Raw genomic sequence first — 57,671 nt, 5'->3', positions numbered from 1 at the left:
TTATTCACTAAAAGAATAATACCGGCAGTAATATCAAGAAGCAAAAAAACTACAAGCGCTACAACAAGGCTTTTCTGTATTTTAGTCAAAGATGTAAACTTAGGCATTTTCATATTTAAAACTATACCAAATTATTAAAAAAAGTTATACTCCCCGTATGGCAGTGGTAATTTTACATCCAACAGAAGAATTAAAACTGATTAAATTTCAAAAAGAACTGATTTCAAACCTGTTTACTGAAGGTCGTATTTTACTCGCTGCCAGACCTCTGTGGATTGAAATTGGAAGTGATTCCGTTCCTTACAACGAACTGACATCTCTTAATATCAGAAGTATTGATTTCGGAGAACTCGAAATATCCGATAAAGAGATTTATATTCCAGTCATAATAAGCACAGAAAACGAACAAATAGATTCCAAACTATCGTTAGTTAGTATTTATAACAACAACACATTCTCTGATTCCGACCGCACCATTATCAGACAAAAAAAACAGCCGGTAAGACAACTTAAGATCTTCCGGCTGGGTAACGAGAAGGAACTAAGTTCCGTCTCAAAATGTATAACTGAATCTAAGTGGTGTAAATTACATTACCCCACTACCACGACCAAGTGATGTGAGACCAGTTCTTACGTACTCAAGTATTCCATATGGCTCGAGAAGGCGCAAAAGGCTTTCTACCTTTTCTTCGCTTCCGGTAATCTCAATAATCACAGACTCAAGGCTTACATCTACAATGCGAGCTTTATAAATATCCGCAGTTTCAATAATTGTTCCACGGTTACTTGCTTCGGCTTTTACCTTAATAAGCGACATTTCACGCTGTACAGAACTTGAAGTCTCGCACTTTTTAATTGCAATAACTTCCTGCAGTTTTGCAAGCTGCTTCTGAATCTGGTCTAAGATATATTCATCGCCGGTAACAACAATAGTCATACGGCTCTGTTCAGGCTTGTCTGTAGCACAAACTGTGAGCGAATCGATATTGTAACCACGACGACTGAACAGACCGGAAACACGGCTGAGTACACCAGTTTTGTTTTCTACTAAAACACTTAATACATATTTTTCCATATTGAACTCCCCGTCATTACGAGGACGTAGTCCGAAGCAATCCATTCGAATAGATTGCTTCGCTTCGCTCGCAATGACGATGCAGATTTATCTTTCAGGGTTAAAGCTTACAGTTCTAAGGATATCTCCAAATACACCGGCAGCTGTTACGCCTGCACCGGCACCATATCCGCGGACAGTCAAAGGAATTGGCTGATAGCGTTCTGTGTAGAATACGAAGGCGTTTTCTCCACCCTTTACGCTGTACAGAGGATCATCCTGTCCAACTTCCATCATACCAACGCTAACCTTTCCGTCTTTGATTGTGGCACCCATGCGGAGTACCTTACCCTTCTTCTTAAGGTCTGCAATCTTCTTTGCAAAGTAATCATCAACTTCTGGAAGCTTCTTCAAGAACTCTTCAACAGTTCCGCTTGAATCAAAGTTGTCCGGGAATACCTTGAACATCTGAATATCAGAAAGTTCAATATCGTAACCAGACTCGCGGGCGATGATAAGTCCCTTGCGGGCAACGTCCATTCCGTTCAAGTCATCGCGTGGGTCCGGCTCAGTATAGCGAAGTTCTTTTGCTTCAAGAACAGCCTGGCTGAAAGGAACACCTTCGTCAAGTTTTCCAAAAATATAAGAAAGAGAACCAGACATAATTCCGTTGAAGTGATCAAGCTTATCACCAGACTTATAAAGGTTCTGCAAAGTATCAATAATAGGAAGACCTGCACCAACGTTTGTCTCATAAAGGAAGCGGCGGTGCATCTTGTTAGCAGTTCTACGAAGCTCATGATAGAACTTAATGTCCATAGAGTTAGCACGCTTGTTTGGTGTTGCAATGCTCATGCCTGCGTTCAAGATGTCGAGGTAACGCTCCGGTAAATCATAAGAAGCTGTACAATCTACGAATACAGGATTAAGTGGTTTCTTTTCGCGGACAAACTTAATGATATCATCAACATTCTGATTTGAATTGAATGGGAAATCAGGCTTTTTCATCTGGTCGCGCCAGTTAGAAAGATCGAGTCCATCTTCATTCAAAAGCATACCGTCGATAGTTGTAATACAGAGAACCTTGATATCAACATTTTCTTTAAGAAGTTTTTCTCTCTGGTCTCGGATCTGGTCTATCATTGTTCCACCAATTGTTCCGGCACCGAAAGCAAATACTTCGATTGTCTGAGCAGTATGGAAGAAGAACTGATGAACCGCACGAACGGCTGTATCAGCATATTCATTTTCGATAACTGCAGAAATACAGCGCTCTGAACTACCCTGAGCAATTGCAAGAATATTGATATCCTGACTTGAAAGAGCATTGAGGAATTTTCCTGCAACACCGCGGTTAGCAATCATACCGTCGCCTACAACCGAAACAATTGCGCAGTCCTTGCGAACATCAATTGCATCAATAAGCTTTTCGCGGATTTCAAGCTCAAACTTTGCTTCAAGAGCATCTTTTACAATGTCTGCCTCGCTGTCGCGTACACAGAAAGAAATTGTATATTCAGAAGAAGACTGAGTAATCAAAAGAATAGAAGAACCGGCAGAAGAAACTGCAGAGAAAATCTTACTTGCCATTCCGGTGCGGCCGCGCATAAGTGAACCGCCCACGCTGATCATACTTACGTGCTTCAAAGAAGAAATACCACAAATGCTTGATTTACCGCGGCTTTCAAATGGTCCCTGACCAATGCGTGTACCACGAGCACTTGGATTATGGCTGTTCAAGCTCCATGCTTCAATTCCCTTTGCCTGAAGTGGTGCAATTGTTTTTGGATGAAGTACTTTAGAACCAAAGAATGAAAGTTCCATAGCTTCTTCGTAAGACATATCGTCTACGAGAATTGCATCTTTTACAACGCGTGGATCTGCAGTATAAACACCGTCTACGTCTGTCCAGAACTCTACGCGTTTAGCACGAAGTGACGCACCAATAATTGCTGCAGAGAAGTCTGAACCGTTACGACCGAGAAGTCCCATAACAGGCTTTGTTCCAGAACCTCCGTTGAATGTACAGATAAAGCCTGGGAACAAAAGAATGCGAGTCTGCTGAGGAGAAGCGCCATCACGGAATGGAGCGCAGGCTTCGTTACATGCAGAATAATCAGCTTCACCCTCTTTCTGATTTCCAGTTGTGAATACAAATTTTCTTGAATCAAGGAAGATTACGCTCTGCTTTTTTGCGAGAAGAACGTTTTCCATAATTGGAGCTGAGAGAAGTTCTCCCATACCCATGATGCGGCAGTGAACTGTGTCAGGACACTCGCCGAAAGATACACAGCCAGCAAGGAGCTTTTCGAGCTCTCCAAAATTCGGCTCAATCTTAGCCATTGTTTTTTCTGCATCAAAACCAGGAAGCTTTGACTGAAGTTCAAGACAGATTTCATTGTGAGTGTTTCGAATGTCGTTTACGTAATTTGTTCCGGAAATGCCGGATACACATGCATCGATTGCAGCCTGAAGAGTGTTAGAAACGCCGGCTGCTGCGCTAACTACAACACTAAGTCTGTCTTCTTTTGCGCGGTTGATAATAATGTCCGCAGAAGCAAGAATACGTCGGGCATTAGCCATCGACGTTCCACCGAATTTGAGAGTAATCATAGATACCACCTTGCCAAAGTCCGCAATTTCCCCGAATATCCGGGCGAGCGCCCCGCTGCACGTTCGTACAACGACACGTCGGAAATCAGCTATGTAAAATTATAATGTTCTTTCTATAATATTGAATTGCAGAAGGAATGGCAATTACCTCATTCTTATATCAGTAATTGCACACTGATCACCCGTAAGGGCAACATAGATCGAATTATTCTCATCAAGAATTGTAGTTGTATTTTTGATATTTATACCATAATTTTCTGTGTGAAATACAACAGTTTTATCTTTTTTCTGGAATTCAATTTCGCAGTCAAAACCAGCTTTATTAAAGTTTTTCCATTCACTCCAGTCCTGGAACGCTGATTTTTTATTCATTGAAAAATGATTTTCAGCATAATCATTTGAACCGTTATCTTCTCCATCCAGTTTAATGAATGCATATTCACGATAGCCCGGGCCACCAACCTTTCCATCTTCTGAATAAAACAATACAATCGATGGACAGTGCCATACAAACGAAGATTCCGGAAAACTCATAGTATGAAAAGCTAAAGTCATATTTTCCTTAATTTTAATTCCATCTGTATAAACACCGCATGGACTGTTTATCTGAATATTTGGAATATCAGCCTCAATTCTATCTATATAACTTACCTTTTCAGAAATACGTGGAATATCATTTTCGCCATACTGTTTATCGGTTTCTTCAACCTTAATGTCACTTAGCTGACAATTTTCACCGGTAAGACCAATATATACAGATTTAGAACTGTCAGAAAGTGCAATAACAACACTTACTATTTTGTTTTCAGTCTCCAAATCAAGTTTCAGATGATCTTCATATCTTCCAGATATTATTGTATACAACCCTTCAGGATTATTCCATTTATCAGAACCATTCTTTTCTTTTACCTTAACTTCTATGTTTCGGGCATTCGTACTGATTGAATGTCCGTCAAACCAAAGTTCACCGTATTCAACATAGCGATATGATTCTATAAGTTTTTCTGTTTCATAAACATGTTTATCAAAAGAATCAAAAATCACTAATGAAGGAGCACTAAAAGTTGCTTCCGTTTCATTCTCTTTTAGAATCTTACTTTTAAAACTGATTTTAGTGATGTTACGGGAAACAGGAATTCCAAGTGAAACATTTTCACGATAATTACTGCATGAAAGTTCAGTTTCAAGTTTATCTTCGGTTGCAGAAATCTGACCAAAAGTCTGAATATCCATAAGATGAACCATTACCTTTGAAAAATGCGGATCAAATTTCGCACCAGCTTCCTTTAGGAATTCTTCACGTATTACAACATTAGGAATCGCTTTTCTTTCTTTATTTTCTTCGGTATAAAAACACCAGGCATCTGCAACAGCAACAATACGAGCAATTTCAGGAATTTCATCTCCAACAAGTCCAGACTTATTATCTTTTCCATCATATCTGTCTTTACAATAACGGGCAGTTTCAGCAAGGTATGGATAATCTTTTATACCATTAAGAACCTCTTCACTTGCAACCTTATGTAAAAGTGCTGCATAGTAAACCTCTTCACACTCATCCTTGCTCTTTCCGCTTTCTTCTGCAATCTTTCTTGCAATATCTGCAGCCTTCTTTGCTTTCCCCTTTGATTTTGCATCACACTCTTCGACTGCTTTTGTAAAAGCTTCTGCGGTCTGTCCGAACAAGTCTTTCATCATTCTCTGTTCTGCTTTTAAAGAAAACAATTCGAGATTATGTGCTCTGATAACTTCATCGTTAATATCAAGATAAGTAAAAAAGTACATTGTGATGGATGACATAACAATGGCCATATTAACAATTGAAAGACCATAAGTAAAAATCTGAATTATTCCCACAACAATCGGCACGACAATATAGATGAACATAGCCATATAAATAAAACGGCTGAAAGATTTTCTATATTTGAGAATTACTGAAAGCTGAATTATTGGGCAAACTACTGGAACTATATAACAGATTAAGAAAAATGAGCCACGGAAATATACATTCTTTTCGGTGAAGGAATAATAACCGCCCGTAAAAAGATTTATTACAACTAAAAGAATCTCAACAATAGTAGCAATTTTGACAACTGTAAGTCTTTTAAAGTGGACTCTAATTTTCTGGCTTGCCAGTAAATCTTCCAGATAATAATTAAAACAAAGTACAATTCCCGAAGTCAGAGAAAAAACTAAAAAGTTAGAAAGCCTTGTCATTACATAGCCAAAGCTGGAATTATCTCCATTATAAATATATGTAAGACGGTCAAAACCAATAAGGCCTGCAGCAATCAATTCCAGAACAATAAGAATCCACTTTCTTCTTTTTGGAAGGAATCTTGTAATAAGAAGCATAAATGCCATTAGCATACAAATTGCAGTAAGAATGAGCATAATGTTCATCTGATGATTTCTTATAAAATCAAACATAATTACGACTCCTCAATGGCACTAAGCTTTTCTTTAAATGAAGTATATACTTTTAGAAGTTCATCTGTATGAGAGGCGATATATATTTTATCATCTTTATCACAAGCCTCTTCAAGTTTTGCAGCAAGCTGAAGCAGAGTATCAGCTCCTATAATATAAGCAGAGTTCTTAATCATTTGAATCTTTGCTTTATAAACTTCAAAATCTCCTTTCATATAGGCATTTTCTATATTCTGCGCATTTTCGTCGATTGTTTCATAGAAAAGTTGTATTCCTCGGATAAAACCACTTACACCGACAGAATTCTTAACACCTTCTTCAACAGAAATTCCTTCAACATCTTTCATCCAGTTTAACATAACTGGAAATTCAGTTAAGGCTTCTGAAAAATAACCTTTTGGGGGCTGCTGCATCATCTGTTCCGGAAGATTTCGCATTATGGTTCGTTCCAGAAGAAGACTGTCTATAGGTGTATAAAGACAGCCCTTATAGCCCATATCTTTATATTTCTGTTCACCTGTAAATGTATTTTCTGTAATTATATAAACTGGAAGATCTGGATTTTTCTCCCTGATTTTTCCAATAAAATCCTCTTCCAGATTTAGAATAAGCTTCTGATCTATAAATGCAATATTAAAGAAACTCTTTCTCAGTTTTTCAAGGCTATCCTCAGCATTAGATGCAGTTGTAACAAAAACCTTTGTTGCTTTTAAGAGATTTTTGATTATTTCAAGATTCATCTGATTTTCATCTGCAACAAGAATATCAGCATCAGGAGCAATAAACTCAGGAATATAAGGACCTTTTATATTAGCTTCTTCATTCTGTTCATTGAAAACTCCAAGTGGTGTTGAATCAATGATTTTTTGATTAAGAGTAAAAATAAACTCAGAGCCCTGAGCATATACACTATGGCATACGAGTTCTCCGCCCATCAGTTCTGCAAATTTCTTTGAGATTCTCAGTCCAAGATTTTTATGCTGATCGTCTGAAGCAACAAAGAGCTGATCCAGATTTTCAGTTTTAATTCCAATTCCAGTATCTTTTACAGAAAAACAAAGACTGCATTCTGAATCATTTCTGGAAACAAGTGAAAGCTTAAATTCTATGCTGCCCTTCTCTGTGTATTCTATGGCATTTGATAGCAATTTAAACATTACCTGCCTGATTTTTCCTAAATCTCCATAAAGACGCTTTGGGAGCATTTCATCAATTTTGATATCAAATTTTAAACCTTTATCTGCAATAATAGATCGGAGTGGATCAATGATTGAATACAGCATTCCCTGTACTTCATATTCACTTTGAACAAGTTCCATTTTTCCAGTTTCAATTTTTGTCATTTCAAGAACATCGGTCACAAAAGTTAGAAGAGACTGTGAAGCGCCCCTTATACCGAAAGCGTAATTCATAATCGATATAAAATAGCCTCTAGGAACGTTAGTAAAATCCTCACGCATAATCATCTCATTCATTCCCATAATGGTATTTATAGGAGTAAGGATTTCCTGAGACATATTTGAAAGGAAGCGGGATTTTGCCATATTTGCACGTTCTGCTTCTTCTTTTGCAAGACGGACTTCTGCATACTGATGTCTTATAACTGTTGATTTCATAAGACGCCATACAATAAGACCGATTATAATTGTTCCCAAAGCAAGAATGAAGATTCTGAAAACCCAGAGTTCTCCAAGCATTGGCTTTTTTACAATAGCAAAAGTCCGTGAAGAAAGAACATCTGTTTTATTATCATCAATAATCTGAACATGCAGATTATAATTTCCGTATGAGAGTCTTGTATATTCCAGAGAAGTTAAAGCATTACGCTGTGCAGTAATACCATCATCAAAATTACCTTCAAGGAATACCCGTACATAAGGATTTTCAAGAGAGTAATCCAAAACAGATACATTAAACTTAACGCGTCCGTGAGATGGTGGCAATGTAAAACTTCCGTCTGCGTTAGGCAAGATTCTCTGATTCTCACAATAAATAGAATTCAGTGCAATTTTAATATTTGTTTTTGCATCATAGAAATGATTCAGATTAACAAAAACAACACCTTCTCTTCCTGCAATATAAAGATTTCCAGATTCATCATAGGCACTATAGGAATTTCCTGTTATTGAATATGGAAGTCCGTTAGCAATTGTAAAAATTCTATAATCCTTTATATAGTCATAAAACAGATTGTCTGCATTAATCGCAAAAACACCATAAGATGAAAGGATCCATGCTTCATCCTTGTCGTTAAAATGAATATCATAATTATTGTTATATGGCATACTTGAAATAGTCTTTATTGAACCATTTCGAAGACATTCAATTGAATTAGAAGTAATAATCCAGTAAACATCTCTCTCTTCATCTTTTTTAATTTTCATTACGACATCGCTCGAAAGACCTTCATTGCGGCCAATTTTAGAGATGCCGTCTTTTCCAATTATATAAATTCCATCACCATCACTGCCACAATATACAGAACCATCATCTCCTTCTGCGACTGTAATAAATTCCGTATTTCTGATTCCCTGTTCTGTTCCATAGGTAGCCAAAACTTTGCCATCTTTAATTATTGCAAGCCCGCTGTTTGTTCCAGCCAGAATCCTTCCATCAGAAGCTGCACTTAAACATCTGATCTGATTGCTTAAAAGACCATTCGCAGTTGTATAAGAAATTATTGTACCATCTTTTTTCTGACATACTATTCCAAGATTATTTGTATATGTTGCAACCCAGAGATTTTCATTCTTATCTGTAATAATACAGCGGATACGCGCAGTCCCTATATATTCAGTAAGTTTATTATAAACAGGAGTTGTATTTTTAAGAATCTGAAGACCACGGTCAGTTCCTATATAAAGTAAACCATTATGAAGACAGGTTGCATTTACAGTTTCTTTTGGAAGCTGAGCCTGTTCAGAAAGATCAACAAAATTATTCGTAACAAGCTTCATTACTCCCTGAGTTGAAGAAGCCATCCAGATATTACCCTGATAATCTGAAGTTGACATTTCTATATTATGATTCATGGGAATATTAGAAGGAATCTTAAACTGATTTTTCTTATCAAGATAACCAATAGTTGAAGTAGAAGATATCCAGACTCGTCCACAGTCATAACTAAGCCAGTGAATATTTTCCAAAGGTGATACATTGATTTTTGTCATGAACTCAGCTTTGTTACCGAATCCACCATAGTAAATATAACTTGATTCTGTTCCATAATATAAGTTTCCAGGAACTACAGGATCAGCCATAATCGTGGTTATCTTTTCAATTCCAAGTTCTGCACTTGAATAGATGTTTGTAACCGAGCAGTTATTGATAATAAAAATAAGTCCATTTTTTGTCTGGCCGTAGATATTTCCACGTGAATCAGAATCCAGTTTTAAAATTCTTTCTTCATCTAAAACTTCATTAGAAAGCGTTGTCAACTGGCCGATTGCATCTACATACGCAAGCCCCGAAGTTGTACCAATAAAAATATTACCTTCAAGATCTTCTGCAAAAGTTCTTATTGAAGAAGATGGCAGCCCTTCTCTAAAGGTATAATGCCGCATCTTTTCACCGTCTATAACTACAACACCATTATCATTGGTTCCAACCCATATTCTGTGCCTGCTGTCTTCAAATAAAACACGACCGCTTGTCAGTCCATTAACCGGAGGAAGTCTTTCAAAAACAGAACCATCATAGCGGATTACGCCTGCATAACCACAAATCCATACATAACCATCTGTGGAGCCAAGAATATAGTTTGCATCTGAAGTGGGAAGCCCGTTTGTTGCATTATAAATTTCACAGGTATATCCGGTCTGTACAATCTGTCCTGTAACTGCGTAACCGCCGCCTATTCTATGATTGTCAACGGCAGATAATTTCAGTGTTCCTGTTAATGCAAAAATAATTAAAAGCGAGGATTTTAGAGATTTCTTGATTTTTGCCTTAATCATTTTTGCCGTCACAAATCACCTCTTTAATAAACCACAGAACTATATTTCTTTAAAATCATCTTTACTTCTGGCAGTGCATCCATAAACACTTCTATACATTTTGCATCAAACTGAGTTCCTGCACCTTCCTGAAGAATCTCCAGAGCCTTTTCAATTGGAAAGGCAGGTTTATAAACACGCGGAGAAGTAAGCGCATCAAAAACATCTGCAACAGCCATAATACGCGCAGAAAGCGGAATTACCTCACCGTGAAGTTTTTCTGGATAGCCTTTTCCATCCCATCTCTCATGATGATAAGCTGCCATATTACGGGCTTCTTTCAAATAGTTTTCACCCTGAACAGAGCTGATTGCATTTTCAAGAAGAATCTTACCTGCAGTTGTATGACTTTTCATAATCTCAAATTCTTCATCAGTAAGTTTTCCAGGCTTATTCAAAACTCCATCTGGAATATTGATTTTTCCAACATCATGAAGCGGAGCCGAACGTACAACATCAGAAATAAATTTAGGTGTAATTTTCTGAGCATAGTAGCCTTTCTTTTTTAAACCTTCTACGATGATTCTTACATAGGCAGCCGTTTTCTGAACATGAGCACCAGTATCAGAATCGCGGCTTTCTACCATATCCGCCATTGTAATAATCAGGCCATCCTGCATCTTAAGAGTTGAATCCGAAAGATGTCTGATATCACGCATCTGCTCTGCCTGATTAAGTGTCATCTTACAGATAGCCTTGTAAAGTTTTTCAACCTCGTCCTCAGTATGAATATCAAGAGAGCGGATAATCCTTACATTTTCATCAAGTTTTTCCTGATCTTCACCAGACATAGCAAAACGTTCAAGACAAGAAGTCATGGTACTTATAGGAATTGAAGTGTATACTCCGGTTTTCCATAAAGCAAAGGCTACAATTAAAATAAAGAAACCTGCCATTGTCAGGATAATTTTCATAAAGAATACAAACATATAATCTGCTATGTATTGAAGAGAAACATCTGCTCCAACATAGCATTTCATATTTCCAAGGCTATCAGTTACAGGGTAATAAACTGTAAGCAGCCAGCCCCAGGCATCGTTTGTTTCTATAGGACCAACAAGTTTTCCTTCTGCAAGATCCATAAGATATGGTTCAAAAGGTTCCTCAAAAGGAATGACTTCTCCCGGGTAATATGGAGGTTCTGCATCTTCATCAACTATGCTTGTATCTACATCAAAAATAAATCTGCCGTTCATACCTTCAGGCTTCACAACATAAAGGTAAGAAATATCAGATGCACACATCCACAATTTTGAAAGGAGTTCAGCAGTTTCATTATACCCTTCTGCATCTCTTCCATATTTTATATAATCATCAAATTTATCAAGATCAATAATTGATGCGGCAGTTTTCACTGTACTCCAGGCACTTTCTGTTTTTTTAGCTTTTTCATTTTGAGAATAAATACGAAGGCCAGTCCATCCTGTAAGAATCATTACCATGAAGGAAGACAGAACTAAAGTATGAGTTGTTCTGGAACGCAGAGAACGTTTTACAGTTCTGCGCATGCTTTTTAATTCTTTTAATTCCTGTTCAGACAGAGGCCTCTGTAACCATGCGCCTAAAGAATAAATACTGAGTTTTTCCTGTGGTATAACTTTCACAAGAATCATTACCAGTAAACACGATATTCCTTTATCTGCTATCTGAAGTAAAAAATTAACAAGTATAAAAGAAATCAGATATGGGAAATTTGCAGCAGAAGAAAATGAATGTGCCGTCTGAGAAACAACAGACTGCTGTCCCTGCACCAATATAATAAATTGAATCAATGAAACCGCAATTGCAGAAAAAACTGAAAGAGCAAGAGCAAAAAGAATTGTCTTTCCAAATTTCTTAAAGGAATGTTTCTGTAAGAACCAGACTGTAAAGATTGCTATCAGAGCATTAAAGAAGGCAAGGTAAAGAGCAGCCTCATTAAAAATAGAACATACAACATTTGAAATTACAGCCGTCAGAATTCCCAGCAAAAGCATACCGCTTAAAGCTGAAACAACTATTGTACCAACAGTATCGAGAAACAGAGGTAACCCAAGTTTGAACATCAGGAATGACAGAAGAACATTTATTAAGGTTCCTGTTGCTACAAGTGCAAACTGGCGAATGCGAAAAATTAGTAATTTATGCGCAGAACTGTCTAACTGATATCTCACCTGTAAATAGCCTCTCTATAATTATAAGTCCACTTTTGTTTTTCTTCTAGTAAAAAAATAAAGGCAACGTGATTTATTAAACCACATTGCCTTATAGTTTTTTTGTATTTTTAAATATTTTCCTGCTTAAGGGTTATTCGGATCATACTCTACAAGAGTCATACGGATACTCCTAAGTACAGTTTCACCTGGTTCGATGTCAATGTTCATCCAACCGTAACACATACCAGTATCAGTATTAGTTACATGCTCTTTATATATTGTTCCATCCCATAAATGGTTTGTTCTTTGGTAATAATAACCATACCACAATGTATCAACAGGAGTACAATCATCTCCGTCACAACAATACATATCAAATGCAAGTTTAGTGTTTGGATCATACATTCGTGCTCCATATGCTTTTGGCATAATATTGGCTCTATCATTAGATGCTAACATCGTATCTGAATGGGATGCCATTTTTGCACCAGTAATTTTTGTATTGCTGGTATTTGTAAGCATCTGATAAATAACTACAAATGATGTATTTGTTGCCGAATCATAAGCAAGTACTGGTATTACCGTCAAGTCAATATCACCAACAGAAACAGTATTATTTCCATCCTGGAAATTTACTGAAGTTCCATTAACATTCCAAGTCCAGCCACCATTTCCACAAGTTGTTTGACACCAGTTAGATGAATTAGTTAGTCTTCCTCTAAAGTCGAGTCGGCCATTTTTGAAACTATATGAAACTACATTCGCACTGTTTGTATAATAACCATTTTCTACAGGAACTGTTCCCGAATCATAAGTTGTATTTGCATAATCCTGCATTACAATTATGAATACGTAAGCAGCTCCACCATCGGTTTCATACTTTACAGTAGTAATTCCATAGTTAACAGGAGATACAACTCCATCCTGAACTATTGCAACATCTGTATCAAGACTTGTCCATACAGGATTTGAATTATCATATCCAACTACAGTTGGAATTAAAGTAACAGGAGAATCTGTTGTACCTTTAAAGATAATTACACGATGATCCATATATATACCAACCTGTTTGAAGTTAGCATATAAATACATATCCTGTTGTTTTTCATACGCAGCCCAGCCCTCAATTTTAGACTGTGGAGAGCATGAAGAATCTGTATACCAGCCAAGGAATAAATAACCAGGCTTTTCTACAGGTAATAATGTTACATCATTTTTAACATTATAAGTTCTTGGATTAGGATTAGAGAGTCCGTTAACATTGTAATACGTTATATTGTACTTTTCCTGTACAAATTTAGCATATAAAACTACATTGTTCGTCTTCTCATAAGCTTTCCAACCAGTAATTCTTGTGGAAATATCGCAAGAAGGATCTGTATACCAGCCTCCAAATGCGAATCCATTCTTTTGAACTTCTTGTAAAGTTACATCTTGAGATATAGTAAAAGATGTTGGATTTGGATTTTCTAAATCGCCCACATTTTTATATGTAATTGTAAATGTTATTCCATCTTTTTTTCCCCCCATTGCAGTATAAACTTCTTTCATGTCTAACTGATTCTGACAGGATACTAAAAAGAGAAGAATAAACGTATATACAAAACATTTGAACAATTTTTTAATCATACACAACTCTCTTATGTAAGATAGGAACTTGTGCATAATAGTTATATGCACAAGTTCCTGAAAAGGATTAGTTTACAGGAGCAATAGGTGCTACATTAGAATAGCGTGTTGCGCAGCCTTCTTTTTCACATACAACAACATAGCTGTAACCGTCACCTGTTGATAAACCAGCATCATTATAAGTGTATTTAAGACTTACAGGATATGACTCAGGCTCCTTTTCTTGCCTCTGACCATTTGAATCCAGTTCATAACAAGTAAAAGGTTGAGTTATTGGATCTTTTGATACAACAGGTCCAACCTTTGTCCATACAACTTTTGTCATATCTGATGTAGCAACAGATGTTGTTCTGTAGAGAGTATATGTTACTCCATCTTCAGTTGTTTCTGGAGTTACTGATACTAAATATCCATCTAAGACACCAGTTGTTCCATAATTACGCTTAAAGGTATTTGATTTTGTAAATGTTACCGTGTTAGCAGATGATGGCTGCTTTGGATTATCTCGTTCTACATTAATAAATGGTACAAATTTAATAGAATCAGTTTTTACACCTTCTACTGTTTTAACCTGAATAATAGAGTAACTTACTCCTGATTCTTTTTCTGTTGTTACAAGCTTCCAAGCATAGTTACCAGGTGCAAGGTCCTTCAATTCAACAAATGCAACATATTCAGCAGCTGCAGAATCATCATAAGAATTCTTTTTAAATCCTGCTTTCTTGAATTCCTTATCTACATCACCAATTGTCCAGTCTGCTGTCTCAAAATCCCAAATCAAAGCACCTGTTGTCTGATTAATTTCAGGATGAGCTTCATAAATAGTATATGTAAAGTCATCGAGCATTTCTTCATAGAGTGTATGTTTAATATTCAAAACAACATCATTGTATTCATACTTATAATCTGCTGCTGTAGCACCATCAACCTTGTTATCATAAAGCTCTGCTGTAAATGTAGGTACACCTGCATAATGCATATTTACGCTTACACCTGAAGAACTTACAACTTCTTTATCTTTATAACCTTCTTTGCTCAAAGAAACAAGGAGGTATACGTAAGATCCAGGAGTATGATTCTTTGTGAATGCCTTATAAACTTTTCCAGTAGCATCACCTGCTGTCAAGACAGTAACTTTATGATCATCATCCCTTGCAAAATCAGCAGCTACAGGAATATAACTCTCATCGTAAAGTCTTTCGATAAAGTAAGCTTCATCGATTGTAATACCTTCCTCTGGCAATTTAATTGTCCATTCAATGTCATTATTGTAATCGTCGTTATCAAGTGTATACTTAGTACCACTGATAGTTACATTTCCAATTGTAGAAAGTGCATAACCAGCAACAATAGATCTTCTTGTTGAGTTATTCATCTCAGCATATCTTGTACCATCAGTTACAACAAGTGTATAAGTATAAGCAACTGAATTATCTTCAATAGCATCATCAACAAAGAAAGTTCTTCCACTTATATCTGTTGCCTTTACTTCGCCATTTACAGGTGTATAAAGAGTTGGTACTTTGAAATTCATGTTATTAACTGGAGTTGCAGGATTATAGTTTACGGATCTGTAAAGCTTGTAACATTCAGCTGGAAGAATTGAACCATCAAGTGAAGATGTGAAACCTGTAAATACTACACGAATTGTATCTGGTGTTTTATAATTTGAAGTAGTAATACTTGCACCAGAACCAGCAAGAGTTTCTACTTCAACTGTTTTTTCAGAAATTACAGTATCAGTTTTACCATACTTTTCGTTAGCAGCCTTTGCATCTACAATAAAATGATATTTACCAGAAGTTGTAATAGTTGTCCTTGAAGCATGTAAAATAGAATCATTTGCAGATGCTTTAGATAAAGCACTAGAAACAGAATTTCTACTATCATTATTACGTAAAGTTTCATATGCATTATCCATTGAATAATAAACATCGTATTTAAGATAAGCTTTTCCAGGGAAAGATACTGCAATTGTATCTTCAGCATCTTTATATACATTGATGTTTTCAGCAGAAACTACATAATCAGCATTCTTTGAACCAGACTCAAAATTATAAAGTTCGAGAGGGCTTGTTTCATAAGAAGGAACAATAGCTTTTACGCTTACTGGAGAACTCAAAGAGTTTTCTGTTTGAACAGCACGATCAGTTTTATGATCCTTACTTACAGCTTCTACAATGTATTTGTAAGTTTTATTATTCTGAATATTTGTATCAGAATAATTCAAGGTAGTATAAGCAATGCCGTTTTGTGTTTTAATATGATTTCCTTCCTCATAAATGTACAAAACATAACCATACGCATTTGCAACAGGTGACCATGAAACAAAGTTCATGCCCGGATAAGCTGTAACCTTAACTTCTGGAGCAGCCAGATTCAGAACAGTATCAATTTCTGAACTTACATTAAAATCAGGTGTATTTTTACAACCTGCGAGAGTGAGAATTGCAGCCGCAGACAAGGCAGCAGCAGCAAACTTAACCAACCTTTTTTTCATAAGATAAAGTCTCCTTTCCTTAATTATCATTAAGGAACATATTTATTTACCTGCACAAGCAGATATAATACATTTATCCGCCTTTAAGGCAGATTAAATGAATTATTCAGAAGAAAATAAATTTAGAAAAATTGATAATAAAATGAAAGGAACAAACTTTTTTAATACTGACTATTCACTTTTTAGCATTTTCTTAAGCAATTTATTCTATAAATTAAGAATAACCCCCTATTTATATGTTTGTCAATTTTTTTTTGTAAAATATAACACATTTTTATTCTATATCAAACTATTTCAATAAGCTTTCCAGTTCTTCAAGAAGCATAATCTTGAGTCCACGTTTTTCAATCTTCTTAACATGTTCTGGATTCGGCATTGAAATAAAAACTGCATTTCCGCTTGCTGTAAGATGCTCACCGGTAACTCCACCGTTATCATAAATCTTTTTAACAAGCTCAAAAGCGTAATCTACATCGCGAAGGATTTTATTGTCCAGTTCGAAACGCTCACCTAGCACTGTCTTAAAATGAGGCATCGGTGATTTTTTCCCATAAAGTCTCTTGATTTTTTCTGTCATCTCACGGCGGTAAGCTCGCTCAGCTGCCTGTTCAAGAATCTGCTCATTTGAAACAAAACAGTTTTTTCCTTCAGGACTTGAAATGATTTCTTCAACACTCTGCCCTGTTCGCATACATTCAGCCTTAAGACAGAGCATTGTCATAATTGCATCATCTTCAGATTTATGGCTCTGATATTTTGCTACGTTTACTCCAAACTCCTGAGCCCATTCAACAAGCTTCTGCTTCTTTTCATATTTTCGTTCAAGATATCGTTCAAGATCAAAAGCACGGAATTGAATATAAGGAATATCATAACGCTCGCAGGCATCATTTACAAAACCAACATCATTTGAAACTGCAAAACCTGCAATATAACGATTGCCGGTTGTAAACAGTTTTTTGATATCCTTATAGTAGCTTTCAAAATTAGGTTTAATCCGGAAATAATCCTTAGAGTATGCGAGCTTACAATCCCCTTTACCGGAAAGCAGGTACCAATCGAAATCACACTCTGGATTCATTACGACATCTTCACTTTCAATGATATTCAAATCATCATCACAGATAACATAACCAAGCGAACAGATTTTACCAACACCATCAAAGGTATTCGCACATTCACAATCAAAAAAAACAAAACTCTTGTGGTTCATTCTTCTATTATATAGGTTTTAAGTTGGAGGTGCTAGGTGTCTTATTTTATTCCTTAATCTTTACTTCTGTCATTTCAGTATGATTATCAGAAAAGTGTGCAATAACACAATAACAATGTCCGTTTTTTATTTCATCTACAGGAATGACATAACGTCTTGGAGAATGATCTTCGCTTGAAAAATTAAATCTTTTTTCACCAATATGTTCTCTAAAATATTCCCACTCTTTTGCAGTCCAGTTTTTACATACATCATAGGATTCATCTGTTACAACTGTATGTACAAAAACAGGCTCATCTGAACTAATGGCCACAGAAGTTTTAGAATTTCCATTTGGAATAAGCAAATCATACAATCTTTCACGTTGTGTCTGAATACCTGTATAGAAAATTCCGCCTGAAGTATAATAGTAATTATATTCACTAGTCGAATGATCAGTTGAAGTTAAAAGTACAAAAGAATCTTTTGGAAGTATTAAGTTAGTTCCACTAAATTCAAAATAACCGTTATCTTGATCTATTGAATAAAAGTCCCTGGTAACTGATAAAGCAATTGTATTATTAATCCAATAATCATCGTTTGTAAGAGTATAAACATATATATACTTTGTTTTACTTGTTTTTTCGTAATCACTCATATAACGGGAATTTATTGGACAACTGGTTAATGTAGCCGTTACTTTATTTGAATTTCCATTAATTTCCTGCGTTTGAATTGTATCAAAACTCTTTGGCTCATAAAGTCCATCAGGTATATAAAAACTTGCCTTTTCGAATGCAACATTACCATTTACATCATAAGATTCGTATGGAAAGTAATACCATACATCATTCTTTTGTGTATTATTAATTATTTCCCAATATGGTATTATCTTAGAAAAATTATTCTGCTGATTTAATTCAATTGCATCATCTCCCAAATAAATAACAGCACGCTCTGGAGAAGCACCACCTTCATATTTGATATATACCTGATAAAATTCATAAGTACCTCGTTGGGTTAGAACAGTAGGTGCTGTAAAGTCATACTTTATGTTTTCCTGCGCATTAAAACATTCTATATTTATAGAACCTATACCACCTAATAAATTATTCTCAGTAATTCCATAGAAAGTTAGTGATTGAGATTGGTTAGATAATCTTGTATCAATACTGAAAACATATTCCGTACTACCATATTCAATAACAGCATCAGAACCATATGATTTTTTTACAAGAATAGATTTGTATAAATCCCATTCTGATTCATCTATATGCAATATTAAATCATAATAATCCCAATCCTCAACTGATTTTGGAATATGCCGTTTTATATCTTTTTCTCGATCAAACTGTATATTAATTGTATTATTTCCAACTGAAATTTCATTTTTATCCATTTCAATTTTCAATAAATCTCCATAAAGATTATGTGCAACTTTAGGAACTGCATAGTAAGTACAATTCCTATCTAACGAAATAGATGTATAAGTTTCACAACCATATATCCGAGTAATTGCATTATCTGAATCTTCTCTAAATAAATCAAATTCATAGCCTTCACTTTGAACATATAAAAACTCAGCTAAAAGGATATCTGGCTCTTCTGTGGATTTTTTTAAGGAATATAAAGAAAGACAAGGCAATATAACTGCAGTTTGAGAAATATTACCGATATCATCCTTTACTATAAGAGTAAAGTTGTATATATTCCGCTTTTTCAAATCATTTAAAGGTAATTCCCAGATTAACTCATCTTCATTAAAAGAAAAATCTCTTTGTTCTTCTTGACCTGTCTCATCAATATATTTTATAGAGGGAAGAAATAAATGACCTGTTAAAAAAACACTTTTATACAACTTTTCTTTAACACCATCAGAAATCATTGCATGATCATCATTATAAGATATTTCTTCTGATTCATATACATATAAAATGCTGATATTATCTTCATAATTTGAAATATCATAAAAATCATTAAAATCCATTGATTTCTTCTTATTCATATAAGCATTAAAGTCAACTTCAATTTTCCCACGATTCTTAATTACAGAAAGAATTTGTTCTTCGGCTTCATTATCACAGGCATCAAAAACCTGAACTTTTAATAATACTGCCCCATTTTTTGGATTATCATCATCGCCCTGTAGTGTATATTTAATACAAAAACGGGTATAACCATCTGCATCAATCCAGAAGTTTTCCAGAGAATTTCCATCACTGTTTATATTGAACCTTGTATATTCAACTGGCTGTATTTCAGGATCATTCACTACTTCGCCTTCTTCATTATTTGTACGCTGTTCTGTAATAATAACATTTTTAATTCCTGAATCTTTATCATAATAACGACCATAAATATACACTGTACCGCCAGTTCTATTTTGTCTGATTTCATCCCGTGATAAATACTTTTCTGTTTTATTAGCAAATTTTTCCAGTTGATTAATCTTTTCTATCGAATCAGTATTATCCTGTGTTAATGGAGTTCTGGTTACAAAGAAATCTTTTACATCAGGTTTAACATTTTCTTTTTGAGGAACATATCTAACTGAAAAATTTGAATTATTATTCTGTTGCAAATACAGTATTGTATTTTCTTTACAAACAGAAACTGTTTCAGCGAATGAAATACCAATATCCAGAAACGCAGCATTCAGGCTAACTATATAATTCAGCAAATCCTGAGTTTTGGGCATTATTGTAATAGTCTGATTATTGTTACTAAGAACAGGTGTTTCAAAATATTCAGAAAGACTGATTTGTAAACCATAATGTGATATAAACAGTTTTTCAGATGAGATAATATCATCTTTCATTGGCATATTGAAATTGATTACTATAGGTATATTAGTAAGATTCTGTGCAATTGGAGATGAAGGTTCGTGCAAAGTAACAGATGGTAACTGAAAGCACACTGGTCTAATCAAAATATCATCCTGCTTTTTTACAATTTCTACATCAACTGTATAAATCCCTTTTTTTTCATCTGCTATAGAATTAACAGGAGTAAATTTTACACAGTCTGCACGACTTATTGAAGGATTTGTTTTGCATACAGCTTCCAGACTGTGATATTGATATTCATCAGAATCTAATGAAAACTGCAGTTTTTGGCTATAACCAAGTCTAAATTCTTTTTCACCTGAAGAAATAAAATAACCAATGGTCTCATCAGCTTTTACCAGAACTGTACAGACAGGTGCATTTTTATAAGCGATAGTTTCAGTAATATCTTCTTTTATGTTCTGATTATCAAGGAAGTTTTCACAGGAAGAAAATAAAACAAGCAATAAAAAAATATATAAAAGACGTTGTTTCATCTAAAACTCCTTTTATTCTTAAAATATTATTACATAGCTATAGTTATATGTCAAAAAGAAGAACTTATTTATATTTAACTTGCTGTATTAAGAGGTTGTAGTTATACTAACAAAAATATACAAATTATGAGGTAAAAAAAATTATGATTTCCTTTGATTCAAAGAAAAATAGTTTCCGTTTAGATACACCAAATTCAACATATTCAATTTTTATTAACGAGCGCGGCTATATCGGGCACGCTTATTATGGCAGCAAGATTGGTGAAGATGATGTTTCTTACCTCACCCGCAATATGGAATACGGTTTTTCCGGAAATAAGATTTTCCGCGAGAAAGGAATGTTTTTAGACTTCTTTCCGCAGGAACTTCCGACAGAAGGACTTGGTGATTACCGTGAATCAGCTCTTGCAGTCTGTGACAGCGAAGGTCATAACGCAATTGAATTAAAATATAAAAGCCATAAAATCATTGCTGGTGCAAAGGAACTTCCGGGACTACCGGCTGTTTTTGGAGGGGCTGAAGATTGTTCTGTCCTCGAACTCACCGCTACAGACGATATTCTCGGCGCAGAGGTTACCCTCATTTACACTGTTTTTGATAAAATTGATGCAATTGTACGCTCAGTAAGAATCAAAAATAATGGAACAAAACCTTTCTATATTAAAAAGGCTCTTTCACTTGCTTTAGATATTGATAACGACAATTTTGATATGATTACACTGCACGGTTCGTGGGCACGCGAACGCCATATGGAACGTCACGCGGTTCATATGGGAAAGCAGGGCGTTGTTTCTATGCGCGGTGAAACCAGTCATCAGGAGCATCCTTTTATTGCCCTCCTCGATCACAATGCAGACTGGGATTCCGGTCGTGTTTATGGAATCAACTTTATTTACAGCGGAAACTTTGTTGCAGACGTTCAGAGAAATCAGTTTGATAATATCCGCGCAGTAATGGGAATTAACCCGGAAGGCTTTACATGGAAGCTTGAAAACGGAGAAGTTTTTGATACTCCTCAGGCTGTTCTTGTTTATTCTGATTCAGGCCTCAATGCAATGAGCCGCACTTTCCACGATCTTTACCGCGAACACCTTATCCGCTCTCCATACAAAAAGGCAGACCGCCCTATTCTCATCAATAACTGGGAAGCAACTTATTTTAATTTTGATACAGACAAGCTGATTGATATAGCCCGCGAAGCAAGCAAAGACGGCATCGAAATGCTTGTTATGGATGACGGCTGGTTCGGTCACCGTTCTTTTGATGACAGCTCACTCGGTGACTGGACTGTAAACGAAGATAAAATCAAAGGCGGACTTAAGCATCTTGTTGATGAAGTAAACAAGCTTGGCATGAAATTTGGAATCTGGTTTGAACCTGAAATGATTTCTCCTGATTCTGATTTGTACCGTGCACACCCGGATTGGGCAATTCAGATTCCTGGCCGCGAACCTGGTATGAGCCGCCAGCAGCTGGTACTCGACATCACAAGAAAAGAAGTTGAAGACTATACCTACGAAAGCGTCGCAAAAATTCTTCGAAGCGCAAATATTGAATATGTAAAATGGGATATGAACCGCCAATTAACAGACATAGGATCTGTTGCACTGCCCGCCGACAGAATCGGCGAGTTCTATCACCGCTACGTTCTTGCTGTTTACCGTCTGCAGGAACGATTACTCACTGAGTTCCCAAAACTTCTGCTTGAAAACTGCTCAGGTGGCGGCGCACGATTTGACCCGGGTATGTTCTTCTACAGTCCTCAAATCTGGTGCAGTGACGACACAGATGCAATTGAGAGACTTTCTATTCAGGAAGGAACTGCCCTCATCTATCCGCTTTCCACAATGGGAGCACATGTTAGTGTCTGTCCTAACCACGCCTGTGGCCGCGTTACTCCGTTTAAGACACGAGGTTATGTTGCCCTAAGCGGAACCTTCGGCTACGAACTGGACATCACAAAACTTCCACTGGAAGAACGCGCAATGATTCCAGGTCAGGTTGCACTTTACAAAAAGTTCAGCAGCCTGGTTCGTAACGGAGACTACAGCCGTATTGCAAGTTACAGTGAAAACAACGAATATGACTGCTGGGCTAGTATTGCAAAAGATAAGTCAAAGGCACTTGTGACTTTTGTTCAGGTAATGAACCACCCGAATTATAAGACACGATTTATAAAGATTACCGGGCTTAAGCCGGATGCAAGATATAAAGTGACCTGGCCAGATGAAGACCTGTCAAAGTTACAGCCGGTAGAACTGACCGGCCTCACAATTGCAAAAGCCGGCATTCCGGTAAGACGCGACTGGGGCGACTTCCAGGGACAGTTAATCTATATTGAAGAAAAATAAATTCCTCACAGAGCTTAAGAGGACACAGAGTTTTTATAATTTTATTATCCTCTGTGCCCTCCTTTGCTCTGTGAGAAACTAATTCATTAGAGATTTCGAATCTGTTTTTGAGTAAACCCTTGTCTTAGCATAGCCGCTGTTAATTTTTCACCAGACTTTGTTCTGGACAGTTTCTCATATGCTTTGCGGCAGATCTCGTCTTCATCATTTTCTGCAAAAAAATTATCAAGGGCTTTATTTGCAACATCTCGTGCTATTCCGCGTGTTGCAAGTTCTGCAGACAACCTGCTTCTTCCCTCATAATGATTTGTTTTTCGTGTATTAAGCCAGGCAGTTGCATAACGTAAATCGCTCAAATAACCGCGCAACTCAAGATAAGACATCGCGGCTTCGACATATTTTTTATCATACTTCTTTTCTATTAATTTACGTGTAAGTCCAAATCGGCTCTGTTCAGCACGGGCAAGATATGAAACAGCTTTGAGTTCAACTGCGCAGGTAAGACCTGCGTCGAGAAGGCAGTCGGTTTCATTTTCATCAAACTCAACACCAACATCAATTCTCTCAAAAAGACCTTCCGGCAGATATTCCGCCCGCACATAAAATGCAGAACCCTCTTCAGGCGCTACCTTGAACATTCCACTGTATGATGTTTCTGCGATTGTCTTGATAATCATATTATTGCGTTTAATTATATCAATAATCAGTTCAATATAAAAGAAAATTCCTCACAGAGCAAAAGAGGACACATACCTAAAATCGAAGAACCGTTAAAAACAAAAAAACTCGGCCGAGTGACCGAGTTTTGTAAATAAGTTCTGTAGCGAACTTGTATAAACTAACGCTTTGAGAACTGGAAGCGGCGACGAGCACCCTTCTGTCCGTACTTCTTACGCTCAACCATACGAGAATCGCGTGTGAGGTATCCGTTAGCCTTGAGAGATGTACGAGCATCTGGATCAATCTGAACGAGAGCGCGTGAAATTCCGTGCAAGCAAGCAGCTGCCTGTCCGTTCATACCGCCACCCTGTACGTTGATAAGAACGTCATACTTTGAACCCATTGAAGTAACCAAAAGTGGCTGCTGAACGATCTGAATCTGTTCTGCAGTTACAAAGTATTCTTTTACATCTTTACCATTTACAACGATTTTTCCTGAGCCGTCGCGAACAAATACGCGGGCTACAGCAGTCTTTCTTCTTCCTGTACCAATAGCAATATTCTTTACCATTTTCTATCCCCCGTATTAAAGTTCAATTGGCTGTGGATTCTGTGCAGCATGTGGATGCTCAGCACCAGCGTAAATCTTTACGTTATCCATCATCTTGCGACCGAGTCTTCCGTGTGGAAGCATACCAGCAACAGCAATAGCCATTGGATCTGTAGGGTGCTTTTCAAGAAGCTTCTCATAAGTATGAGCGCGAAGTCCACCTACGAAACCTGTGTGATGATAATAAATCTTCTTCTGTTCTTTACCACCAGTTACAACAGCTTTTTCTGCATTGATGATTACAACGAAATCACCCATAAGCTGATTCTTTGTGTAAGTTGCTTTGTTCTTTCCACGTGCAATATAAGCTGCCTTTGCAGCAACACGTCCAAGTGGTTTTCCGGCTGCGTCAATAACGTACCATTTGCGAGCCTGTTCGTATTCTTTAACGAAAATAGTTTCCATGATATACCTTACTGTAAAATTAAAGTTTATCTGCGGTTCCAGAACTTGCATCTGAACTGAAACTGCATTGGATTTTCGATGAGCAGTCAAAAATCCAATAACGGGTAAAGTATATTATCAGATTTCAATAGATTGAGTCAATACTACTGCTGGTCGTTTTTAGCAGCATCTTCTTTTTTAGCTTCTTTTTTATCTTTAATATCTGCAGCACCAATGAAAAGACAGATAAGTCCGATGAGAGCTGCAAAAACTGGAGCTCCGCCCTTCAAAAATGCAATTACATCTGCGCCCCAGTTAAGTGGACACATAGGCAGAACTGCAAAAACTGTAAACGCAATAAAAAGTATTCCAAGTATAATAGAAATCATATTAAGTAACCTCACTATTTAGAATAATTCAATTTATGAAATCTTTCAATTATTTTCTTTTTTTTATTGACATAATTGTATATATGTATCATTTTAATCTTTATAACATTATTATATTCGAGGTTGCTTGGTGAAAGGAAGTCAGGTTACCATTGATCATGTATCCAAAAAATTCGGCGATTTTGTTGCCCTGGATGACATCAATTTTACTATTGAACCGGGAGAGTTCTTTTCTCTTCTTGGTCCTTCTGGATGCGGAAAAACTACACTTCTCCGCATAATTGCAGGTTTTGAGTCTCCAGATGATGGAGTTGTTCTTTTTGATGACAAGAACGTAATTCCTCTTTCACCGGATAAGCGCGAATCAAATACCGTTTTCCAGACTTATGCTCTTTTTCCTCACATGACTGTTTACGAAAACGTAGCATTCTCTCTGCGTCTTAAGAAACTCCCTAAGGATGAAATTGATAAAAAGGTTCGCGAATACGTACACCTTGTACAGCTGGATCAGCACATTAACAAAAAGCCAAACCAGCTCTCAGGTGGACAGAAACAGCGTGTTGCTATTGCCCGCGCCCTCATCAACGAGCCTAAGGTTCTTCTGCTCGACGAGCCTCTTTCTGCCCTGGATGCAAAGCTCCGCGCAAATCTTCTTATTGATCTGGATCGTCTTCACGACCAGATTGGTATTACATTTATCTATGTAACTCATGACCAGAGTGAAGCTCTTTCTGTTTCTGACCGCATTGCAGTTATGAACGCAGGTCATGTACTTCAGATTGGAACTCCATACGAAATTTATGAAAGTCCTGCTACTCAGTTTGTTGCTCAGTTTATTGGTGAGACAAATCTTTTTGATGCTGAAGTTGTAGACTGCGTTCCTCACAAGGACGCTGCAGGTAACGATGATTTTATGGCTACCCTCAGTGTACCGGAACTCGGAAAGCAGGCACCTCTCGCAACAGATACTGCCGCAGAAGCTGCTCTCGACCGCTTTATGCAGGTTACAGATTACGAGCACACAGACAAAGGTCAGAAAGTTGCCTTCACTATCCGTCCTGAAAAAATCAGAATTACTCTTGAACCACCTTCAACCGGTGGCCGTACAGATATAAATGTTTTCAGTGGAATCGTAGAGGAGCCTATTTATTCAGGCTTCCAGTCTAAGTTCTATGTAAAGCTTGATACAGGTAAAGTTATCAAAGTATTCAAGCAGCATACGGACTATATGGATGATGGTCCTGTTATCCAGTGGAAAGACAGGGTTTATGTTTCCTGGTCTGCAGAAGACGCTTATATTGTTGAGGACATCAATAAATAATGAAAGATAAACGACTATCTAAAGAATTACATGATTCCCGCGTCGGCTCTTTTTACGGCTGGCCAATGGGACTCTGGTTTATTATTTTCTTTGTTGCTCCTCTTGTAATCATCTTTATTTACAGCTTTTTAAAGAAAGGTGTTTACGGTGGCGTTGAATGGAAGTTCTCTCTCAAGGCTTATAAGCAGATGTGTAAGCCGGAATATGGACTGATTGTACTTAGAACTCTTAAAATCACTATTATTTCTACTATAATAACGATTTTAGTTTCAATTCCGAGTGCTTATGCCATGGCCCGCAGCCGTCATCAGACTCTCTTCCTTTTTATGATTATCATTCCGTTCTGGACAAATTCCCTTATCCGTATTTTTGCCTGGATGAGTATTTTGAACAACGATGGTATTCTTAATCAGATTTTGATGAAGCTGCATCTTATAAAGGATTACGTTCCTTTCCTATATAATACTAAGGCCGTCATTCTTGTAAGCGTGTATATGTATATTCCGTATGCAATTCTGCCAATCTTTACTGCAGTAGACCGATTTGACTTTTCTCTCCTTGAAGCCGCACGCGACCTTGGGGCAACTAAGCCACAGTCTATGTTTAAGGTTCTGATTCCGGGAATCCGCAGCGGTATTATTTCTGCACTGATTTTTACCTTCATTCCGATTTTCGGTGCATATACAGTTCCTCTCCTCGTTGGTGGAAAGGATTCTTACATGCTCGGAAACATCATTGTTGATCAGGTTCAGAAGACACGTAACTGGCCTCTTGCTGCTGCATTCTCTATGGTAATTACAATTATTTCTGTTATAGGAATTATGATGATTACCCGCTCTAATTCACAGGAAGCTCAGCTCAAGAAAAAGAATACAAAAGAAGATAACTATGTTGGAGGTGTACAGTAATGGCAAGAACTCTTGGTGTACTGTTTCATAACGCCTTCGCAAGCATGAATAAACCTCGCTCTGAAAATGCCCGTCACGCTAAACGTGCATGGAGACGTCATAATCACAAATTTTCATTTTCAAAGCTTGTACTCTGGCTCACTATAGTGTTCCTCTTTCTGCCTCTCTTTGTAATCATTGTTTATTCCTTCAATGAAAGCAAGGGTGCTGAATTTACAAAGGTAAGCCTTACCTGGTATAAGGAGCTTTTCTTTAATTCAAAAGCTCTGTGGCAGGCTCTTTTAAATAGTATTCTGATTGCTTTTTCTTCTGCAGCAGTTTCTACAGTACTGGGAACTATGGCTTCTATCGGTGTAAACTGGTATAAGTTCCGCGGAAAGAAATTCATTCAGACACTCACCTACCTTCCTATGGTTTTGCCGGAAGTTATTATCGGTATTTCTATGGTAATTTTCTTCAGCGGTGTACATCTTCCACTTGGACTTTTTACCGTATTTGCCGCACACACAACCTTCTGTCTTCCGTTTGTTTTCCTTATGGTAAATGCACGCCTCGACGAGTTTGATTACTCTATCGTAGAAGCATCACATGACCTTGGAGCTACCGAAGTTCAGACAATGTTCAAGGTTGTCGTTCCTGCTATCATGCCAGGAATTCTTTCCGGCTTCCTCATGGCAATTACAATGTCTCTTGAAGACTTTGTAATCACATTCTTTGTTGCAGGCCCTGGTTCTACTACCCTGCCGCTTTATGTTTACTCGATGATCCGCTTTGGAGTATCACCGGTAATCAATTCACTTTCTGTAATTATGATTATTTTTACCTGTTCGATTGCCTTTATCTGCCGTAAGGGACTCAAAGGCTTTGCCGCAGGTCATTAATATTATTTATTCGTCATTGCGAGCCAAAGGCGAAACAATCCATTGCAATAGATTGCCACGTCGCTTTGCTTCTCGCAATGACGGAGAATAGGAGATTTTAATGAAAAAGATTGCACTTGCAATTATGGCACTTGTTGCTGTCACATTCACTTTCACCTCATGTGGTGATGAAAAAGATGATGGAACTCTTTATCTTTATAACTGGACTTATTACACTCCAGATTCAGTTCTCAAGGCTTTTGAAAAAGAATTCAACTGTACAGTAAAAGTTGATACCTTCGACTCAAACGAAGTTATGTATGCTAAACTCAAGGCCGGAGCTAAGGGATATGACATCACATTCCCATCACAGGACTACACATCTATCATGATCAATCAGAAAATGCTTCAGAAGATTGATCAGACAAAGTTCACAAACAAGAAATACATCAACATTGATACCAAAAAGCTTATGACTTTTGACCCTGAAATGGAATGGCAGGTTCCTTACTATCTTGGTATGGCTGGTATTGCTGTAAACAAGCAGAAGGTATCTAACTACGAAAAATCATGGAACATTTTTGCACGCACAGACCTTAAGGGCCATATGTCTATGATGGATGATATGCGTGAAGTTATTGGAGATGCTCTTGCTTTCCAGGGACTTTCTGTAAACACAACTGATGATGCAAAACTTCAGGCTGCTACAGACCTTATCAACACTTCATGGAAGCCAAACCTTGTAAAGTTTGACGCAGAAGGCTTTGGTAAGTCTTTTGCTGCAGGAGACTTCTGGGTATGCCAGGGTTATGCTGAAGTTGTATTTGGTGAAGTTCCGGAAGAAAAGCAGGAAGATATGATTGACTTCTTTATTCCAAAAGAAGGCGGTCCTATGTACCTCGATTCTATGGTTATTCTTAAGGGGGCAAAACATTACGACCGTGCCAACGAGTTCATCAACTTCATCCACAGACCAGAAATCTATGCTATGTTCCTCGATGATTTCCGTTTCCCAGGTTATGTAAACCTCGAAGCAGAAAAACACCGCACAACAGTTCCTATGTACAAGGCAGAAGAAATGGCTTCTGGTGAACTTAAGCTTGATGTAGGTGAAGATCTCGAAAAATTCAACGAAAAGTGGGAAACAATTCGTTTTACTGCTGACTAAAACTTCAATAACTATGGTTATTTAAAATAACCATAGTTAATTCAATTTTATAAAATTAATTTGACTTATGCTCATTTTAGACTTACCATAATAATTGCCGAGAGGGGTAAATAAAAATAGTAGGTTAAAAAATGAGCGTAAACCTTTCTGTTGTTCTCGACAATATCGCAGCCCCTGTTATTGTTGGAACTCCCATTAAAGACAACACTGGAAAAATCATAGATTTTGATATCGTTTATACCAATGAGGAAGTAAAAAAAGCCGCCGGCTTTATTATGCAGAACAAGCCTAAATGGTCTGATTTCTCCATGAATATTACCTCCGACATACCATGGTTTAAGATGGCTCTTGATGCCATTGCCGGCCGTTTCTATGATGACATCAAATACTTTTCACCTTCAACTCAAGCCTGGTATAAAATTGAGATGAAGTATGTACCTTCCGAAAAGTACATCATAATCACTTTTATCAATATAACTTCTGAACGCGAATATTATAGAAAACTAAAGAAAACCCTTATAACAGATCCTATGACAGGCTTTTCAAACCGGACAGGTTTCGCAGATACTTTTGCAATTACCCTTGAAACAGCCCGCTTTAAGAAATACAGAGCTGCCCTTCTTGTTGTTGATATTGATAACCTTCAGAATATAAATGATTCCCTTGGAAGTGCTGCAGGAGATCAGGTTATTCTTGATGTTGCAGATGTCCTAAAACAGTTTCAGAGAGAATACATTCAAATCTTCCGATACGGTGATGATGAGTTTGCTGTAATAATCACAAATTTTGAAAGCGATGATTCTCTTGTAAACTTTATTGACTGTATTTTTGATGCATTCCAGTTGAAACAGATTTCTGTTTCCGGCGGTATTTCAATGTTCCCGGCTAATACAGAACAGAAAGAAGAAATGATTCGCTTTGCAGACATGGCAGTTCATTATGCAAAAAAGAACGGAAAGAACAGCTTTTTTTATTTTGAACCTGAGATGCAGAGAGTTTTCATTCAGCATCTTACCCTTCAGACAAAAATGAACGAAGCCCTTTTGGGAAGCTGCTTTACACAGTACTATCAGCCTCAGTTTGATATTCAGTCTGGAAAACTCCGTGGTTTTGAAGCCCTTATCAGATGGCATGATGATGAGCTTGGAACAATCTCTCCAGCCGTATTTATTCCTCTTGCCGAAGAATCAGGCCTCATAGTTCCTATAGGAAAATGGGTTTTAAGAACAGCTATAACCACACTCAAAACATGGCAGGCTAAATACGATTTCCGTGGAATTATTTCTGTAAACGTATCTCCAATTCAACTTCTCTGTGACAACTTTTTACAGGAACTTGAAGAACTCATTCTTGAATATAAGGTTGATCCCGAACTTCTTGAAATTGAAATCACAGAAGGTGTTATGATTAACAATATGGGAGATGCAATTGATAAGCTCCGACATATAAAAGCCATGGGCATCCGAGTTTCTCTTGATGATTTTGGAACAGGCTATTCTTCCCTAAGTTACCTTCAGATGCTGCCTTTGAATACCCTTAAAATTGACAAAGCCTTTATAAATGATATCACTTCAAAAGATGGAGTTCAGGCGACAATCACCCGCTCTATTATTGATATGGTAGAAAAGATGGGGCTTGAAACTATTGCAGAAGGTGTTGAAAACAAGGAACAGCTTGAGCTGCTTCATAAGTTTAACTGTAATTTTGTTCAGGGCTTTTTACGAGGAAAACCAATGCCTTATCAGCTTTGTGACGCATACCTTGCAGGTGATGTAAATGCACTGCTGAAAAACTAATCATCTGCTCTATATTCTACATACCGTACACGACCTTCGGTAACAGCTCGCTTAATCTCTCTTTCTCGTCCGCTGAGTGCAGATTTTCCTGTTTTCACTTCAATTAAAAGAACTTCTTTTACGTTATTATCCTCTGTCATACCGGGAAATGCTATAAAATCAACCGGTTTTCCTATAAAACGTGCATCACCGGGATTACATGGAAAGCCCGGCAGATAAGGAGCAACCTGTTCTGCAAGCTGACCTCCCAGAACAGAACGGGAACGTTTAATGGCATCTGAACGAAGCGATGCATGATTTTTATGAAGACGGATTGTCTGGATAATCAAAAGAAGAAATACAACAGAAAATGCAATAAGTGCAGGAAAAGGGATCTCCAACACCATATTTTTAATGTAACTTAAAATCTGCTCAATCATTTTTACAATATAAACCATAAATGCCGATAATGATAGTATCAGGAGGTTCATTTCTTTATGAAACGTTTATCTGTAACTGCAATACTTTTATTCATTACCTTTTCTTTATTTGCCGATGAAGGCATTTTATTTGAATTCAAGCAGAAAAAAGGTGATGCTGTATCACACGTAGCCACAGTTGAAGAAGAAGCTTATATTAATGGAAGATTGAATAACAGAACAGAATTTATAAACCGTACTTCCACCACTGTAACAGAAACTCAACAGGATGGCTCTGCTAAACTTTTTACTCACTATATGACAACTCAGAACAACTTCATAAATTCCACTGGCAGAATGCTTTCCTGGGGAGAAGAAAATTCCGTTAGAGTTTACCGCGATGCTAATGGACAGCTCCACGATTCTGACAATGACTATCTGCCTACAGTACAGAGCGTTCCTTCATTTTCTGATGAAAAAATCAAGATTGGTGAATCATGGACAAGTAAAGGACTTGAAGTACATGATTGCCGCGAGCTTTTTAATATGGAAGAAGCTATCCAGGTTCCTTTTACAGCTACTTATACTTATATTGGTGATGAAGAAACAGATGATAAAATCCTTCGTGTACTCGAAGTGCAGTATAAGTTCTTTCAGGACAATCTGAGTGAAAATAATTACAATTCTGACTGTACTTATGCAGGAACTCACGGTCAGGCAATTCAGAAAATCTGGTGGGACAATGAACGCGGAGAACTCGACCATTATACAGAAGAATTTGTAATCTACATGTATGATACCTATAACAATACTTTTGCATTCCGCGGCACTGCCCATGGTGAAGTAACTGATTATAAATCCGTAAACGACAAGAATAACCTTAAAAAACTTCAGAAAAAGGTTGAAAAATACAAACTTGATAATATTTCCGTAAAGCAGGGAGATAAAGGACTTACAATCAGTCTGGATGCAATTCAGTTTGAACCGGATTCTGTTATCCTTCTTCCTTCTGAAAAGAAAAAAATTGAGAAACTCGGTGAGATTCTTAAAGAGTTTTCAAACGACCTTTTGATTACAGGCCACTGTGCAGACCGCGGAACCGTAAAAATGCAGCAGAAACTTTCTGAAGAACGCGCAGATGCAGTTGCTGAATTCCTTGTACAACTTGGTATTCGCGATCAGTATCATGTGTTTACTCAGGGTAAAGGTGCAACGGAACCTGTCGCAACGAATTCTACGGAAGCTGGGCGAGTAAAAAATAGACGTGTTGAAATCACAATTATGGACTGATAACAAAAAAATCTTACGTGCTTCCGCTCGCGAACGCCCAAATGCAGTTTGTAGTCGTGATTCGCTCGCGCACGTAAGATTTTTTAATTCACAGACTTCTTTTTAGTTTCACGACTCTTTTTTACTCTTAATCTTCCTTTCCACAAGAAATTGTCCATTTCTATTCGGCCGCTGTCTTTTAACTGTTTTACCACTTCCACCGTGTCCTTGTGGGTCCAGACATTGAGGCCTAAAAGGCGGCGGGTACGGTTATTCATGGTTTCGAATAATTCAGTTTCTATTTCATCTTCCGAATAGTAGTTCCTGGCTTTTTTTATGATTTCATAGGCCGTCTGCCAGTCAGAAGGCGAAGATTTTTGTGGAGTGGCTGCACGCCGCGCATCGCATAAGTCACAGCCGCTACAGACTGCCTGTTCGGCGCCCAGTGCGTCGAGTAAAACCTGGCGGCGGCATTCTGTGGTTTCTGCGAAATCCCTCATGGCAGCCTGACGGGTGCCCGGTGCATATACGGAATAATCCAGAGAGTCTGCGGGACTCCATAAAAGTATTGCCTTAGCGATGCTGCCATCACGGCCGCCGCGGCCGGCTTCCTGAATGTACGCTTCAGCTGTTGCGGATGGCACTATATGAACTACAGTCTTAATGTCTTTTTTATCCACACCCATTCCGTATGCACAGGTAGCGCACAAGATCCCATCCTTACTGTCATAAAACCATTTTTCAGTTTCATCTTTTTCCGTTTTATCCAGACCTGCATGATAAAACCGTGCAGTTCCATCTCCAAGACATACATTTAATTCCCGCGCCATATCTTCAGCTTTATTACGTGTACCGCAGAAAATAATCATTGGGCGCTGTTCTGTTCTGGCGAGCAGCAGAGCTTCCTTCTTTTTTGCAGCTGCCTGTCGGACATAATAAATAATATTCTTTCTGTCACTTTCACTTCGAACGACATGTGCATTTCCATCAAAAAGGATTTCTGCGACACGTGAAAGTACTTCTGGAGATGCAGTTGCTGTAAAGGCTGTAATTACCGGCGGATTCAACACTTTTATTACATTACCAAGTCCAAGATAAGCCGGACGGAATGAATCACCCCATTCTGAAACACAATGAGCTTCATCTATGGCTATATGCTTTATCCCTACATCCTTCAACTGCTCTAAAAGACTTTCACTCTGCAAAACTTCTGGATTTGCCAGAATTATCTGTGCCCCTTCCCTGATTTTACGAAAGTTTTCTTCTCGTTCTTCTTCAGTCTGCCCACCTCGAAAAGTCACACTTCTAAGACTCCCCTCTTCCATACGCCTCTGCTGATCGGTCATAAGGGCAAGAAGAGGATAAATGATTAAAGACGGTCCATCCAGAAGCAATGCCGGAATCTGAAAACAAAGTGACTTTCCCGCGCCCGTTGGAAGCAGTACAATCTGCCGGCCTTTACAGAACGAATCTGTAAGCTCACCTTCATCTTCATATTCCAGAGGCTTTTTCCAGTATTCATAAGCTTCGAGAATATTTGAAACGACAAGTCTCTGCCATGGATACAGATACTTTATTCCAAAATTATTAAAAGCGGTCTGTGTTACATAATCCAGACATGGTTCATCTGTAGAAATGATTTCATTATTACCCATATCTATAATATGGTGCGGCTTTAAAGATTTCAGGAAGTTTTAAGAGTAAAATTTAATGAAAAATTATTATTTTTCTTCTGCAGAAGCTTCTCCACCCTCTGCTTTAGTTTCTTCTTTCTTTGGTGCAGGTTCTGCCTTAGTACCTTTTTTATTTTTAGGTTTAGGCGGCTTTTTCTTGTATGTAGTAACAAATTTTGCAAACTGAATTACAAGAATCATGACAATAACAGTTCCAATTACACGAAAATCTTTTAATACGCCTAAAATAACTGATAAATATTCTTTTATTGCCATACTTTTTTATCGGTCAAAATCACTTGATTCAATAGTTATTCTTCTTTATCTTTATCTATCAAGTGAGGTTTTAATATGAATAAAAAAGAATATATAAAAGGTGCTAACCCTTATATGCCGCTTTGGGAACATGTTCCAGACGGAGAACCACGTGTTTTTGAATATAATGGAGAAAAGAGAGTTTATCTTTACGGCTCTCACGATACACTTAAAACTGAATATTGTGGAACTGATCAGGTTGTATGGTCTGCCCCAGTTGATGATTTAACAAACTGGACCTGTCACGGTGTATGCTACACTTCTACAGACGGTTCAATTTTGTATGCTCCAGACGTTGTTCAGAAAGGCGATACATTCTATATGTATGCTGCAGAAGCAAAAGGTTCACGCATCATGCTTGCAACCAGTAAAAATCCTGCAGGACCTTTTACAAATCCAAAACTTACAGAACTTGCTTTTGACCCAGGAATTTTAGTTGATGATGATGGCAAGGTTTACGCTTTCTGGGGTTTCTGTAAGCAATACTGTGCAGAGCTCAACGACGATATGTGTACAATTAAAAAGGAAACTCTCCGCGAAAATGTTGTAAAGCACAGTATTACTCCATGGTCTCCAGATGATGGTATGGATGATGAAAATGATGCTTTCTTTGAGGCATCTTCTCCTCGTAAACTTTTTGGTAAATATGTTTTCATCTATTCTAAGCGATACTACACTCACCGCCCGCAGTATGGTGTTTACGAAGACTGTAACGGCTTCCTTTCTTACAAGTACTGCGACACTCCTCTTGGAGATTACAAGATGGGTGGCGATATCAGTTTTAACGGCGGCGAGATTCTTCCAGGTCCTGACGGTAAAAATCAGATGAGCTACCGCTGGGGTAACAACCACGGAAGTCTTATGGAAGTAAACGGCCAGTGGTACATTTTCTATCACCGCCAGATTGGAACTGATGAGTATTCTCGCCAGGCAATGCTTGAGCCTGTTGATGTTGCAATGGATAAAAACGGCCGCATTTTTGTTGGTAAAATTACTTATAAGGATGGCGAGCCTGTTGCTTCTGAACCAGTTGAGATGACATCTCAGGGTGCCCACATCAACGGTCTTGATGCACGCAAGTGGATTTCTGCAGGTTATGCTGTTCATATTTACGGTGGTACAAAAGGCGGCTACAACGGTGGCATGGGCGGTGCTTACATTAAGCCTGTTTATGAAAAGGATGATAATATCTCTTCTCCAATCGTTGATATCACAAGCAATTTGACTGTAGGCTTCCGCTATCTTCAGTTTGGTGCAAATACTCCTAAGACTGCTACTGCAGATATTCTTGCAAAAGAAGATTTGACGGTAAATGTTCGCGTTGATGATTATAAGGGCAAGGTTATTGCATCATTTAATATGAAGAAAGGTGAGAAAACTGCAACTGCCACACTCAATTCCAGTATGATTGGAAAGCGTGCGGTTTATTTTGAGTTCTTGTCTTCATCAAAAGAAATAATTGCGGAATTTGATAAATTTACATTTGATTAATTAAACGAAATCTAAAAATAAATAGAAATAGTTTCAGAACTTCCGCATTAAAAAGAATCAAAGAAAATTTTGGCGCAAAGGAGCGGATTTGTAGGGCAAAAAGACTTTGTTTGTGGTTGCCGCGAAAGCGGCAGGTATAATAGTTTCTATACCACAAACAACGTCTAGCGCAATATTGCGCGTTTTTGACCTACAAATACGAGACTGGGAGCCAAAGTTCACGGTTTACTTATAATACGGAAGCCTTGAAAATTGTTCCAAAATTCTTGTTTTTTTTTCTAATATTTCTATAATTAGAAACATGGTTGGAATTATTGATTTTAATGCGGGAAACATCACTAGTCTTGAGCGTGCTCTGGATTATCTGAAGATTCCTTATATCCGTTCTAAAAATCCTTCTGAACTGAAAGATTGTGACCGCTTTATGTTCCCTGGCGATGGTGATGATGCCTACGCTATGGCTGAACTGAAAAAAAGCGGCTTTGATGTATTCGTTCGCGAGCAGGTTGCTGCGGGAAAGCCTCTTCTTGGAATCTGTGTTGGTTCTCAGATTATTTTTGAACATTCTGAAGAAGGCGATGCAACCTGTCTTGGTCTTGTTGAAGGCGAAATCAAACATTTTTATACGATTGAGCCAAAGATGAAGGAAGATAAAATCAAGGTTCCTCACATGGGCTGGAATAACATCAGCTTTGAAAATGGTGACTGCCCTATTCTGGCAGGAATTAAAAATGATTCTGATGTTTACTTTGTTCACTCTTTTGTAATCTGTCCTAAAGACGCATCGGTTGTAAAAGCTTATGCTGAATATGGAATTAAAGTTCCTTCTGTAATTCAGAAAGGAAATGTATTTGCCTGTCAGTTCCACCCGGAAAAAAGTGGTGTGACTGGACTGAAGATTATTGAGAACTTCTGTAAGTTGGGGACATCATGCTAAAGAAAAGAATTATTATATGTCTGGATGTAAAGGACGGACGAACTACTAAGGGTGTAAAGTTTCAGAATAATATAGATATCGGCGACCCGGTTGAGATGGCTGCTGAATATTACCGACAGGGCGTTGATGAGCTGGTTTTTTACGATATTATTGCTTCGGCTCGCGGCCGTGGCCCTATTCTTGATTTGATTTCGCGCGTTGCTCAGCAGGTTTTCATTCCTTTCTGCGTTGGAGGTGGAATCGGTACTATCGAAGATATCCGCTCTACTATTCTTGCCGGAGCTGAAAAAGTTTCTCTGAACAGTCAGGCTGTAAAGAACCCGGGACTTATTACTGAAGGTGCAAAGGTATTCGGAAGCCAGAGTATTGTTCTTGGTATGGATGTTCGCCGCGACCCTACAAAACCAAGCGGATTTGGAACTACTATCAACGGTGGCCGCGTAGACACAGGGCTCGATGCTCTTGAATGGGCTAAGCGTGGTGTTGAACTTGGCGCCGGTGAAATTGTATTGAACTCTATGGATGCTGACGGAACAAAGAATGGTTATGATATCGAGCTTACACGTTTGATTTCCGAAAATGTTCCGGTTCCTGTTATTGCCAGTGGCGGCGGCGGTACCCCTGCCCACTTAGCAGACGCACTCACCACAGGAAAGGCAGACGCAGCACTTGTTGCCAGCATGGTTCACAACGGAACTTATACTGTAGGCCAGATTAAAGATGAATTGAACCGAAACGGTGTTCCTGTTCGTCTTTAATATCTGCTTAAAAAATTCAGAATAATTGTATTTTTTTCTTTTTTTTCTTAACAACCTGTTATAAAATAGTATTGATATTCAGGAGGTTGTTGTGAAGATCAGTTTAAAATTTAAAATCATCGTTTTTGTTGTTGTATTGGTAAACCTCGCAGTAATTGCAGTTGGACTTGTTGCAAGACGGGAATTATCAGATTCTATCTCAACAAGTACCCAACAGATTATGGAATTAAATGCCCAGAAATCTGCTAAAATTTTACATGATGTAATGGAAAAGGAATTCTACTTCCTGGAAGCAATTGCGGAACTTCCTTATCTTCGTGATGAAGATATTACGCTGGAACAGAAAACTACCCAGCTTTCAGCTATTGCCATAGCAAATCCAGAACATCTGGAAAACCTTGCTTTTTATAATGACAAAGGAATGTGTATCAGACCTGATGGTGTTTATGTAGATGTCTCTGATCAGGATTTTTTTCAGCAAACTATTTCAGGAAAAAGAGTTATTATCGACCCATTACCTAAAAAATATATGATGGAGTGGGCTGGCGATGAAACAATCATGTTCTATAGTATTCCGGTTTACAGCGCAAAAAATCCTAATAAAGCAATAGGTATTCTTTCTTCTATCGTAAATGGTGATGATGTATATAACCTTTCTGATTCGATTCTGATTGGTAAAAATTCACATCCAACAATTATGTCTACAGCATCTGGACTTGTAATCGGTCGAAATTCTTACGAAGGAATGTCTCAGGAAGAATATTCGTCATGGGAAATGGAACAGGTTGATGAAAAGGTAAAAACTCCATGGGATTATATGATTGAAGCTGTTGTTGCAGGTGAAACCGGCTATCAGATTGTTACTGAACCTGTTTCTAAAGAAAAAAAGGTTGTTTCATATATGCCGGTTGGAGGTGGCAGCGATTGGGCAATTATGTGTGCTGCTCCATACAGTGAATACTTTGACAGCCTTTCTAAAATAACTACAATCATTGCCATTGCTATTATAATTGCCATTATTATTGTTGTAATTTCAACCTTAATTCTTGTTTCACTTCTTATAAAACCTCTGGGATATGTAAAGAATACCATCAACGACATTGCTACTGGTGATGCAGATCTTACAAAACGAATTAATATTCATCTTAAAGATGAAATTGGTGATGTGGTTTCCGGCTTTAATAACTTTACGGAAAAACTGCAGTCCATTATTGCTCAGGTAAAGAAATCAAGAGATACTCTTGGAAGCGCTGGTCTCGCACTGGATTCATCTACACAGAACACAGCCACTTCTATTGATGAAATTCTTAACAGTATTGAATCTGTACATAAACAGATTTCAAATCAGTATACTTCGGTTCAACAGACTGCTGGTGCTGTAAATGAAATTGCCACTAACATTGAATCTTTAGGAACAATGATTGGCAAACAATCTTCTGAAGTTTCTGATGCATCTGCGGCTATTGAACAGATGATTGGAAATATTAAATCTGTAAATATTTCTATGGAAAAGATGTCTGAATCTTTTGATGCTCTTGCGGAATCTGCTCAGACTGGTATTCAGATGCAGATAAATGTAAATACAATTATTGAAGACATCAAAAACCAGAGTGAAACTTTGCAGGATGCAAACACTGCAATTGCAGATATTGCAGAACAGACTAACCTTCTTGCTATGAACGCCGCAATTGAGGCTGCTCATGCCGGAGATGCAGGTAAGGGATTCTCGGTTGTTGCTGATGAAATCCGTAAGCTTTCTGAAACCTCTTCTTCTCAGTCAAAAACAATTGGTGATCAGCTGAACAATATCAAGAACTCAATTGATAATGTAGTTTCTGCATCGGAAGAATCAAGTAAAGCATTCCAGTCTGTAACAAATAAGATTTCTGATACTGAACAGCTTGTTCATCAGATTCAGGCTGCAATGGAAGAACAGAATACAGGCTCTATGCATATTTCGAATGCACTTCATTCTATGAACGATTCTACAATTGAAGTAAAAACTGCCAGCGTTGAAATGTCACAGGGAAATAAGGCTATTCTTGAAGAAGTTAAAAATCTTCAGGACGCAACTGGTATCATGCAGACTAGTGTTGAAGAAATGACACAGGATGCAGAAAGAATTAAGGATACCGGTATTGCCCTTCGCGACATTTCAGAAAAGATGAAGTCATCAATTGAAGATATTGGTGGTCAGATAGATAAATTCAGAGTGTAATTATCTGTCGGACATTACTCATCAACACGGTAACGTGCGCGTGAAGTTTCTGTTTCAAAAACATCAACACAGTACAGTGCAGGCTCAGTTTTGCCTGCGCTGTACGATAAATCTATTCCCTCTTTCTTAAGCAAAGCTATTATTCCATCATAAATATACATTGCTATACGTTCTGCACTTGGGTTCTGATCAAAAACTGCAAGGTCATTAAGATTTGTATGATCCAGCTGTTTGCAAACCTCGCGAAGAGCGGCTTTGAGTTTAGAAAAGTCTAAAAGCATTCCGCCTTCATTGAGTTTTGGACCTTTTACATGGGCATATACCTTATAATTATGGCCGTGAAGATTTTCACATTTACCATTGTAATCTCTTAAAAAATGGGCAGCAGCAAAGTCTGCCGTAACGCGTACTTCAAACATATGGCGATTATATCACTTTTATATTTTTGCGCAAACATATATAATAGAAGAATGACAAAACAACTTTCACAGATTCTGCCGGCTTTTAAGAATACTGTTGTAGCAGCTGACGGAAGTACAATAACTGATTTATCAGAAATTAATAATATACAGATATCAAGCCTTGTGTTTGATTCACGCGAAGTAACTGCGGGCTCACTTTTCTTTGCCCTTCCTGGTACTCATACAGATGGTAACAACTACATTGAGCAGGCTATTCTTGCCGGCGCAAATGCTGTTGTTTTTCAGGGTAAACTTACATCTTCTCAGAAAGAGGATGTAGCTCAGGCAATCATAAAGCGCACTATTGATAACGCTATTTCAAATGAAATGCCAAAATTTGCCCCTGCCCTCATCAATGTGCCGGATGCTCGTTTTTCAATGGCACCTCTTTCAGCCCGTTTTTATGATAACCCGAGTGAACGGCTCATCGTTATCGGTGTAACAGGTACTGAAGGAAAATCCAGTACTGTAAGTTTTATCTGGCAGCTGCTTCGTGCCTGCGGCCACAAGGCTGGTTTTATTTCTACTGTTGAATATTCTTTTGGTGGAGATGCTCTTCCAAATCCACAGCATCAGACAACTCCAGAAGCTCCAATTATCCAGCATCACTTAAATGAAATGCTTGAAAACGGCTGTAAGTACGCTGTTGTAGAAACTTCTTCTCATGGACTTTCTACAAAACTCAACCGCTGCGGCGAGATTCTTTTTGACTGCGGTGTATTTATGAACGTTACACTCGAGCACCTTGAGTTCCACAAAAACTTTGAAACTTACCGCAACGATAAGGCAAATCTTTTCCGTGCACTCGATAAGCATAATCACATTAAGACTATTGCCGGAGAAAAACAGAAAATCAATTCTATCGGAATAGTAAATCTGGAGGATCCTTCTGCAACATATTTTATTGAAGCCACAAAGCACAACGTTTACGGCTTTACAACAGAAGGCAAGGCTGGAAAAGCAGCGGCAGAAACAGGCAGCAATGCTACTCCGCTTCCACCTATCCCTGAAAATCTCCGCTATATGACAGCCCGCAATATTGCCTCTGCAACTTATGGTCTTACATTTGATGTTGATGCAGATGGAGAAAATGGTATTTACCCTGAAAACTATGATCCGGTACAGCCACGCGGAAAAAGTCACTTCAGTGTAAAGGCATCTCTTCCAGGCGCTTTCAATGCTTACAATCTGATGGCAGCAATTACTGCAGTAAGCAGTGTTACAGGACTTTCTTTTGAAGAGGTTGCTGCAAAGGTTCCTGAGCTCACACCAATCAAAGGCCGTATGACTGTTATTGATGAAGGGCAACCTTTTGAACTTATTGTAGATTACGCTCATACACCTTCAAGTTTTGAAACAATTTTCCCACCGTTGCGCAAACGCTGTAACGGACGCATTTTTGCTTTGTTTGGTAGTGGAGGAGAACGTGATCTTACAAAGCGTCCTCTCCAGGGCCAGATTGCTGCTAAGTTCTGCGACGTAGTTGTACTTGCAGATGAAGACCCTCGTGGAGAAGACCCGGTTGAACTTCTCAAGATGATTGCAGAAGGCGCTATCAAAGAGGGAAAAGTTATGGATGAAAATCTTTTTATTATCCATGACAGACCACAGGCAATCCGAGAAACTTTCAAAATGGCACAGAAAGGAGACATCGTTCTGCTGCTCGGAAAGTCACACGAAAACAGCATTATTTATAAAGACTATACAATGCCTTATGATGAAATTTCTGAGGCTAAAAAGGCATTAAAAGAATTATATAAATAAAGACAACAGCCGTGATATACGGGCACGTCAAGGCACGCTACGCTTAAAGCCTTGACATGCCCGTTTATCGGGTTTTTAAGGAGGTTAAACCCGCTATGAATATCGCAGTTATATACGGAGGCCGTTCGGGCGAACACGAAGTTAGTTTGATTTCTGCAGCGGCCATAGCAAGTGGAATCAGCAAAGAACACAAGGTAATTCTTATTGGAATTACAAAGTCTGGTAAATGGTATTTACAGCCTGATTCTGAATATGAAAGAGTGTGCAAAGACACAAAAGCTATTCTTACAATTACAGAAGATGAAAGCAAGGCTGTTACTATTGTTCCAGCAGGTGGAAAGAACGCCTTTCTAGCTGGCGGCAAGCCTTTAGACATTGATGTAGTATTCCCTGCCCTTCACGGAACTTATGGTGAAGACGGTACTATTCAGGGACTTTTTGAAATGGCAGACATTCCTTATGTCGGCTGTACACCACTCGCATCTGCAATCACAATGGATAAGGAAAAGACAAAGCTGATCTGGCAGAGTGTTGGACTTCCTGTTGTACCTTACGTTTGTGTAAAGCGCTCGGTTGTTCTCGACAGTATCGTTTATGATTCAGTTATCGAAGAGACTGAAAAAGAACTCGGATATCCTATGTTTGTAAAGCCTTGCTGTGCAGGTAGTTCTAACGGTGCTTCTAAAGCAAACGACCGCAAGGAACTCAACTTTGCAATTATGGAAGCTTTTGAATGGGATGACAAGGTTCTTATCGAAAAGTCTTTGACTAATGCACGCGAAATTGAATGCAGCGTTACAGGAAACTCAGTAACCTTCCCTTCAGACAGCGACGTAGAAGAAGTAACAGCATATATTCCAGGTGAAATTGTTCCAAATCATGATTTTTATGATTTTGATGCAAAATACAATGATCCTGATGGAGCAAATCTGATTATTCCTGCAGAGCTCAGTGAAAATGACCTCGAAAAAATCAGAAAAACAGCCTGTGCCGCATATAAAGTTCTGGATGCAACAGGTCTTTCACGTGTTGACTTCTTTATTGACCGCGAAACTAAGGCTGTTTACCTCAACGAAATCAATACATTGCCGGGCTTTACTCCAATTAGTATGTTCCCTAAGATGTGTGATGCTGCAGGCCTCAAATTTGCAGACCTCGTTGAGCTTCTGATTAAGGAAGCTGTTGCACGTTATGAGACACACAGCAAGCTGACAACCAGCAGAATTTAAAACTAGACTTCACAATGATTATATGGTAAAATATTTTATTCATTTTTATCAAATATCATAAAAAAAAGGAAACTTTATTATGAAAAAAAATACTGTTTACACACTCGGATCATTAGTTATTCTTTTGATCTGTGCATTCTGTTTTGTCGTTCTTCCGGCAGTTGAAGGCAGAACAAGCCGCCAGCAGGGTGGCGACACACCAGTTTTTGGAAAATATGATGGAAAGGAAATCAAATATGAGCAGGGAACTGAGTTCGCTAACTTCGTATCTCAGTATGGCCAGATGTATCAGATGTATGGTCAGCAGCTTGATCAGACAACTTACTATCAGATTTTCAATCAGGCTTTCAAGTCTACAGTAATGAATTATGCTTATTCAGATGCTGTTAAAAAGTCTGGCTACGAAGCACCTAATTCTGCAGTAACAAGAGAGATTCTCCCTTACTTCCAGGATGAAAAAGGTAACTACTCTTCAAAGCTCTACAAACAGGCTTCTGAAAGCGTAAAGCAGGAACTCCACGATTCTGCAAAAGCATCTATTATTGCCAGCCGTTTTGCAAACGACAACTTTGCCTCTGACAACGAAAAAGTTGGTCTTACACCACTTTATGGTCTTAAGAATACTGAAGCAGAAAAGAAGTTTATTGCTGATATGAATAAAGAACAGCGTGGATTTAAGATGGCTGCTTTCTCAAAGAGTGACTATCCTTTAGATGAAAAACTTAAGTTTGCTAATCAGAATGCAGCTTTGTTCAACAAATATGACATGTCTGTTATCACAGTAGAAGAAAAGTCAAAAGCAGAATCTATCGCAAAACGTATTTCAAACAATGAAATCACATTTGAAGATGCTGTTTCTGAATATTCAGACAAGAGCTATTCTTCTTCTGATGGAAAAATCACAAACTCTTACCAGTATCAGATTTCAAATATCCTTGCTAACAAAGATGACCTTGCTTCAATCACAGGTCTTTCTTCTGGAGCAACAAGTGATATCATTCAGACTAATTCAGGCTACTCTATTTTCAAAATGGATGGTTCTGTAACAAAACCTGATTTCACAACAGAAGATCTTCAGAGAGCTGTTTCAACTTATATCTCAGCTTATGAAATGACTCTTATTGAAGATTATTTCACAGCAAAAGCAAATGACTTCATCAAAGAAGCTAAGGCTTCTGATTTTGATGCAGCTGCTGCAAAGCTCAATGTTAAGACAAACGAAATTGCTAAGTTCCCTCTTAACTACGGAAATGTAAGCGTTTTGAATACACTTGATACTTCAGCTGATGGAATGTCAAATGCTGAACATAACGAAAACTTCCTTAAAACAGCATTCTCTCTTAAGCTCAATGAACTTTCTGAACCACTTGTACTGAACAACAATGTTATCGTTCTTCAGTATACAACAGAAGGAACTTCAGATGATGAGGATGTAAACGTAAATACACTTGTTACTTATGATCAGTCATCAGCAACAAGCATCATTATGAAGAGTGATAAACTTGAAGATAACTTCCTCACAGTTTATTTCGACAACTACATGAGATAATCATTGGAAGAAAAGATTATTCAAAAGCCCTGTGCCGTTCAAAAAATTGAGACGTCTCAGGGCTTTTCTGTTTCATACAAAGAACACCTTCTCTATTCTAAATACAATCCTAAAAAAAATATTATTACTTCCATTGAGAATCTTAAGCTTCTTCCTGGCACAATTATTCTTTGCTGTTCTCCTCTACTCGGTTATGGAATTATAGAACTATTAAATAAGCTTCCATCTGACTGCCTCTTAGTTTTATGTGAAGTAGAACAGGAACTTTTTGATTTTACGACAGTAGAACAAACTCTTCAATTTTCTGATAACAGAGTCATTAACTGTACACCAGCTGAATTAAATAATCTTTCTCTTAGACTTTATGATTTAGCAACTACAGGCCTTTACAAACGCGTTACACGACTTGATATGTCTGCCGGAACTCAATTTCATAAAGAATATTATGACAAACTTTTTACAGCCTGCTCAGACTCTGTAATGACATTCTGGAAGAATCGAATTACACTCACAAAGTTCGGTCGACGTTATTCTAAAAATCTTTTTGAAAACCTTCATTATCTTTCTGATTCAAAGCCTATAACTGATTTTTTTAATACAATAGAAAAACCAATTATAGTCTTTGGTGCTGGAGAAAGCACTCAGAAGCTGATTTCGTCATTACAAGCACAAAATGAGAATCAATCAAATTTATCAAATTACTTCATTCTATGTGCCGACACAGCATTGCAGCCTCTCTTAAAGAACGGAATCCGACCAGACGGAGTTTTTATAGAAGAAGCTCAGTCTGTTATAACAAAGGCTTTTATTGGAGTTCCGGAAGATATTCATATTTTTGCAGGATTATCATCAATTCCAAATCTTGCCCATAAAGCAGGCTCTAAGAATATTTCCTACTTCTTTACAGAATACACAAAAGCAAGTTTTATTGAGAATCTGATAAGTAAATCGTTTATGCCGCCAGCAAATCTGCCGTTCGGTTCTGTAGGCCTTACAGCAGTATATTATGCATTAAAATTCCGTAAGGATGAATCAGTTCCTGTTTATATTTCAGGACTGGATTTTTCTTACTCAACTGGTATAACACATACAAAGAATGCTCTGGCTCATATTCTGCGGCTCATTACAGGTAACAGAATTAACAGCATTGCAAATTACAGCACTGCATACGGGACAGGAACAGAACAGTTCACAGACAAAAGCGGCAGAAAGTTTATAACTACCCCATCGCTTAAAAATTATGCCATAATGTTCAACAACCTTTTTGGCGACACAAAGAACCTTTTTGATTCTGGAGAATGTGGTATTCCATTAGCAATTCCAAGAGCGTTTCCAGGACCTTCTGAAAAGAAAGAGCTGAATATTAAAACATCAGCTTTTTCTCAAAGCCACAAGAATGAAATTCAAAACTATCTGGAAAATGAAAAGAAAGCACTGGAATATCTGCGCGATTTACTGACAGGAAAGACAGAATTCACCGGTGAAAAATTATCTGAAGAAATCGCAAATATTGTAGAACCTAGAGAATATCTGTATCTGCATTTTGCAGATGGCTGGAAGTTCTCAATGAATCAGTCGTTCTTAAATAGAATCAGAACAGAAATCGATTTCTTTTTTAAATATCTGTAAAAAATGATACTTGAACACTCCCGCTGAAAAATCCCAAAGGTTGCGGGTGAGCCTCGTCGCTTCGCTCTGTATGCACGGACTAAGCACACAGGTCAGTATCGGCTCAAGGCAACCTTTGGTCTTTTTCTGCTCCGTATTCAAGTATCATTATTCACAGAGTTTATAATAAATCTTACTGATCATCATTCTCTTTAAGAACAGCAAGGAATGCGCTCTGTGGAAGTTCTACATCACCGATCATCTTCATGCGCTTTTTACCTTCCTTCTGTTTTTCAAGAAGCTTGCGCTTACGTGTGATATCACCACCATAACACTTAGCAAGAACGTCCTTGCGAACAGGGTTTACAGTTTCGCGGGCAATAATCTGTCCACCGATAGCACCCTGAATTGCAACCTTGAACTGCTGTCTTGAAATCTCATTCTTAAGGCGTTCACAAACCTTGCGTGCACGGTCTACAGCATTCTGACGGAAAGTCAAAAGTGAAAGTGCATCGACAATCTTTCCGTTCAAAAGAATATCAACCTTTACGAGGTCTGTAGCACGATAGCCGGTAACTTCATAATCAAAAGAAGCATAACCGCGGCTATAGCTCTTAAGACGGTCATAGAAATCAAAGAGAACTTCAGAAAGAGGCATCTCATAAGTAAGCTCAACGCGTTTTGTGTCGAGGTACTGCATGTTTGTCTGAACACCGCGCTTTTCTGTACACAAAGCCATAATAGAACCAAGGAACTCAGAAGGAGTGATGATTGAAGCCTTGATATATGGCTCTTCAGCATCCTTAATTCGTCCCTGAGGATATTCTGAAGGATTATCAATATACATATCTTCACCGTTCTGGAGATGAAGAAGATAACGTACGCTAGGTGCTGTAAAGATTACAGCCTGGTCAAAGTCGCGCTCAAGACGTTCCTGAATGATTTCAAGGTGAAGAAGACCTAAGAAGCCACATCGGAAACCGTTACCGAGAGCAAGCGAATTATCCTTTTCATAAATCAAACTTGCATCATTAAGTTTGAGTTTTTCCATACTGTCTTTAAGTTCTTCATAATCATTTGAATCCATTGGATAGATTGAAGAATATACAACAGGCTTTACTTCCTTAAAACCAGGAAGCGGCTCATCTACACCGCCCTCTACTGAAGTAATTGTATCTCCAACTTTAACATCGCTAACAGTTTTGAGACCGGAAATAATATAACCTACATCACCAGCTTCAAGCACTCCAGTTTCTTCGTAATTGATTTTGAAGATACCACACTGCTCTACTTTGTACTGAGTGTTTGTGCTCATCATTTTAATAAGGTCCCCAGTCTTGAGACGACCTTCCATAACACGAACATGTACAACTACTCCGCGGTAAACATCATAGTGGCAGTCAAAAATCAAAGCCGCAAGTTTTCCGTTAGGATCTCCTGTTGGAGCCGGGAACTTTGTTACAATTGCTTCGAGAAGTTCATCTATTCCCTCGCCTGTCTTTGCAGAAACACACATAGCGTCTGCAGAGTCCAGTCCAAGCTCATTATCAATCTGATGTTTGCAGGATTCAATATCAGCAGATGCAAGGTCAATCTTATTGATTACTGGAACCATTGTAAGATCATGCTCAAGAGCCATATACATATTCGAAACAGTTTGGCTTTCTACTCCTTGAGTTGCATCAATCAAAAGAAGAGCCCCTTCACAGGAAGCAATAGCACGTGAAACTTCATAAGAAAAGTCTACGTGGCCAGGAGTATCAACGAAGTTCAATTCGTAGTCGTGACCGTCCTTTGCGTGATAAGGAATTGTTACAGCCTGACTTTTGATTGTAATACCACGTTCACGTTCAATATCCATATTGTCGAGAATCTGGTTCATCATCTTGCGGTCATCAATAATCTTTGCCTTCTGAATAAGACGGTCAGACAAAGTTGATTTTCCGTGGTCGATGTGAGCAACAATACAGAAGTTGCGCTTATATTTCATTTCGGTCATTTTAAAGCTCCTGAATCACAAATTAAAAATAATACGGGCTATCAAGACTAGTCGCAAGACTCATAGATACATCAAGAAAAGCCTTCTTTTTTCTTTTCGTTGCAAGTGTTGTTATTATAACTTCATTCTTCTGATCAATCTGAACACCATTTATAGTTACAGAATCATTCTCAGAAAAACTCATCTGGTCTGCAGTACTTCCCAGAATAATTTTTTCTATTGTATAGGAATTTCTGTTTGTTGTCGATGAAGGAATCAATTTCATTCCAAAAAGAGGAACAAAAGAACTGGTAATCAAATCTGAATTATAAACTGTTACAGATGGATTTTCCGGTCTTTTATCCAGATATACAAGACATTTCTTTTCTTCACCATCTGCAGAAATATAACAGCATTCTACTATAGTTTCTGTTTCATACGACATCATCATAAAATTAAAATCATCAAGAGATGAAATCTGTTTTCCATCAAATGATGTAATAACATCGCCAGGTTTCAAGCCGGACATAAATCCAGAGCCTCCGGAAAGTACATACTGAACTTCGAGTCCCTGCTTTTTAAGTCCTTCACGTTTTGTATTTCCAAAACAGCCGATCCATGGATGAATAATCTCACCGCGGCCATAAAGATAAACAAGCTCCTGCTTAAGATATTCAACAGGAATTGCAAAATTTAAGCCCTGCAACTGAAGCATTCCTGCAAAAACAATTGCCTGTACTTTTAAATTACTGTCGATTAACGGACCACCTGAGTTACCTGAGTTTACAGCTGCATCAATCTGAAATACATTTCCAAGAGCAAGCAGTTTACGGTCAAAAGATGAAACAATACCGGAAGTAAGAGTTCCTTCAAGACCAACAGGAGTTCCTATTGCAGAAATCTTATCTCCTATTTCCAGGTCTGTACTTGAACCGAGATTAAGAACATATTCCGGAACAATTTCTACTTTAAGCAGTGCAAGATCAAGCAAAGAATCATAACCAACAACCTTTGCTGGAATCTTTGTCAGATTATCATCAGAAAGCTTTATATATAAACGAGAATAACCTTCATATTTCGGATTTACCATAGAATCAATTACATGATGATTTGTTACAATATATCCGCGTTCATCAATAAAAAAGCCAGAACCAATTATTACGTCTGCATAGCCGGCACCATTTTTAACTTTTACTCCACGGTCTACCCATATAGTAACAGCAGCCTTCATACATTCTGAAATCTTTGAAGGTACCTTTTTATTTACACTTGTAATTCCAGGAATATCAGCATAAGCAAGTTTTTCAATCTGCGAATAGGAATAAGTCTTTGCTTTCCAGTCCGGCTTTACAGCAATAATGGATTTATAATATCTTTTTGCATCAAGATAATTTTTATCTTCGATTGAAGCTTCCAGACGAGTCGAAAGATAATCAATACATCGTTCAATCACATCTTCTCGTCCAAGAAGACTTGCCCGCCATAAAGCTCTTACAGGTTCTTTTTCCATAAAAGAATTGATGCGTTCAATTTCATTTTGAACGATATCTTCATCAGAATAGTTTAAAGGCTCTGGAACAGAAGCCGGCTGACGAACAGATTTACAGGAAACACAAAATAATACACAGGCCAATAAGCTTGCAATTGAGAAAAACTTTACTAACAGTTTCATATTATTCAGCAGCTCCTTCTTCAAGCGGCACAACAGTTGCAGGAACTTTACGACAGAAATAAGAAGAACCAACCTTTATAACTGATATTCTCTGTTCTTCATAATCAAACAAATCTATTTTTCCCTGTTCAAGACCGCGTGAAACAAAATCTAAAACAGAAGTCTCTTCATCTAAAGTTCCTTTCTGATCAATCCAATAGAGTCCCTCAGTTTCTCCGGCATATACAATAACCTCAGTGCCTTCTGAATTCATTTTAACAGGCACACCATCAGCCAGAGTGATTGAAAGAATCTGAAGTCCATTTGAATCAAAATACAAAGACTCTTCGATTAATGACTCATCTGTTTTCTGCGGATAGCGAATGTACTGACAGTCTGGAAGCCCATTATCATCATTATCCCAGATAGTTACCTTTCCATTATATTCCAGATATTCCTCTGAGAACTCGCAGAAAGTATTTGCATTTCTATCCACCTGAATTTTGCGGAGATACAGATCTGAACGGCCATCTATGAAGTTGAATACACTTGAAACAATGCGGTTATTTTCTTCTGAGCGAAGACCATCCTGTGCAAAAGGTATTTCTGAATAAAACTCTGTAGTTTCAAAACTGCCATCATTATCATAATCAACAAAACGAACGAGAGAGCTTTCTTTTGTAAAATCACAGTAAGCATAACGTTTATTCTTTTCGTAGAACTCAGCAAATACGATATTTCCACCAGAAAGAGTATAAACAATTTTTGCGTCATCACGCTCAGTAACAGGAAGTTCAAAACTTGATGCCTTTTCAATGAGTTCCTGAGGGAGAGGAATTGCAATTTCTTTTGAAATATATGGAATATAGAATTCTGCTCCAGTACGTGCAAAAACTGTATCAGTCATAAAATCAAAAGGTGAAAATACAAAATCATCATGAAGGAAATTGAAGATCAGATTATTATCTGAATAATGAACCTTTGAAATTCTCGGAAAAGTATCATAGAAGAATTGAATTCGACTTGTATTGAAATAAACAAAAATCGGAGCACCAAAATCACAAGAAGAATAAAGTTCTGTTTCACCATCGTTATTTCCATCATATTTTATATACTGAGGACGGCCATTTTCATATTGAACTGTAAACTCATACTGAAGGTCCATATTTTCATCGATATAAAGAGTTCCTGTATAATCAGCAAGAGTTTCTGCAGCACGCTGAATTACAGCTTCATCAGAAAGAAGTGCAATAAAAGTTTCAAGTAAATCAAGAGAGAGTTCAGAACCGGAAGCGCTGAAGAACATATCAAAAGCCTGCTCATCAGTGTAAATGCCGGCACGTAAGGCTGCAATAGCAAGCAGCGCACTAAGGTTCTTGTTCTTGGCGTCGATTGCTTTTATGAGACGGTGTTTTTCCTCTCCACGGGCAAAAGAAACAGCCATCAGTTCGAGTTCCTGATTTCTGTCTGAATAATCAGGTAGTTTTGCTATATAAGAATCTGCAATTGTAATTACAATCTGAGGGATAGTATATTTTAGACCATCTCGTTCAGCTTCACTCATAAAAAGTGATTCAAACATGAAAAAGATTTCAGAAAAACGCTGATCAGATGGATAAACTCTGCGGTCACTATTAAGTCTCTGACGAGCCTGACTCAAAGAATCTTTAGTTCCAATACGATAATAATTCTTTATACGGATAAACTCTGCATCTGCAGAATAAATAAATGGTTCACTATCAATAACAGAAAGAGATTCTTCATATAGACCTGTATCAGAAAGAAGATCTGCAAGGAAAATACGAGCTCCATTCTTTGTATACCCTGCCCAGCTTGAACGTTCAAAAGCAGAAGATAAAAGACGGAGAGCAGCAGCCTTAGTTCCACCAAGATTAAGAGAAGCTGCAGCCTTTATATAATAAAGATCAGAAATTGAATTATCATATGAAAGTCCAAGTTCAGCCTGACTTAAAGCATTCTGCCAGTCTCCGGCAACAAGACAGTTTTCAGCAAGTTTTAAACATCGCAGTGCAGTATTTTTATTTGCCGCTGCAGCAGAATTCTGCGCAATTACAGAAAAGGAAATAACTAACGAAAAAAGACAACTAATTACTAACTTTTTCATAACTTTACAATCCAATCCTTATATCCTAAAAATCCACCAAGAACAGCTTTTATGCTCTGGGATTTTTCATTCAAAATCTGAATTACCGGGATAAGCGGGCGTTCAGCAGATGAAACATGCCAGTCTGAAAAAATATCAGAAACTTTTTTTTCCGATTTATCAGCACAGATTACAGTATCACCTGGACCTGTATTCCTTACCAGAAAAGGAATCGGAACACAGTCTATAACACTTCCTTCTGCAGCACTGACAGAAACAAAGCCCTGTCCATTCTGCTCCCTGTAATTAAAAACATTTAAAAACCCGAAAGGAAACTCAAATGTTCCAGTTTCTTCTATTATATCAGAAAAAAACAAATCCGTATTGTTTTCTGTGTGTTTTTTTACAAAAAGATGATTTTTTTCACAGATGATGTCTATATCAGAAAAATGCTTTGAAAAAGAATAATCATAATTATTAGCAGTTTTGTTATTAAAAACAGAAATTACATCTTTGAGAAACTGATGAGGTATACGGGATGTCTCACCGGCTTTATTGCAAGCCTCAAGTAAAAGACGGTATTTTACAGCATCAGGAGCTGAAAGAAAATCTGAAAAAGGGAGTTCAACTGAACCGTCTTTTGTAAGTACAAGAGGATATTTTTCTATGCATGATTGTATAAGCCTTGAATCTTCAGCAGCTTTCTGAGCTCCATTAAGAACTGCAGTCTGCCAGCCGGAAAAGTTTTCATCAAGAAATGGAACAAGCTTAAGCCGTATCTTATTACGAAGATAATCCGTCTCATAATTAGTTTTATCCGTCCGCCACTCAAAGCCCCGGCTAGCCACATATTCCTCGATTTCCCGCCGCGTTACTCCCAGCAGCGGCCTTATAAAACATTCCCGCCGCGCTCTGATACCAGCCGCAGCCTCCGCGGGGCTTCCCTGCAAAAAGCGCATAAGCACCGTCTCCAGCTGATCGTTCCGGTTATGTGCAAGGCATAGAGCATCCAAGCCCCGCTCCGTCACAAAACGTCCGAACGCCGCGTAACGTAAATACCGAGCTGCTTCTTCTATACCACCGCCGCGCTTCTCCGCTTCTGCCGCAACAGCCCCTCGCTCAAGTTCCACGACATCGCATTCAATCTGCCGTCCCTCACGGCGAAGTCTTTCGCATACTTCAAGAACAAAGTCCACATCGCCGCGACTCTCCGAAGCCGGCCGTATATTATGATTTACAGTGATTACATATAAAGGAGAAAAAAACTGAGAGAGAGAAAGCAGCAGCGAAACAGAATCTGCTCCACCCGATACGGCAACACCGATGCGCTGACCTCCGCCAATAACTTTTCCGGCAGGAGAATCCAGCTGTAAGCCGCATTCAATTAAACCATTCCAAACTTTCTTCTCAAACTCACACATAAAAAAAAGACTGTTCTGAAAACAGAACAGTCTTTATTATACACTAAAAAGTGCTAATTAGCGAGTACCTTGCGGTGTGGAAATTAACCACGAGCTGGAGATACAGTTACGAGTGGGAGTTCAGCGCTTGTAAGAACTTCAACCTTGCTGTCAAGCTTGAGATCCTTTACGCGGAGAGCTTCACTAACGTTGATTCCTGAAATATCAGCTGTGATTGTTTCTGGAAGGTCAGCAATAGCTGCCTTGATTTTGATTTCGTTATTGCGTTCTTTCTTGAAACCACCCTTAAGAACACCAGCTGGAGTTCCTGTGTAGTGGATCTTAATCTTCATAACGAGTTTTTCGTCTGCATCTGGTGCAAAGAAATCTGCGTGAAGAACTTTGTCGTTACGGATGTTGTATTCAACGTCCTTGATCAAAGCGAGAGATTCTTTTCCATCAACGTTAAGAGTGATAGAAGTTGTTGGAGTGATAGTTCTCCAGATCTTGTTGAATTCTACTTCGCCAACTTCGATAGATGTAGCCTCGCCCTTTGAATTGTAAACAACGGCAGGGATACGTCCTTCTTTGCGAAGATTTTTAGCAGCTGTTTTACCAGTAGCTGTACGAAGTTTTGCTTCGAGTGTCTGCTTACTCATTTTCTTAAAGCTCCTTATATCCTTAAAAATATTGAACAATATTAACAGAAATCAGTAAGTTATTCAAGACTGGGACAAGTTACTGTTAATCACAATAGCAGAATAAGGTAAAGAACTTCAAATAGTTATAGATTCTATTACGTATTTCATAATTTATATTAATTTTCGAATAATTCATATATATATGCATTTTATAAACTTTGTTTGTACTTTTCTTATACATGCAAGTTACAAAATCTGCACAGGCAATTTCTGGAACAAAGTAATCAGGGCCTATACCATATCCTACATAATAATTATCAACACCACAGTTCTCCAGTATACCGATTTTTTCAGGTTCTGCAAAAAACCAGTCATCATTATACTTTTGTGAAATATTATCCAGTTTTGTAATATTGATTATATCTTTTACATTATTTACTGTTACATTTTCATATTCTTCTACAGTTATTGTCATGGAGTTTGTTCCACCGCCAATGATGTAAATTAATTTCTTTTCATCAACTGGCTGTTTAGTTTCCATAGACCGTTTCGCCATAACATTCCAGTCATTATTGAACAGCATAATTCCAAATTCATCATTAAAAGGATGTACTTCATAAAAATCTGACAGATTTATATTCTCATCAAATTCAGAATCCTTATAAGAATATTGAATAACTTTCTTATCTCCCTGTTTACTGGTTGTTTTCTTTGAACTGTATTTTTTCAACAGGGCTTTTTCAAAAGGCTGTTCTTCCAGATTGTTTTTCTGAATATATTTTTTAACCTGTTTCTGAATATTTTTATTCTTTGTGTTTATAAAAAAGCTTTCATAAAGCATTGCAGAAAAAAGCTTCTTTCCGATCTGATTTTCATATACCCTTGCAAATTCATCATCAGGAATTTTAATTTTACCCTCTTCCCAATTTTGCAGCCAGTTCCAGCATTGGAAAAAGTGCTGTAATTCTTCTGCGGTAATTACATAAAAAAGCTGCGGTTCTTCTTCCTGAGGCTCAGGATTATCAGCATAAACAAAAACAGATAATAAAAGGAAAATTAATGCGAAAACTGATTTTTTCATTTTTTAACTCCAAAACTTTTTATTATTTAGTTCAATTTTTTTTTATTGATATTTAATTTTACAATAGATTTATAAAATTTAAAAGTTTTTTTATGACTTTTGAGACAAAAGTCATAAACGAAAAAAGTTTGACTACTAGCAAAAGTAGTATATAATTATATTAATGGAACATGAAATTTCTGGCTGGGCGTATGCAAAAATAAATTTTGGTCTTCGGGTACTTCCCGGACGTGCAGACGGATTTCATGGCATTGAGAGTATTTTCCAGACTGTTGATTTATTTGACGAGTTGACTTTGACAGTAACAGCAGAAAAAGGCTGTTTTGTGCATTGCAGCGACATGGAACTGCCTGAGAATAATACTCTTACAAAGGCTTACAATGCATTTTGTAAGGTTGTGGACTGTGAGGTGCCAGGTGTTAAGGTTGAACTAAAGAAGGGAATTCCTTCTGGAGGAGGCCTTGGCGGTGGTTCTTCTGATGCAGCCGCTCTGGTAAGAATGCTTGAAAAGCTTTGTAACGTAAGGTTATCTGACAGCGATCTGGATAATATTGCTGCCGAGACAGGCAGTGATGTTTTTTTCTTTATGCACTGCGATGAACAAGGCCGGGGCTGTGCTCTGGTATCTGGTCGTGGTGAAGTGGTAAAGAAAATCCATGGGCGAGAAGACCTTTTCCTGGTATTGATTTTTCCTAAGGTGAGCTCTTCCACTAAAGAAGCTTATGCTCTGGTGGATGAGGCTTTTGCCGGTGGAAAAGTTTTGGTAAGTCCTGAATTTGATGAGCTAGAGCTGGTTTACAGAAAGCCGCCGGAAAACTGGACTTTTATTAATACTTTTACGCCCGTGATTTCTAAAAAATACGAAGAGATTGGGCGAGCAATTGAGGCTTTAAAAGCCCTGAACTGTAATTACGCACAAATGTCAGGCTCCGGTTCAACAGTTTTTGGGGTATTTGCTTCCAGGCAGCTGGCTGAATCTGCAGTAGAAAAACTCGCAGATTCTTGGAACTGTAAATTAGCGCGGACTGTATAAGATTATAGTTTTGCGGTGTAATTTTGCGGAGGTAGATGATTTATGCAGATTACCGAATTGAGAATTAGAAAGGTTGAGGACGAAGGTAAGCTCCGTGCTTACGTTACAGTTACTTTTGATAACTGCTTTGTTGTTCACAATGTAAAAATTATCGAAGGCAAAAGCGGCCTGTTCATTGCAATGCCAAGCCGAAAAACTGCCAACGGGGAATACAAGGATGTAGCCCATCCTATCAGCCCAGAGTTCCGTACCGAACTGCAGGACAAAATCCTCGCAGAATATAATGCCGGTCATGTTGAAACAGGTACTTCCCCAGACGACTAAAATATTATATAATACTAGGCATCTTTGGGTCGTCGGCAAGCGGTAAGCCAACGGCTTTTGGTGCCGTCATTCCACAGGTTCGAATCCTGTCGACCCAGAAAATAAAAAAGCGAGCTATTCTGAAGTGCACCCCAATTATTGGACACTTTAACTAGGCTGATTTTAAGGACTGATTCCTAAATTGTAAAGGGGTCAGTCCTTTTAATTTAACCTTAATTCTCTTTTCGTTGTACCAAGACAAATATTCAACTAATTCTTTTTTGAAATGTTCAACAGATTCAAATTCCTGTAAATAAAAAAGCTCAGATTTAAGCAATCCAAAGAAATTCTCCATTACCGAATTATCAAGACAGTTGCCTTTTCGCGACATGCTTTGCCTGATTCCTTTTTCTTTCAGTCGCCTCTGATAATCATACATCTGATACTGCCAGCCTTGATCAGAATGAAGAATCAGATTTGTTCCATCCGGAAT

At 37.9% G+C, this 57,671-nt stretch carries 43 protein-coding genes and 1 tRNA gene (1 of these 44 running past the window's edge); 19 read left to right on the top strand and 25 right to left on the bottom strand.

Annotated features, from left to right (window positions below; translation table 11 throughout):
• Window positions 1-113, bottom strand: the 5' portion of a protein-coding gene (locus tag BMY21_RS12215; RefSeq protein WP_074644628.1) for a hypothetical protein. It extends 1,705 nt beyond the left edge of the window; 113 of the gene's 1,818 nt are visible here — the first part of the coding sequence; its start codon is at window positions 111-113; its stop codon lies off the left edge, out of view.
• A 44-nt stretch (window positions 114-157) separates the two neighbouring features.
• On the opposite strand from BMY21_RS12215, the gene BMY21_RS12210 reads away from it, so the two are divergent.
• Window positions 158-616 (top strand): hypothetical protein, encoded by a 459-nt coding sequence (locus BMY21_RS12210; protein WP_074644627.1) that lies wholly within the window; start codon window positions 158-160, stop codon window positions 614-616.
• Here BMY21_RS12210 and ilvN read toward each other — a convergent pair.
• The 9 genes from ilvN to BMY21_RS12165 all read right to left on the bottom strand — a co-directional run bounded on the left by ilvN (window position 587) and on the right by BMY21_RS12165 (window position 20,870).
• Entirely contained in the window at window positions 587-1,075 is a 489-nt protein-coding gene (ilvN, locus tag BMY21_RS12205) for an acetolactate synthase small subunit (RefSeq protein ID WP_074644625.1), read from the bottom strand. The two genes, BMY21_RS12210 and ilvN, sit on opposite strands and share 30 nt — an antisense overlap.
• Before the next feature lie 87 nt (window positions 1,076-1,162).
• Window positions 1,163-3,667, bottom strand: coding sequence for a bifunctional aspartate kinase/homoserine dehydrogenase I (thrA, locus tag BMY21_RS12200; protein ID WP_074644623.1), 2,505 nt, complete (start codon window positions 3,665-3,667; stop codon window positions 1,163-1,165).
• A 144-nt stretch (window positions 3,668-3,811) separates the two neighbouring features.
• Entirely contained in the window at window positions 3,812-6,097 is a 2,286-nt protein-coding gene (locus BMY21_RS12195) for an HD-GYP domain-containing protein (protein ID WP_074644622.1), read from the bottom strand.
• A 2-nt stretch (window positions 6,098-6,099) separates the two neighbouring features.
• On the bottom strand, window positions 6,100-10,065 hold the full coding sequence (locus BMY21_RS12190; protein ID WP_083379860.1) for an ATP-binding protein: 3,966 nt from the start codon (window positions 10,063-10,065) through the stop codon (window positions 6,100-6,102).
• Between the two features lie 11 nt (window positions 10,066-10,076).
• A complete protein-coding gene (locus tag BMY21_RS12185) occupies window positions 10,077-12,245 on the bottom strand; it encodes an HD domain-containing phosphohydrolase (RefSeq protein ID WP_074644620.1) in 2,169 nt (722 codons plus the stop codon).
• A gap of 126 nt (window positions 12,246-12,371) precedes the next feature.
• The gene (locus BMY21_RS12180; protein WP_074644618.1) at window positions 12,372-13,856 is read right to left on the bottom strand and encodes an InlB B-repeat-containing protein; all 1,485 of its coding nucleotides are present in this window, start codon (window positions 13,854-13,856) and stop codon (window positions 12,372-12,374) included.
• A gap of 67 nt (window positions 13,857-13,923) precedes the next feature.
• Window positions 13,924-16,356: a hypothetical protein gene (locus tag BMY21_RS12175; RefSeq protein ID WP_074644616.1), complete on the bottom strand. Its 2,433-nt coding sequence runs from the start codon at window positions 16,354-16,356 to the stop codon at window positions 13,924-13,926.
• Window positions 16,357-16,645: 289 nt separating this feature from the next.
• Window positions 16,646-17,569, bottom strand: coding sequence for a 3'-5' exonuclease (locus BMY21_RS12170; RefSeq protein WP_074644615.1), 924 nt, complete (start codon window positions 17,567-17,569; stop codon window positions 16,646-16,648).
• Between the two features lie 46 nt (window positions 17,570-17,615).
• Window positions 17,616-20,870: a hypothetical protein gene (locus BMY21_RS12165; protein ID WP_074644613.1), complete on the bottom strand. Its 3,255-nt coding sequence runs from the start codon at window positions 20,868-20,870 to the stop codon at window positions 17,616-17,618.
• A 143-nt stretch (window positions 20,871-21,013) separates the two neighbouring features.
• On the opposite strand from BMY21_RS12165, the gene BMY21_RS12160 reads away from it, so the two are divergent.
• The gene (locus tag BMY21_RS12160; protein WP_074644611.1) at window positions 21,014-23,221 is read left to right on the top strand and encodes an alpha-galactosidase; all 2,208 of its coding nucleotides are present in this window, start codon (window positions 21,014-21,016) and stop codon (window positions 23,219-23,221) included.
• Window positions 23,222-23,307: 86 nt separating this feature from the next.
• Here BMY21_RS12160 and BMY21_RS12155 read toward each other — a convergent pair whose 3' ends face one another.
• The 4 genes from BMY21_RS12155 to BMY21_RS12140 form a co-directional block, all read right to left on the bottom strand.
• A complete protein-coding gene (locus BMY21_RS12155) occupies window positions 23,308-23,898 on the bottom strand; it encodes a regulatory protein RecX (protein WP_074644609.1) in 591 nt (196 codons plus the stop codon).
• Window positions 23,899-24,059: 161 nt separating this feature from the next.
• Entirely contained in the window at window positions 24,060-24,452 is a 393-nt protein-coding gene (rpsI, locus tag BMY21_RS12150; RefSeq protein ID WP_074644608.1) for a 30S ribosomal protein S9, read from the bottom strand.
• A gap of 15 nt (window positions 24,453-24,467) precedes the next feature.
• A complete protein-coding gene (rplM, locus tag BMY21_RS12145; protein WP_074644727.1) occupies window positions 24,468-24,896 on the bottom strand; it encodes a 50S ribosomal protein L13 in 429 nt (142 codons plus the stop codon).
• Window positions 24,897-25,039: 143 nt separating this feature from the next.
• Window positions 25,040-25,264, bottom strand: a complete 225-nt coding sequence (locus BMY21_RS12140) for a hypothetical protein (RefSeq protein ID WP_074644606.1) — start codon at window positions 25,262-25,264, stop codon at window positions 25,040-25,042.
• A gap of 130 nt (window positions 25,265-25,394) precedes the next feature.
• Between BMY21_RS12140 and BMY21_RS12135 the strand changes: the two genes are divergently transcribed.
• From BMY21_RS12135 to BMY21_RS12115, 5 genes are all read left to right on the top strand, one after another.
• On the top strand, window positions 25,395-26,585 hold the full coding sequence (locus BMY21_RS12135; protein WP_074644605.1) for an ABC transporter ATP-binding protein: 1,191 nt from the start codon (window positions 25,395-25,397) through the stop codon (window positions 26,583-26,585).
• Window positions 26,585-27,493 carry an ABC transporter permease gene (locus BMY21_RS12130; protein WP_074644603.1) on the top strand — a complete coding sequence of 303 codons (909 nt, stop codon included), beginning with the start codon at window positions 26,585-26,587 and terminating at the stop codon, window positions 27,491-27,493. Before BMY21_RS12135 ends, BMY21_RS12130 begins: the two co-directional genes overlap by 1 nt.
• A complete protein-coding gene (locus BMY21_RS12125; protein WP_083379858.1) occupies window positions 27,493-28,374 on the top strand; it encodes an ABC transporter permease in 882 nt (293 codons plus the stop codon). Before BMY21_RS12130 ends, BMY21_RS12125 begins: the two co-directional genes overlap by 1 nt.
• A 100-nt stretch (window positions 28,375-28,474) precedes the next feature.
• Window positions 28,475-29,521 (top strand): extracellular solute-binding protein, encoded by a 1,047-nt coding sequence (locus BMY21_RS12120; RefSeq protein WP_074644602.1) that lies wholly within the window; start codon window positions 28,475-28,477, stop codon window positions 29,519-29,521.
• Window positions 29,522-29,652: 131 nt separating this feature from the next.
• Window positions 29,653-31,317, top strand: a complete 1,665-nt coding sequence (locus BMY21_RS12115; RefSeq protein ID WP_074644600.1) for a putative bifunctional diguanylate cyclase/phosphodiesterase — start codon at window positions 29,653-29,655, stop codon at window positions 31,315-31,317.
• Here BMY21_RS12115 and BMY21_RS12110 read toward each other — a convergent pair.
• Entirely contained in the window at window positions 31,314-31,736 is a 423-nt protein-coding gene (locus BMY21_RS12110; protein ID WP_083379865.1) for a Holliday junction resolvase-like protein, read from the bottom strand. The two genes, BMY21_RS12115 and BMY21_RS12110, sit on opposite strands and share 4 nt — an antisense overlap.
• Window positions 31,737-31,793: 57 nt before the next feature.
• Here BMY21_RS12110 and BMY21_RS12105 point away from each other — a divergent pair, with 57 nt between their 5' ends.
• Window positions 31,794-33,005 (top strand): OmpA family protein, encoded by a 1,212-nt coding sequence (locus BMY21_RS12105; RefSeq protein WP_074644598.1) that lies wholly within the window; start codon window positions 31,794-31,796, stop codon window positions 33,003-33,005.
• A gap of 83 nt (window positions 33,006-33,088) precedes the next feature.
• Here the strand turns inward: BMY21_RS12105 and BMY21_RS12100 are convergent, their stop codons facing one another.
• Both BMY21_RS12100 and BMY21_RS12095 read right to left on the bottom strand, forming a co-directional pair.
• Window positions 33,089-34,639 (bottom strand): RecQ family ATP-dependent DNA helicase, encoded by a 1,551-nt coding sequence (locus BMY21_RS12100; protein WP_083379857.1) that lies wholly within the window; start codon window positions 34,637-34,639, stop codon window positions 33,089-33,091.
• A 66-nt stretch (window positions 34,640-34,705) separates the two neighbouring features.
• The gene (locus tag BMY21_RS12095) at window positions 34,706-34,933 is read right to left on the bottom strand and encodes a hypothetical protein (RefSeq protein WP_074644596.1); all 228 of its coding nucleotides are present in this window, start codon (window positions 34,931-34,933) and stop codon (window positions 34,706-34,708) included.
• A 75-nt stretch (window positions 34,934-35,008) separates the two neighbouring features.
• On the opposite strand from BMY21_RS12095, the gene BMY21_RS12090 reads away from it, so the two are divergent.
• From BMY21_RS12090 to BMY21_RS12075, 4 genes are all read left to right on the top strand, one after another.
• Window positions 35,009-36,463: a family 43 glycosylhydrolase gene (locus BMY21_RS12090; protein ID WP_074644594.1), complete on the top strand. Its 1,455-nt coding sequence runs from the start codon at window positions 35,009-35,011 to the stop codon at window positions 36,461-36,463.
• A gap of 301 nt (window positions 36,464-36,764) precedes the next feature.
• Complete coding sequence (gene hisH, locus BMY21_RS12085; protein WP_074644592.1) at window positions 36,765-37,400, top strand: imidazole glycerol phosphate synthase subunit HisH; 636 nt, start codon at window positions 36,765-36,767, stop codon at window positions 37,398-37,400.
• The gene (gene hisF / locus BMY21_RS12080; RefSeq protein ID WP_074644591.1) at window positions 37,394-38,158 is read left to right on the top strand and encodes an imidazole glycerol phosphate synthase subunit HisF; all 765 of its coding nucleotides are present in this window, start codon (window positions 37,394-37,396) and stop codon (window positions 38,156-38,158) included. The genes hisH and hisF overlap by 7 nt, the downstream gene beginning before the upstream one ends.
• A 91-nt stretch (window positions 38,159-38,249) precedes the next feature.
• Window positions 38,250-40,376 (top strand): methyl-accepting chemotaxis protein, encoded by a 2,127-nt coding sequence (locus tag BMY21_RS12075; RefSeq protein WP_074644590.1) that lies wholly within the window; start codon window positions 38,250-38,252, stop codon window positions 40,374-40,376.
• A gap of 14 nt (window positions 40,377-40,390) precedes the next feature.
• Here the strand turns inward: BMY21_RS12075 and queD are convergent, their stop codons facing one another.
• Window positions 40,391-40,795: a 6-carboxytetrahydropterin synthase QueD gene (queD, locus tag BMY21_RS12070; RefSeq protein WP_074644589.1), complete on the bottom strand. Its 405-nt coding sequence runs from the start codon at window positions 40,793-40,795 to the stop codon at window positions 40,391-40,393.
• 51 nt (window positions 40,796-40,846) lie between these two features.
• Between queD and BMY21_RS12065 the strand changes: the two genes are divergently transcribed.
• From BMY21_RS12065 to BMY21_RS12050, 4 genes are all read left to right on the top strand, one after another.
• Window positions 40,847-42,601 (top strand): Mur ligase family protein, encoded by a 1,755-nt coding sequence (locus tag BMY21_RS12065; RefSeq protein WP_074644588.1) that lies wholly within the window; start codon window positions 40,847-40,849, stop codon window positions 42,599-42,601.
• Between the two features lie 95 nt (window positions 42,602-42,696).
• Window positions 42,697-43,830, top strand: coding sequence for a D-alanine--D-alanine ligase family protein (locus tag BMY21_RS12060; RefSeq protein ID WP_074644587.1), 1,134 nt, complete (start codon window positions 42,697-42,699; stop codon window positions 43,828-43,830).
• A 79-nt stretch (window positions 43,831-43,909) separates the two neighbouring features.
• Window positions 43,910-45,379 carry a SurA N-terminal domain-containing protein gene (locus tag BMY21_RS12055; RefSeq protein WP_074644586.1) on the top strand — a complete coding sequence of 490 codons (1,470 nt, stop codon included), beginning with the start codon at window positions 43,910-43,912 and terminating at the stop codon, window positions 45,377-45,379.
• 3 nt (window positions 45,380-45,382) lie between these two features.
• Window positions 45,383-47,008, top strand: a complete 1,626-nt coding sequence (locus BMY21_RS12050) for a 6-hydroxymethylpterin diphosphokinase MptE-like protein (protein ID WP_074644585.1) — start codon at window positions 45,383-45,385, stop codon at window positions 47,006-47,008.
• 172 nt (window positions 47,009-47,180) lie between these two features.
• Here the strand turns inward: BMY21_RS12050 and lepA are convergent, their stop codons facing one another.
• The 6 genes from lepA to BMY21_RS12020 all read right to left on the bottom strand — a co-directional run bounded on the left by lepA (window position 47,181) and on the right by BMY21_RS12020 (window position 55,842).
• A complete protein-coding gene (gene lepA, locus BMY21_RS12045; protein ID WP_074644584.1) occupies window positions 47,181-48,986 on the bottom strand; it encodes a translation elongation factor 4 in 1,806 nt (601 codons plus the stop codon).
• A 22-nt stretch (window positions 48,987-49,008) separates the two neighbouring features.
• Window positions 49,009-50,637 carry a S1C family serine protease gene (locus tag BMY21_RS12040; protein ID WP_074644583.1) on the bottom strand — a complete coding sequence of 543 codons (1,629 nt, stop codon included), beginning with the start codon at window positions 50,635-50,637 and terminating at the stop codon, window positions 49,009-49,011.
• A 1-nt stretch (window position 50,638) separates the two neighbouring features.
• Entirely contained in the window at window positions 50,639-52,741 is a 2,103-nt protein-coding gene (locus BMY21_RS12035) for a hypothetical protein (RefSeq protein ID WP_074644581.1), read from the bottom strand.
• On the bottom strand, window positions 52,738-54,141 hold the full coding sequence (gene tilS / locus BMY21_RS12030) for a tRNA lysidine(34) synthetase TilS (protein ID WP_074644579.1): 1,404 nt from the start codon (window positions 54,139-54,141) through the stop codon (window positions 52,738-52,740). The genes BMY21_RS12035 and tilS overlap by 4 nt, the downstream gene beginning before the upstream one ends.
• A gap of 83 nt (window positions 54,142-54,224) precedes the next feature.
• A complete protein-coding gene (locus tag BMY21_RS12025) occupies window positions 54,225-54,779 on the bottom strand; it encodes a 50S ribosomal protein L25 (protein ID WP_074644577.1) in 555 nt (184 codons plus the stop codon).
• 85 nt (window positions 54,780-54,864) lie between these two features.
• On the bottom strand, window positions 54,865-55,842 hold the full coding sequence (locus tag BMY21_RS12020) for a hypothetical protein (RefSeq protein WP_074644575.1): 978 nt from the start codon (window positions 55,840-55,842) through the stop codon (window positions 54,865-54,867).
• A gap of 163 nt (window positions 55,843-56,005) precedes the next feature.
• Here BMY21_RS12020 and ispE point away from each other — a divergent pair, with 163 nt between their 5' ends.
• From ispE to BMY21_RS12005, 3 genes are all read left to right on the top strand, one after another.
• Window positions 56,006-56,875, top strand: a complete 870-nt coding sequence (gene ispE, locus BMY21_RS12015; RefSeq protein WP_074644572.1) for a 4-(cytidine 5'-diphospho)-2-C-methyl-D-erythritol kinase — start codon at window positions 56,006-56,008, stop codon at window positions 56,873-56,875.
• Between the two features lie 42 nt (window positions 56,876-56,917).
• Window positions 56,918-57,199, top strand: a complete 282-nt coding sequence (gene spoVG, locus BMY21_RS12010) for a septation regulator SpoVG (protein ID WP_022933210.1) — start codon at window positions 56,918-56,920, stop codon at window positions 57,197-57,199.
• A 25-nt stretch (window positions 57,200-57,224) separates the two neighbouring features.
• Window positions 57,225-57,297: transfer RNA gene (locus BMY21_RS12005), tRNA-Gln, on the top strand.
• Between the two features lie 53 nt (window positions 57,298-57,350).
• Here BMY21_RS12005 and BMY21_RS12000 read toward each other — a convergent pair.
• A partial coding sequence (locus BMY21_RS12000) for an IS3 family transposase (RefSeq protein WP_177177731.1) occupies window positions 57,351-57,671 on the bottom strand: 321 nt, incomplete at its 5' end.

Origin of the sequence: Treponema bryantii, from assembly GCF_900111035.1 — a bacterium.
Taxonomy (GTDB): domain Bacteria; phylum Spirochaetota; class Spirochaetia; order Treponematales; family Treponemataceae; genus Treponema_D; species Treponema_D bryantii_C.
Note: the sequence above shows the minus strand (reverse complement) of the source record. Positions and strands in the feature narration are given on the sequence as shown.

Excerpts from the sequence above, each read along its gene's own strand:
- ispE (WP_074644572.1), top strand. The coding sequence starts at position 56,006 with ATGGAACATGAAATTTCTGGCTGGGCGTATGCAAAAATAAATTTTGGT.
- BMY21_RS12095 (WP_074644596.1), bottom strand. The coding sequence starts at position 34,933 with ATGGCAATAAAAGAATATTTATCAGTTATTTTAGGCGTATTAAAAGAT.
- BMY21_RS12195 (WP_074644622.1), bottom strand. The coding sequence starts at position 6,097 with ATGTTTGATTTTATAAGAAATCATCAGATGAACATTATGCTCATTCTT.
- BMY21_RS12090 (WP_074644594.1), top strand. The coding sequence starts at position 35,009 with ATGAATAAAAAAGAATATATAAAAGGTGCTAACCCTTATATGCCGCTT.
- BMY21_RS12140 (WP_074644606.1), bottom strand. The coding sequence starts at position 25,264 with ATGATTTCTATTATACTTGGAATACTTTTTATTGCGTTTACAGTTTTT.
- BMY21_RS12105 (WP_074644598.1), top strand. The coding sequence starts at position 31,794 with ATGAAACGTTTATCTGTAACTGCAATACTTTTATTCATTACCTTTTCT.
- BMY21_RS12020 (WP_074644575.1), bottom strand. The coding sequence starts at position 55,842 with ATGAAAAAATCAGTTTTCGCATTAATTTTCCTTTTATTATCTGTTTTT.
- hisF (WP_074644591.1), top strand. The coding sequence starts at position 37,394 with ATGCTAAAGAAAAGAATTATTATATGTCTGGATGTAAAGGACGGACGA.
- BMY21_RS12040 (WP_074644583.1), bottom strand. The coding sequence starts at position 50,637 with ATGAAACTGTTAGTAAAGTTTTTCTCAATTGCAAGCTTATTGGCCTGT.
- BMY21_RS12165 (WP_074644613.1), bottom strand. The coding sequence starts at position 20,870 with ATGAAACAACGTCTTTTATATATTTTTTTATTGCTTGTTTTATTTTCT.
- BMY21_RS12035 (WP_074644581.1), bottom strand. The coding sequence starts at position 52,741 with ATGAAAAAGTTAGTAATTAGTTGTCTTTTTTCGTTAGTTATTTCCTTT.
- BMY21_RS12175 (WP_074644616.1), bottom strand. The coding sequence starts at position 16,356 with ATGAAAAAAAGGTTGGTTAAGTTTGCTGCTGCTGCCTTGTCTGCGGCT.
- queD (WP_074644589.1), bottom strand. The coding sequence starts at position 40,795 with ATGTTTGAAGTACGCGTTACGGCAGACTTTGCTGCTGCCCATTTTTTA.
- BMY21_RS12210 (WP_074644627.1), top strand. The coding sequence starts at position 158 with ATGGCAGTGGTAATTTTACATCCAACAGAAGAATTAAAACTGATTAAA.
- ilvN (WP_074644625.1), bottom strand. The coding sequence starts at position 1,075 with ATGGAAAAATATGTATTAAGTGTTTTAGTAGAAAACAAAACTGGTGTA.
- BMY21_RS12100 (WP_083379857.1), bottom strand. The coding sequence starts at position 34,639 with ATGGGTAATAATGAAATCATTTCTACAGATGAACCATGTCTGGATTAT.
- BMY21_RS12025 (WP_074644577.1), bottom strand. The coding sequence starts at position 54,779 with ATGAGTAAGCAGACACTCGAAGCAAAACTTCGTACAGCTACTGGTAAA.
- BMY21_RS12180 (WP_074644618.1), bottom strand. The coding sequence starts at position 13,856 with ATGATTAAAAAATTGTTCAAATGTTTTGTATATACGTTTATTCTTCTC.
- BMY21_RS12125 (WP_083379858.1), top strand. The coding sequence starts at position 27,493 with ATGGCAAGAACTCTTGGTGTACTGTTTCATAACGCCTTCGCAAGCATG.
- BMY21_RS12160 (WP_074644611.1), top strand. The coding sequence starts at position 21,014 with ATGATTTCCTTTGATTCAAAGAAAAATAGTTTCCGTTTAGATACACCA.
- hisH (WP_074644592.1), top strand. The coding sequence starts at position 36,765 with ATGGTTGGAATTATTGATTTTAATGCGGGAAACATCACTAGTCTTGAG.
- BMY21_RS12115 (WP_074644600.1), top strand. The coding sequence starts at position 29,653 with ATGAGCGTAAACCTTTCTGTTGTTCTCGACAATATCGCAGCCCCTGTT.
- BMY21_RS12110 (WP_083379865.1), bottom strand. The coding sequence starts at position 31,736 with ATGATTGAGCAGATTTTAAGTTACATTAAAAATATGGTGTTGGAGATC.
- BMY21_RS12060 (WP_074644587.1), top strand. The coding sequence starts at position 42,697 with ATGAATATCGCAGTTATATACGGAGGCCGTTCGGGCGAACACGAAGTT.
- lepA (WP_074644584.1), bottom strand. The coding sequence starts at position 48,986 with ATGACCGAAATGAAATATAAGCGCAACTTCTGTATTGTTGCTCACATC.
- spoVG (WP_022933210.1), top strand. The coding sequence starts at position 56,918 with ATGCAGATTACCGAATTGAGAATTAGAAAGGTTGAGGACGAAGGTAAG.
- BMY21_RS12130 (WP_074644603.1), top strand. The coding sequence starts at position 26,585 with ATGAAAGATAAACGACTATCTAAAGAATTACATGATTCCCGCGTCGGC.
- rplM (WP_074644727.1), bottom strand. The coding sequence starts at position 24,896 with ATGGAAACTATTTTCGTTAAAGAATACGAACAGGCTCGCAAATGGTAC.
- BMY21_RS12055 (WP_074644586.1), top strand. The coding sequence starts at position 43,910 with ATGAAAAAAAATACTGTTTACACACTCGGATCATTAGTTATTCTTTTG.
- tilS (WP_074644579.1), bottom strand. The coding sequence starts at position 54,141 with ATGTGTGAGTTTGAGAAGAAAGTTTGGAATGGTTTAATTGAATGCGGC.
- rpsI (WP_074644608.1), bottom strand. The coding sequence starts at position 24,452 with ATGGTAAAGAATATTGCTATTGGTACAGGAAGAAGAAAGACTGCTGTA.
- BMY21_RS12155 (WP_074644609.1), bottom strand. The coding sequence starts at position 23,898 with ATGATTATCAAGACAATCGCAGAAACATCATACAGTGGAATGTTCAAG.
- BMY21_RS12170 (WP_074644615.1), bottom strand. The coding sequence starts at position 17,569 with ATGAACCACAAGAGTTTTGTTTTTTTTGATTGTGAATGTGCGAATACC.
- thrA (WP_074644623.1), bottom strand. The coding sequence starts at position 3,667 with ATGATTACTCTCAAATTCGGTGGAACGTCGATGGCTAATGCCCGACGT.
- BMY21_RS12065 (WP_074644588.1), top strand. The coding sequence starts at position 40,847 with ATGACAAAACAACTTTCACAGATTCTGCCGGCTTTTAAGAATACTGTT.
- BMY21_RS12120 (WP_074644602.1), top strand. The coding sequence starts at position 28,475 with ATGAAAAAGATTGCACTTGCAATTATGGCACTTGTTGCTGTCACATTC.